This is a genomic window from Actinomycetota bacterium, from assembly GCA_035697485.1.
Taxonomy (GTDB): domain Bacteria; phylum Actinomycetota; class UBA4738; order UBA4738; family HRBIN12; genus JAOUEA01.
This window is the reverse complement of the sequence record DASSCU010000005.1, coordinates 167,915-224,020: the sequence shown is the minus strand read 5'-3', so window position 1 is coordinate 224,020 and position 56,106 is coordinate 167,915. Positions and strand designations below refer to the sequence as shown.

54 protein-coding genes and 4 tRNA genes (2 of these 58 only partly in view) are annotated in these 56,106 nt (G+C 69.7%); 28 read left to right on the top strand and 30 right to left on the bottom strand.

Annotation, left to right across the window (positions count from 1 at the left end):
- A protein-coding gene (locus tag VFI59_01545; protein ID HET6712383.1) for a LamG-like jellyroll fold domain-containing protein crosses the window boundary here: on the top strand, positions 1-936 show its 3' portion. It extends 153 nt beyond the left edge of the window; the window shows 936 of its 1,089 coding nt (coding positions 154-1,089); the start codon falls outside the window, past its left edge; its stop codon occupies positions 934-936.
- A 90-nt stretch (positions 937-1,026) separates the two neighbouring features.
- Here VFI59_01545 and VFI59_01540 read toward each other — a convergent pair.
- Positions 1,027-1,116: transfer RNA gene (locus VFI59_01540), tRNA-Ser, on the bottom strand.
- A gap of 97 nt (positions 1,117-1,213) precedes the next feature.
- Here VFI59_01540 and VFI59_01535 point away from each other — a divergent pair.
- Positions 1,214-1,615 carry a cyclic nucleotide-binding domain-containing protein gene (locus VFI59_01535; GenBank protein ID HET6712382.1) on the top strand — a complete coding sequence of 134 codons (402 nt, stop codon included), beginning with the start codon at positions 1,214-1,216 and terminating at the stop codon, positions 1,613-1,615.
- Here VFI59_01535 and tadA read toward each other — a convergent pair.
- Both tadA and VFI59_01525 read right to left on the bottom strand, forming a co-directional pair.
- The gene (tadA, locus tag VFI59_01530; GenBank protein HET6712381.1) at positions 1,600-2,091 is read right to left on the bottom strand and encodes a tRNA adenosine(34) deaminase TadA; all 492 of its coding nucleotides are present in this window, start codon (positions 2,089-2,091) and stop codon (positions 1,600-1,602) included. The two genes, VFI59_01535 and tadA, sit on opposite strands and share 16 nt — an antisense overlap.
- Position 2,092: 1 nt before the next feature.
- The gene (locus VFI59_01525) at positions 2,093-2,491 is read right to left on the bottom strand and encodes a metallopeptidase family protein (protein HET6712380.1); all 399 of its coding nucleotides are present in this window, start codon (positions 2,489-2,491) and stop codon (positions 2,093-2,095) included.
- A gap of 17 nt (positions 2,492-2,508) precedes the next feature.
- On the opposite strand from VFI59_01525, the gene VFI59_01520 reads away from it, so the two are divergent.
- From VFI59_01520 to VFI59_01510, 3 genes are all read left to right on the top strand, one after another.
- Positions 2,509-3,846, top strand: a complete 1,338-nt coding sequence (locus VFI59_01520; GenBank protein HET6712379.1) for a nicotinate phosphoribosyltransferase — start codon at positions 2,509-2,511, stop codon at positions 3,844-3,846.
- Entirely contained in the window at positions 3,843-5,060 is a 1,218-nt protein-coding gene (locus VFI59_01515; GenBank protein HET6712378.1) for an alpha/beta fold hydrolase, read from the top strand. Before VFI59_01520 ends, VFI59_01515 begins: the two co-directional genes overlap by 4 nt.
- An 84-nt stretch (positions 5,061-5,144) precedes the next feature.
- A complete protein-coding gene (locus tag VFI59_01510; protein ID HET6712377.1) occupies positions 5,145-6,170 on the top strand; it encodes a hypothetical protein in 1,026 nt (341 codons plus the stop codon).
- On the opposite strand, the gene leuD is transcribed toward VFI59_01510, so the two are convergent.
- Both leuD and leuC read right to left on the bottom strand, forming a co-directional pair.
- On the bottom strand, positions 6,124-6,708 hold the full coding sequence (gene leuD / locus VFI59_01505; protein ID HET6712376.1) for a 3-isopropylmalate dehydratase small subunit: 585 nt from the start codon (positions 6,706-6,708) through the stop codon (positions 6,124-6,126). The genes VFI59_01510 and leuD overlap by 47 nt on opposite strands.
- Before the next feature lies 1 nt (position 6,709).
- Entirely contained in the window at positions 6,710-8,119 is a 1,410-nt protein-coding gene (gene leuC, locus VFI59_01500) for a 3-isopropylmalate dehydratase large subunit (protein HET6712375.1), read from the bottom strand.
- A gap of 86 nt (positions 8,120-8,205) precedes the next feature.
- Between leuC and VFI59_01495 the strand changes: the two genes are divergently transcribed.
- The gene (locus tag VFI59_01495; protein ID HET6712374.1) at positions 8,206-8,988 is read left to right on the top strand and encodes an IclR family transcriptional regulator; all 783 of its coding nucleotides are present in this window, start codon (positions 8,206-8,208) and stop codon (positions 8,986-8,988) included.
- 25 nt (positions 8,989-9,013) lie between these two features.
- Entirely contained in the window at positions 9,014-10,585 is a 1,572-nt protein-coding gene (gene mptB / locus VFI59_01490; GenBank protein ID HET6712373.1) for a polyprenol phosphomannose-dependent alpha 1,6 mannosyltransferase MptB, read from the top strand.
- Here mptB and VFI59_01485 read toward each other — a convergent pair.
- Together VFI59_01485 and VFI59_01480 are read right to left on the bottom strand one after the other, a co-directional pair.
- Entirely contained in the window at positions 10,573-11,544 is a 972-nt protein-coding gene (locus VFI59_01485; protein HET6712372.1) for an aldo/keto reductase, read from the bottom strand. The genes mptB and VFI59_01485 overlap by 13 nt on opposite strands.
- Before the next feature lie 10 nt (positions 11,545-11,554).
- Entirely contained in the window at positions 11,555-12,853 is a 1,299-nt protein-coding gene (locus VFI59_01480; GenBank protein HET6712371.1) for an MFS transporter, read from the bottom strand.
- Positions 12,854-12,923: 70 nt separating this feature from the next.
- Here VFI59_01480 and VFI59_01475 point away from each other — a divergent pair, with 70 nt between their 5' ends.
- Complete coding sequence (locus tag VFI59_01475) at positions 12,924-13,190, top strand: hypothetical protein (GenBank protein ID HET6712370.1); 267 nt, start codon at positions 12,924-12,926, stop codon at positions 13,188-13,190.
- A 3-nt stretch (positions 13,191-13,193) separates the two neighbouring features.
- Here VFI59_01475 and VFI59_01470 read toward each other — a convergent pair.
- A tRNA-Arg gene (locus VFI59_01470) sits at positions 13,194-13,268 on the bottom strand.
- Positions 13,269-13,344: 76 nt separating this feature from the next.
- Between VFI59_01470 and bcp the strand changes: the two genes are divergently transcribed.
- Genes bcp through VFI59_01455 form a run of 3 tightly spaced genes read left to right on the top strand, consistent with a single transcriptional unit; the run spans position 13,345 to position 15,573 of the window.
- Positions 13,345-13,806 (top strand): thioredoxin-dependent thiol peroxidase, encoded by a 462-nt coding sequence (gene bcp, locus VFI59_01465; protein ID HET6712369.1) that lies wholly within the window; start codon positions 13,345-13,347, stop codon positions 13,804-13,806.
- Between the two features lie 45 nt (positions 13,807-13,851).
- Complete coding sequence (locus tag VFI59_01460) at positions 13,852-14,337, top strand: cation:proton antiporter regulatory subunit (GenBank protein HET6712368.1); 486 nt, start codon at positions 13,852-13,854, stop codon at positions 14,335-14,337.
- A 6-nt stretch (positions 14,338-14,343) separates the two neighbouring features.
- Entirely contained in the window at positions 14,344-15,573 is a 1,230-nt protein-coding gene (locus VFI59_01455) for a cation:proton antiporter (protein ID HET6712367.1), read from the top strand.
- Here the strand turns inward: VFI59_01455 and VFI59_01450 are convergent.
- On the bottom strand, positions 15,561-15,821 hold the full coding sequence (locus VFI59_01450) for a hypothetical protein (protein HET6712366.1): 261 nt from the start codon (positions 15,819-15,821) through the stop codon (positions 15,561-15,563). The genes VFI59_01455 and VFI59_01450 overlap by 13 nt on opposite strands.
- A 175-nt stretch (positions 15,822-15,996) precedes the next feature.
- On the opposite strand from VFI59_01450, the gene VFI59_01445 reads away from it, so the two are divergent.
- The gene (locus VFI59_01445; protein HET6712365.1) at positions 15,997-17,457 is read left to right on the top strand and encodes a Calx-beta domain-containing protein; all 1,461 of its coding nucleotides are present in this window, start codon (positions 15,997-15,999) and stop codon (positions 17,455-17,457) included.
- Between the two features lie 169 nt (positions 17,458-17,626).
- Here the strand turns inward: VFI59_01445 and VFI59_01440 are convergent, their stop codons facing one another.
- Positions 17,627-17,914, bottom strand: a complete 288-nt coding sequence (locus VFI59_01440; GenBank protein HET6712364.1) for a GYD domain-containing protein — start codon at positions 17,912-17,914, stop codon at positions 17,627-17,629.
- Between the two features lie 276 nt (positions 17,915-18,190).
- Positions 18,191-18,279: transfer RNA gene (locus VFI59_01435), tRNA-Ser, on the bottom strand.
- 51 nt (positions 18,280-18,330) lie between these two features.
- On the opposite strand from VFI59_01435, the gene VFI59_01430 reads away from it, so the two are divergent.
- Positions 18,331-19,518, top strand: coding sequence for an FAD-binding oxidoreductase (locus tag VFI59_01430; protein ID HET6712363.1), 1,188 nt, complete (start codon positions 18,331-18,333; stop codon positions 19,516-19,518).
- 10 nt (positions 19,519-19,528) lie between these two features.
- Here VFI59_01430 and VFI59_01425 read toward each other — a convergent pair whose 3' ends face one another.
- Entirely contained in the window at positions 19,529-20,614 is a 1,086-nt protein-coding gene (locus VFI59_01425) for a P1 family peptidase (GenBank protein HET6712362.1), read from the bottom strand.
- Positions 20,615-20,707: 93 nt separating this feature from the next.
- Between VFI59_01425 and hemA the strand changes: the two genes are divergently transcribed.
- From hemA to hemL, 5 genes are all read left to right on the top strand, one after another.
- Entirely contained in the window at positions 20,708-21,985 is a 1,278-nt protein-coding gene (hemA, locus tag VFI59_01420) for a glutamyl-tRNA reductase (protein HET6712361.1), read from the top strand.
- The gene (hemC, locus tag VFI59_01415) at positions 21,982-22,884 is read left to right on the top strand and encodes a hydroxymethylbilane synthase (GenBank protein HET6712360.1); all 903 of its coding nucleotides are present in this window, start codon (positions 21,982-21,984) and stop codon (positions 22,882-22,884) included. The genes hemA and hemC overlap by 4 nt, the downstream gene beginning before the upstream one ends.
- The gene (locus VFI59_01410; protein ID HET6712359.1) at positions 22,881-23,666 is read left to right on the top strand and encodes a uroporphyrinogen-III synthase; all 786 of its coding nucleotides are present in this window, start codon (positions 22,881-22,883) and stop codon (positions 23,664-23,666) included. The genes hemC and VFI59_01410 overlap by 4 nt, the downstream gene beginning before the upstream one ends.
- A gap of 67 nt (positions 23,667-23,733) precedes the next feature.
- Positions 23,734-24,720: a porphobilinogen synthase gene (hemB, locus tag VFI59_01405; GenBank protein ID HET6712358.1), complete on the top strand. Its 987-nt coding sequence runs from the start codon at positions 23,734-23,736 to the stop codon at positions 24,718-24,720.
- A complete protein-coding gene (hemL, locus tag VFI59_01400; protein ID HET6712357.1) occupies positions 24,717-25,991 on the top strand; it encodes a glutamate-1-semialdehyde 2,1-aminomutase in 1,275 nt (424 codons plus the stop codon). Before hemB ends, hemL begins: the two co-directional genes overlap by 4 nt.
- 73 nt (positions 25,992-26,064) lie before the next feature.
- Here hemL and VFI59_01395 read toward each other — a convergent pair whose 3' ends face one another.
- From VFI59_01395 to VFI59_01385, 3 genes are all read right to left on the bottom strand, one after another.
- A complete protein-coding gene (locus tag VFI59_01395) occupies positions 26,065-26,517 on the bottom strand; it encodes a hypothetical protein (GenBank protein HET6712356.1) in 453 nt (150 codons plus the stop codon).
- Positions 26,518-26,626: 109 nt separating this feature from the next.
- The gene (sulP, locus tag VFI59_01390) at positions 26,627-28,354 is read right to left on the bottom strand and encodes a sulfate permease (GenBank protein ID HET6712355.1); all 1,728 of its coding nucleotides are present in this window, start codon (positions 28,352-28,354) and stop codon (positions 26,627-26,629) included.
- Between the two features lie 61 nt (positions 28,355-28,415).
- Positions 28,416-30,050 (bottom strand): NAD(P)/FAD-dependent oxidoreductase, encoded by a 1,635-nt coding sequence (locus tag VFI59_01385; protein HET6712354.1) that lies wholly within the window; start codon positions 30,048-30,050, stop codon positions 28,416-28,418.
- Between the two features lie 167 nt (positions 30,051-30,217).
- Here VFI59_01385 and VFI59_01380 point away from each other — a divergent pair, with 167 nt between their 5' ends.
- The 3 genes from VFI59_01380 to msrA are packed head-to-tail and all read left to right on the top strand — an operon-like array spanning position 30,218 to position 33,066.
- Positions 30,218-31,576, top strand: coding sequence for a zinc ribbon domain-containing protein (locus tag VFI59_01380; protein ID HET6712353.1), 1,359 nt, complete (start codon positions 30,218-30,220; stop codon positions 31,574-31,576).
- On the top strand, positions 31,573-32,505 hold the full coding sequence (locus VFI59_01375; protein HET6712352.1) for a YihY/virulence factor BrkB family protein: 933 nt from the start codon (positions 31,573-31,575) through the stop codon (positions 32,503-32,505). Before VFI59_01380 ends, VFI59_01375 begins: the two co-directional genes overlap by 4 nt.
- Positions 32,506-32,547: 42 nt before the next feature.
- Complete coding sequence (gene msrA / locus VFI59_01370) at positions 32,548-33,066, top strand: peptide-methionine (S)-S-oxide reductase MsrA (protein HET6712351.1); 519 nt, start codon at positions 32,548-32,550, stop codon at positions 33,064-33,066.
- Positions 33,067-33,077: 11 nt separating this feature from the next.
- Here msrA and VFI59_01365 read toward each other — a convergent pair whose 3' ends face one another.
- Both VFI59_01365 and VFI59_01360 read right to left on the bottom strand, forming a co-directional pair.
- Positions 33,078-33,536, bottom strand: coding sequence for a CDGSH iron-sulfur domain-containing protein (locus VFI59_01365; protein HET6712350.1), 459 nt, complete (start codon positions 33,534-33,536; stop codon positions 33,078-33,080).
- A complete protein-coding gene (locus VFI59_01360) occupies positions 33,533-34,213 on the bottom strand; it encodes a CDGSH iron-sulfur domain-containing protein (protein HET6712349.1) in 681 nt (226 codons plus the stop codon). The genes VFI59_01365 and VFI59_01360 overlap by 4 nt, the downstream gene beginning before the upstream one ends.
- Positions 34,214-34,359: 146 nt before the next feature.
- Between VFI59_01360 and VFI59_01355 the strand changes: the two genes are divergently transcribed.
- Together VFI59_01355 and VFI59_01350 are read left to right on the top strand one after the other, a co-directional pair.
- A complete protein-coding gene (locus VFI59_01355; protein ID HET6712348.1) occupies positions 34,360-36,408 on the top strand; it encodes an ATP-dependent helicase in 2,049 nt (682 codons plus the stop codon).
- A 26-nt stretch (positions 36,409-36,434) separates the two neighbouring features.
- On the top strand, positions 36,435-37,100 hold the full coding sequence (locus VFI59_01350; GenBank protein HET6712347.1) for an HAD-IA family hydrolase: 666 nt from the start codon (positions 36,435-36,437) through the stop codon (positions 37,098-37,100).
- Here the strand turns inward: VFI59_01350 and VFI59_01345 are convergent.
- Complete coding sequence (locus VFI59_01345; GenBank protein HET6712346.1) at positions 37,097-37,804, bottom strand: hemolysin III family protein; 708 nt, start codon at positions 37,802-37,804, stop codon at positions 37,097-37,099. The genes VFI59_01350 and VFI59_01345 overlap by 4 nt on opposite strands.
- Positions 37,805-37,862: 58 nt before the next feature.
- Between VFI59_01345 and ppk2 the strand changes: the two genes are divergently transcribed.
- A complete protein-coding gene (gene ppk2, locus VFI59_01340) occupies positions 37,863-38,708 on the top strand; it encodes a polyphosphate kinase 2 (protein ID HET6712345.1) in 846 nt (281 codons plus the stop codon).
- A 35-nt stretch (positions 38,709-38,743) separates the two neighbouring features.
- On the opposite strand, the gene hemQ is transcribed toward ppk2, so the two are convergent.
- From hemQ to hemE, 4 genes are read right to left on the bottom strand one after another with little or no spacing between them, the layout of a single operon-like run.
- Positions 38,744-39,430 (bottom strand): hydrogen peroxide-dependent heme synthase, encoded by a 687-nt coding sequence (hemQ, locus tag VFI59_01335; GenBank protein HET6712344.1) that lies wholly within the window; start codon positions 39,428-39,430, stop codon positions 38,744-38,746.
- Positions 39,427-40,821 (bottom strand): protoporphyrinogen oxidase, encoded by a 1,395-nt coding sequence (gene hemG / locus VFI59_01330; protein ID HET6712343.1) that lies wholly within the window; start codon positions 40,819-40,821, stop codon positions 39,427-39,429. The genes hemQ and hemG overlap by 4 nt, the downstream gene beginning before the upstream one ends.
- A complete protein-coding gene (hemH, locus tag VFI59_01325; protein HET6712342.1) occupies positions 40,818-41,801 on the bottom strand; it encodes a ferrochelatase in 984 nt (327 codons plus the stop codon). Before hemH ends, hemG begins: the two co-directional genes overlap by 4 nt.
- Entirely contained in the window at positions 41,798-42,844 is a 1,047-nt protein-coding gene (hemE, locus tag VFI59_01320; protein HET6712341.1) for a uroporphyrinogen decarboxylase, read from the bottom strand. The genes hemH and hemE overlap by 4 nt, the downstream gene beginning before the upstream one ends.
- Before the next feature lie 76 nt (positions 42,845-42,920).
- Here hemE and VFI59_01315 point away from each other — a divergent pair, with 76 nt between their 5' ends.
- Positions 42,921-43,448 carry a type 1 glutamine amidotransferase domain-containing protein gene (locus VFI59_01315; protein HET6712340.1) on the top strand — a complete coding sequence of 176 codons (528 nt, stop codon included), beginning with the start codon at positions 42,921-42,923 and terminating at the stop codon, positions 43,446-43,448.
- Between the two features lie 8 nt (positions 43,449-43,456).
- Here VFI59_01315 and VFI59_01310 read toward each other — a convergent pair whose 3' ends face one another.
- Complete coding sequence (locus VFI59_01310) at positions 43,457-43,987, bottom strand: hypothetical protein (protein HET6712339.1); 531 nt, start codon at positions 43,985-43,987, stop codon at positions 43,457-43,459.
- Positions 43,988-44,052: 65 nt separating this feature from the next.
- A tRNA-Ser gene (locus tag VFI59_01305) sits at positions 44,053-44,141 on the bottom strand.
- Between the two features lie 414 nt (positions 44,142-44,555).
- Here VFI59_01305 and VFI59_01300 point away from each other — a divergent pair.
- Entirely contained in the window at positions 44,556-44,894 is a 339-nt protein-coding gene (locus VFI59_01300) for a helix-turn-helix transcriptional regulator (protein ID HET6712338.1), read from the top strand.
- Here VFI59_01300 and VFI59_01295 read toward each other — a convergent pair.
- From VFI59_01295 to VFI59_01285, 3 genes are all read right to left on the bottom strand, one after another.
- Complete coding sequence (locus VFI59_01295) at positions 44,804-45,205, bottom strand: DUF1801 domain-containing protein (GenBank protein ID HET6712337.1); 402 nt, start codon at positions 45,203-45,205, stop codon at positions 44,804-44,806. The genes VFI59_01300 and VFI59_01295 overlap by 91 nt on opposite strands.
- A 1,291-nt stretch (positions 45,206-46,496) precedes the next feature.
- Complete coding sequence (locus VFI59_01290; GenBank protein HET6712336.1) at positions 46,497-47,897, bottom strand: FAD-binding oxidoreductase; 1,401 nt, start codon at positions 47,895-47,897, stop codon at positions 46,497-46,499.
- A 663-nt stretch (positions 47,898-48,560) separates the two neighbouring features.
- Positions 48,561-48,893 carry a hypothetical protein gene (locus VFI59_01285; GenBank protein HET6712335.1) on the bottom strand — a complete coding sequence of 111 codons (333 nt, stop codon included), beginning with the start codon at positions 48,891-48,893 and terminating at the stop codon, positions 48,561-48,563.
- Between the two features lie 153 nt (positions 48,894-49,046).
- On the opposite strand from VFI59_01285, the gene VFI59_01280 reads away from it, so the two are divergent.
- Complete coding sequence (locus VFI59_01280) at positions 49,047-52,379, top strand: PAS domain-containing protein (protein ID HET6712334.1); 3,333 nt, start codon at positions 49,047-49,049, stop codon at positions 52,377-52,379.
- Here the strand turns inward: VFI59_01280 and serS are convergent.
- From serS to VFI59_01265, 3 genes are read right to left on the bottom strand one after another with little or no spacing between them, the layout of a single operon-like run.
- A complete protein-coding gene (gene serS, locus VFI59_01275) occupies positions 52,376-53,650 on the bottom strand; it encodes a serine--tRNA ligase (GenBank protein ID HET6712333.1) in 1,275 nt (424 codons plus the stop codon). The two genes, VFI59_01280 and serS, sit on opposite strands and share 4 nt — an antisense overlap.
- A 4-nt stretch (positions 53,651-53,654) precedes the next feature.
- The gene (locus tag VFI59_01270) at positions 53,655-54,158 is read right to left on the bottom strand and encodes a polymer-forming cytoskeletal protein (protein ID HET6712332.1); all 504 of its coding nucleotides are present in this window, start codon (positions 54,156-54,158) and stop codon (positions 53,655-53,657) included.
- Entirely contained in the window at positions 54,155-54,652 is a 498-nt protein-coding gene (locus VFI59_01265; GenBank protein HET6712331.1) for a DUF4446 family protein, read from the bottom strand. Before VFI59_01265 ends, VFI59_01270 begins: the two co-directional genes overlap by 4 nt.
- 143 nt (positions 54,653-54,795) lie before the next feature.
- Between VFI59_01265 and VFI59_01260 the strand changes: the two genes are divergently transcribed.
- Positions 54,796-56,106 carry the 5' portion of a protein kinase gene (locus tag VFI59_01260; GenBank protein ID HET6712330.1) on the top strand. It continues 84 nt past the right edge of the window, so the window shows 1,311 of its 1,395 coding nt (coding positions 1-1,311); it begins with the start codon at positions 54,796-54,798; its stop codon lies beyond the right edge, outside the window.

Sequence of the window (56,106 nt, the reverse complement as noted above, 5' to 3'; positions counted from 1 at the left end):
CTCGTCGAGATCGGGAAGGGCTCGAGTGCCTTCGCCGACGAGGACGTGCACGGAGACGTGCGTACGGTGCTCAAGTTCGCTCGAGGCACCGGGCTCAGCCTTTCGCCGGCGGCCGGCACCATCGACAGCCACGAGTACACGATCGAGGTCCTCTTCCGCTTCCGCCATCTCGATGGTTGGCGCAAGATCGTCGACTTCAAGAAGGGCTCGGACGACTCGGGGCTGTACACCCTGAGCGGGCATCTGAACTTCTACCCTGAGGCGACCGCCCCCGTGGCGACGGTGGACGTGAACACGTTCGCGCAGGTCGTGCTGACCCGCGACGCCTCGGGTGTGGTCGCGGGCTACGTCGACGGCATGCGGCAGTTCCGCTTCCGGGACACGCAGGACCTCGCGGTGATCGACGCCGAGGACACCCTCCGGTTCTTCAAGGACGACAGGGTCACGAACGGCAACGAGTACTCGGGCGGCGCGGTGTCGCGGATCCGGCTGTACGACGGTCCGCTCACCGCGGACGAGGTCGCCGCGCTCGCGTGCGGCGAGATCCCGAGCACGGTGTGCGGCACGGCCGGCGACGACGACATCGCCGGCACCGCGGCCGACGAGGTCATCCTCGCCGGCGCCGGTGACGACGCCGTCGACGGAGGCGGAGGGAACGATGTGATCGTGGGTCAGGGCGGGGACGATGTGATCGTCAGCACCGACGGTGACGATGTGCTGCTCGGCGGCCCCGGCATCGACTCCCTCTCGAGCGGCGCCGGTGACGACGTGCTCTGGGGAAGAGGAGACGCCGACCTCCTGTCGGGCGAGGCAGGTCGCGACCGCCTGCACGGTGATGCGGGCGCCGACGTCTTGAACGGTGGCGGTTCGAGGGACAGATGCTTCGGAGGCCCCGGACGCGACGAGTACCTGCGTTGCGAGCTGGAGCGAGACTAGCCCGTTCGCCGGCGTCGCGAACCGTCGTCACCGCATCGTGATGCGAACGAGTGCGCACCGACGGGTGCGCACTCGTTCGACACCCACTCGCGGAGGCGGCGTGATTTGAACACGCGAGGGGCGGTTTAGACCCCTAACCGCTTTCGAGGCGGTCCCGTTCGTCCGCTCCGGCACGCCTCCGTCGACGAGTCTAGCAACGCGCGTCTCGCGGTTCCGTGACATCATCGCGACGGGAGCCGGGTGTCGGAGCCGGGCCTGAGGAAGCCGGAGGCGCTGCGTGGACGCGAAGGACCTCGAGGCCGTGCCCCTGTTCGCGGGGTTGTCGAAGAGGGAGCGCCAGCACGTGGCGAGCTACGCCGACGTCGTGGACCTGCCCACCGGTTACCACCTCTGCGATCAGGGCGCGTTCGCGCACGAGTTCTTCGTGCTCCTCGAGGGCGACGTCGAGGTCACCCAGGACGGCCGGCACCTCACCGACCTCGGGCCGGGCGACTTCTTCGGCGAGGTCGCGCTGATCGAGGGGGACCGGCGCACCGCGAGCGTCGTCGCCTCGACCCCGATCACGGCGATCGTGATGCACCAGCGGGACTTCGATTCGATGCAGCGGGAACTCCCGCACGTGGCCGAGAAGATCCACGAGGCCGTGCACGCCCGGTCGCCTCGTCACCACGACGACTGATCTGCGAGGCCGCCGCGACGCTCCCGGAAGAACGCGCGCAGCACCTCGCCGCACGCGTCGCCGAGCACGCCGGACGTCAGCTCCACGCGGTGGTTGAGGCGCGGGTCGCGCACGAGGTCACCGAGCGAGCCGGCGAACCCCGCCTTGGGATCTCGGGCGCCGAAGACCACCCGATCGATCCGCGCCAGCACGATCGCACCGGCGCACATCGCACACGGCTCGAGGGTCACTATGAGCGTGCACCCGTCGAGGCGCCACGACCCGGTGCGACGGGCGGCCTCACGCAGCACGAGCATCTCCGCGTGGGCGGTCGGGTCGCTCAGCCGTTCCCGGGCGTTGCCCGCCGCCGCGATCACGGCGCCGCCACGCACGATCACGGCACCCACGGGGACATCGCCGGAGGCCACGCACGACCGCGCCTCGTCGAGCGCCAGCCGCATCGCGGCCTCGTCGTCGAGGTAACTACTCTGAACCATACTAGTAGCGGTCGATCTCGTGCAGCCGCTCGTCGTCGATGCCGAAGTGGTGCGCGATCTCGTGCACGACGGTCTCGCCGATCACGCGCTTGAGGGCCGCATCGTCGTTCCCGGCTTCTGAGGCGATCGGCACCGCGAACAGGGTGATGCGATCGGGCAACACGCCCGTGTAGTCGCTGCCCCGCTCGGTCAGCGGGATACCCTCGTAGAGCCCGAGCGTGTCGGGATCGACGTCGTCGGGGGGATGGTCGTCGACCAGCACCTCGACGTTGTCCAGGGCGCGGTGCACCCACTCGGGCAGCGCATCGAGCGCGTCGGCGACCAGAGCCATGAAGCGTTCCTGGTCGGGCGGCGTGCGACCTGACGGCAGGCGGTCGGGCGACATGCGACCTGACGACATGCAGGTAGCCTACGCGCATGCCCGGTGGGCTCCTCACCGACCTGTACGAGCTCAACATGGCGGCCAGCTACCTGCGCCGCGACATGGACGGGCTCGCGACGTTCAGCCTCTACGTACGGGGACTCCCGAAGGCGCGAGGGTTCCTGGTCGCGGCCGGCCTCGAGTCCTGCCTGGACTTCCTGGAGTCGTTCTCGTTCACCGACGACGACCTGGTCGCGCTCGGTGCGATGGGGTTCGACGATCGGGCGCTCGAGGACTTCTCGACCCTGCGGTTCGAGGGAGAGGTCTGGGCGGTGCCGGAGGGGCGCATCGTGCATTCCGAGGAACCGATGCTCGAAGTGACGGCACCGGTCGCGATCGCTCAGGTCGTCGAGACCGTGCTCCTGAACCAGATCACGCTGCACACGACCCTCGCGTCGAAGGCCGCCCGTTACGTGCTCGCGGCCGAGGGACGCCAGCTCGTCGACTTCGCCTTCCGGCGCACGCACGGGGTGGAGGCCGCGATGGCGATCGCGAGGGCGAGCGCTCTCGTGGGGTTCGCCGCCACGTCGAACGTCGAGGCGGCTCGCCGCTACGAGCTCGCTGTGGCGGGCACGATGGCGCACTCGTTCATCGAGGCGTTCCCGACCGAGGGCGAGGCGTTCCGCGCATTCGCCGAGGACCACCCGAGCCGGACGACGTTCCTCGTCGACACGTACGACACGTTGGGAGGCGTGCGTGCGGCGATCGACACGATCCGGGAACTCGGGCTCGAGGACGCCCTGGGCGTCCGGCTCGACAGTGGCGACCTCGACGTCCTCGCTCGAGGTGCCCGGGCGCTGCTCGACGGGGCCGGCCTGCCCGAAGCGCGCATCTTCGCCAGCGGCGGCCTCGACGAGCTCGAGGTGCACGAGCTCGTGCGCGCCGGCGCGCCGGTCGACGCGTTCGGGATCGGCACGCAGATGGGCGTGTCCGCCGACGCGCCCTACGTCGACTCGGTCTACAAGCTCGTCGAATACGACGGTCGCGCCGTCATGAAGCTCTCGTCGGAGAAGGTGAGCCCACCCGGCCGCAAGCAGGTGTGGCGGCGCCCCGACGGTGCGAACGGCGACGTGCTCTCGTTGCGAGACGAGGAAGCCCCCGACGGCACCGAGCCGATGCTCACACCTTTGATGCGGGAGGGACGCCGTCTCGAGCCCTCGCCGACGATCGCCGAGGCCCGCGCTCGGTTCGAGACCGACCTGGCCCTCGTGCCGCAGAAGGCGCGGCGGCTCACGCATCCGGAGCACGTGAGGGTGAGACACAGCGAGGCCCTGCGTTCGCTCACCGATCGCACCCGCGACGAGGCCGAGCGACGGGCGGGGGTCACGGGATGAGCGACCGGCCCGCCCCCCGGCCCCCGGACGTCGCGGAGCGACGGCGTCGCTGGCCCTGGATCGTCGGCATCTCGCTCGTCGTGCTCGTGGCCCTGTTCTACCTGGGCGGCGGGTGGTACTTCTCCAACGTGCTCGACGAACGCGCGCTCGACGCGGCGGCGATCCGCGCGGCGACCGAGCAACTCGAACCCAATGTGGAGGTCGTGGAGCTGTCCGACGCCGACGGGGTCGCCGCCTCGATCACGCTGCGTCCCCTGGTCGACGATCTGGGGGTGGCCGCGGAAGGGGTTCAGGGGCTGCGGTGGGCCGATGGGTACGGTCGCCTCGAGCCCACGGAGACGGCCGACGGCGAGACGCTCGACCGCCGCTTCGCCCTGATCCAGGGCGATCTGCCGCTGCCCGGCACGCCCGCCGAGCTCGACGTTCGCGCGTTCCCGATGGATCCAGCCGAGTCCGGCCTGGGGATCCGGTCGCTCACGGTCCCCGGTCGGTTGGGCGACTACCCGGCGTGGCTCGGCGCGGCCGACGGCCCGACGTGGGCGATCGTCGTGCACGGGAACTCGCTGTCACCGGCCGACGGGCTGCGCATCGTGCCGATCCTCACCGAGGCCGGGCTCCCCACTCTCGTGGCGACCTATCGCAACGACCCCGGCGCGCCCGAGGACCCGAGCGGCAAGCTCCGGTACGGCCTCACCGAGTGGCAGGATCTGGAAGCGATGGTTCGGTACGCCCTCGGGCAGGGGTCCGACGGCGTCGTGCTCGGCGGCTACTCGATGGGCGGCGGCGTCGTGATGGCCTTCCTGCAGCGCTCGTCGCTCGCCGAGGAGGTGCGCGCGGTGATCCTCGACGCGCCGATGCTCGACTTCTCGACGACGGTCGACGACAACGCCTCACGCGAGACGCTTCCGCTGATCGGCCTGCCCCTGCCGCAGTCGCTCACCTCGGTCGCGAAATGGATGGCCGACCTGCGGTTCGACGTCGATTGGCCCCAGCTCGACTACCTCGCGGACACGAGCCGCTACGACGTGCCGTTCCTGATCTTCCACGGCACCGACGACACGACCGTTCCGATCGGGACGAGCCGTACGTTCGCGGGCCTGCTGCCCGAGCTGGTGCACCTGATCGAGTGCGAGGGGGCCGAACACATCGGCTGCTGGAACCTCGATCCCGAAAGCTACGGCGCCTCGGTGCAGGCGTTCGTGGACGGGGTCTAGGTCGAACACCGGTTGTGCCACGAGCCCCGCGACCCGTAGGGTTCCGCGAGACACCCGAACCGATCCCCCCGGGGGAGGGCGCACATGAAGACCGCGATCCGTCTCACGATCATCGCCGCGTTGGTGCTCGTCGTCGTTCAGCCCGCCGCCTCTGTGTTCATCAACCCCGACCTCGTGAAGGGCACCTCGCTGTTCGAGGGGTTCGGTGCGGGGACGCACATCGGCACCCGTCGCCTCTTCGCGTGGTCGAACGAATCGGGTCGAGGGGGGAACGGGCTCGTGGCGTTCGCGGAGACGAACGGAGGAACCCTCACCCTCATCAACGCACGGCGGACCGAGGCGTTCGTCGGCGGATTCGATCAAGGCACGGATCGGGTCGTCTACCAGCAGGTTCGGCGGGGCGAGAGCGACCTGTTCCTGTTCGACATCGGCGCTCGCGAGCGCACGGCCCTGCGCGCGCTGAACGACGGGCACTGGCAGTGGAACCCGTCGATCGACACGCACCGGGGGACCACGTGGTTCGCCTACGGCGTCAACCGCTTCGGCAGTCCCGCGGCGAAGTGGAAGTTCTATCTCCACAACGGCGAGACGGGCGAGCGGATCCTGCTCGACGAGACGACCAACCGATGCGGGTGTCTCTTCCCTGGCACGATCGCGTATCCGTGGGTGACCTGGGCGGTGGGTGACGACGCGACCGCATGGCGCTACGACATCAGGACGGGCGAGCGCACTCCCCTGCTGCCGACCGATCGCGACGAGTACGGCGTCGCGGTCACGCCGGACGGCACGGCCTACGTCGCGCAGGGCGGCGATCGATGCGGGTCCAACTCGGAGCTCTACCGAGTCGATCCGGACGGCACCCCGTTCCTGCTCCACGAGTTCGCAGAGGGCCGAGAGGGAACGAACCTCAGCGTCGACACCACCGGCCCTCGGGATCGGCTGTACTTCGACCGTCGATCGTGCCGGGCCGGGTCCTCAGACATCCTGCGGCTGCGACGGGCGGAGTCGATCGGCGAGCCGGCCGTGCCGGCGCGTGGGGCCGGCGGCCCCGCGGTGGGTGCGGTCAAGCGGTCGGGAGCCAGCTCGGGCGCGTCGCCTCGAACGCGCTGATCTCCTCCTCGTTGCGCAGCGAGAGCCCGATGTCGTCGAGGCCCTCGACGAGCCGCCAGTGCGTGAACTCGTCGATGTCGAACGTCTCGTCGAGCCCCGGGGCCCGCACGGCGCGGGCGGGCAGGTCGATGACGATGCGCGTGGTCGGATCGTCGAGCACCGCGTCCATCAGCGCGCGCGCCGACTCGGCCCGCAGCTCCACCGGCAGCAGGCCGATCTTGAAGCAGTTGTTGCGGAAGATGTCGGCGAAGCTCGGGGCGATCACAGCCCGGAACCCGTAGTCCTCGAGCGCCCACGGCGCGTGCTCGCGACTCGAGCCGCTGCCGAAGTTCGCGCCTGCGATCAGGATGCTCGCGCCTCGGTACCGCTCGTCATTCAGAACGAAGTCCGGGTCCTTGCGCCACTCGTCGAACAGGAACGGTCCGAACCCGGTGCGCTCGATGCGCTTCAGGTACTGCGCGGGGATGATCTGGTCGGTATCGACGTCGGAACGATCGAGCGGCACCGCGGTGCCCTCGATCACGGCGATCGGCTCCACGTCAGACCACCGCCTTGGGCGGCAGCTCGTCGGGCGTGCCGAATCGCCCGAGCACGGCCGTCGCGGCGGCGACGGCGGGGCTCACGAGGTGCGTTCGCCCGCCCTTGCCCTGGCGCCCTTCGAAGTTCCGGTTGCTCGTGCTCGCGCTGCGGTCCCCCGGCTGCAGGATGTCGGGGTTCATGCCCAGGCACATCGAGCACCCTGCGCCCCGCCAGTCGAACCCCGCGTCGGTGAATACGCGATCGAGCCCCTCGGCCTCGGCCTGCAGCTTCACGGCCACGCTGCCGGGCACAACCAGCGCGCGCAGGTCGGGGGCGACCCTGCGCCCGCCCACGATGTCCGCGGCGAGCCGCAGGTCTTCGATGCGCGAGTTCGTGCACGAACCGAGGAAGATCGTGTCAGGCCGGATCTCCCGCATGGGGGTTCCGGGCCGCAGATCCATGTACGTGAGCGCACGGGCGGCCGCGTCTCGCTTCGACGGTTCGTCGAAGTCGTCGGGTTCGGGCACGGCCTCGTCGATCGTGACCGACTGGGCCGGGTTGGTTCCCCAGCTCACGTAGGGCTTCAGCTCGGCGGCATCGACCTGGACCTCGGCATCGAACATCGCGTCGGGGTCGCTCGGCAGGGTCCGCCATGAGTCGAGCGCGGCTTCCCAGTCGGCCCCCTTGGGCGCGTGCGGCCGGCCCTCGACGTAGGCGAAGGTCGTGTCGTCGGGTGCGACCATGCCGGCGCGGGCGCCGCCCTCGATCGACATATTGCAGATCGTCATGCGCCCTTCCATCGACAGGGCGCGGATCGCGGACCCGCGGTACTCGAGCACGTGGCCGACGCCGCCCCCCGTCCCGATGCGGTTGATGATGCCGAGGATGATGTCCTTCGCGCTGACGCCCTCGGGCAGGTCGCCCTGCACCGTGATCGCCATCGTCTTCGCGGGAAGCTGCGGCAGGGTCTGGGTCGCGAGCACGTGCTCGACCTCGCTCGTACCGATGCCGAAGGCGAGGGCACCGAACGCGCCGTGGGTGGACGTGTGCGAGTCACCGCAGACGATCGTCATGCCGGGTTGCGTGTAGCCCATCTCGGGGCCGATCACGTGCACGATGCCCTGCCCGACGCCGCCCCACGGGTACAGGGTGATGCCGAACTCGTCGGCGTTGGTCTGCAGCGCCTGCATCTGGCGGGCGCTGGTCTCGTCGGTGACCGGTCCGTCGGTCGTCGGCACGTTGTGATCCATCGTGGCGACGGTGAGATCGGGGCGGCGGACGGTGCGTCCGTGCATGCGCAGGCTCTCGAAGGCCTGCGGGCTCGTCACCTCGTGCACGAGGTGCAGGTCGACGTAGAGCAGGTCGGGCTCGCTATCGGCGCGATGCACCACGTGCCGGTCCCACACCTTCTCGGCCAGCGTCTGGGCCACGATGCTCGACCTCCAAGCTCGATCCGGGTAGAGCGACGTCCCAAGGTTGTTCCACTATATGGAACTGTGATACCGATATATGGAACATGAAGATAACAGATGCCCACGGGACCCGCGAGATCGCCGAGTCCTCCGTCGGCGTCGTCGACAGAAGTATGGCCGTGATCGATGCCGTCCAGCACGGCGCGAGGACACACGCGGCCGTCGTGGCGGCGACCGGGCTCCCTCGGACGACCGCTCATCGTCTCCTCGGATCCCTCGAGCACCATGGGCTGATCGAGCACGCCGGGGGGCTGGGCTACCGACTCGGTCCCCGGTTGCTGCAGATCGCCGCCGCCTCGCTGCAAGAACCGTCGCTGCGCGCGGTGGCGCACCCCGCTCTGGAGCGTCTGGTCGAGACCACCGGCGAGAGCGCGCAGCTCTACGTTCGGTCGCTGGAGGGGCGGGTCTGCGTCGACGGCGTCGAGTCCTCGAGCGAGCTCCGCACCTTCGTTCCCGTCGGGGCCGAGCTGCCCATCTGGGTCGGTTCCGCCGGCAAGGTGTTCATGGCGTGGACCCCGGAACCGACGCGCAGCCAACTCGTCGGGCGCGCCCGACCCCTCACCGCGTCGACCCCGGTCGATGCACGGCTCCATCGACAGCTCGCCACGGCGCGGCGCCTGGGGTGGGCCTCGAGCGCCGGCGAACGTGAGGACGGAGTGGGCTCGGTGAGCGCGCCCGTGCTCGGTCACCACGATGAGCTCGTCGCGGTGGTCTCCATCTCGGGCCCGACATCGCGCGTCTCCCGGATCGACGCCCGGCGCTACGCCCCGGCCGTGACGGCCGCCGCCCGCGAGATCGAGGCCTCGCTCGGCGTGGCGCGGACCTGACGGCTTCCCGTAAGCTCGGGCGCACATGTCTCGCATTCAGGCTCTGCAACGCACTGTCGACGGCTGGCTCACGGGTCGTCGCGCGATCACGGCATCGGTCGCCTCCTTCAGCGCCGTCGCCCTGATCGCGGCGACCCCCGGATCGCCGTATCACCCGGTCCTGCCGGAGAGCCAGGGCAACGGTCCCATCGGCGTCCTCGCCGGCCTGCTGTTCCTGGACCGGCTGCCGCACGGCGTGCTGATCGTGATCGGGTTCGTCGCGATGATCGCGGCCGGAGTGGCCTTCCTGCTCGTGCTGTGGGCGGCCGAACGCGGCGACGTGTCCACGCGCACCGTCGTGTGGCTGGCGGTCGTCTATCACGTCGTCGTGCTGATGCTGCCCTTGCTGCTGTCGCGCGACGTGTTCAGCTACGCCTTCTACGGCCGGATCCTCAGTCGCTACGGCCAGAATCCGTACGTCAGCACGCCGGCGGACTTCCCAGCCAACGACATCTCCCGGTTCGTCTGGGACGGGTGGCGCGACACCCCGTCGGTCTACGGCCCCGTGTTCGTGTGGCTCGCCGCCGCCATCACCGCGGTGTTCCGGGGCCTGGTCGACGTCATCGAGGCGTTCCGCGCGGTCGCGGTCGCCGCCAGCCTGGGCTCGCTGTGGTTCGTGGTCCGGCTCGTCGGCCGGGTCCGGCCCCAGCGTCAGGCGTACGCGGCGGCGATGATCGGGCTGAACCCCGTCGTGCTGTTCCACACGGTCGGCGGCGGCCACGTCGACGTGCTCGTCATGCTCGCGGTCGCCGCAGCCGTCTACTTCGTGGCGACGCAGCGGGAGCTCACCGCCACCGTCGCGCTCACGGCAGGCGCCCTCGTGAAGATCTCGGCGGCGGTGCCCCTCGCCCTGCTGATCGCCTACGTCGTGACCCGCGCGGAGCCCTCTCGACGGTGGAAGGTCGCGGCGGCCCACATCGGGACCGCGCTGGGCATCGTGTTCATCGCCGTCGTGCCGTTCATGCAGCGATCGAACCCCACGCTCGGCATGGTCGAGCTCGTGCAGCACGGTTCCTGGATCGCGCCGCCCGCCTTGGTCGAGCGGGCCTTCGAGGCGGCGGGCACCGTGATCGCCGGCGACCTCGGTGGCACGGCCGGCATCGTGCTCGCCCGCCTCGGCATGTTCGGGGCGCTCGCCGCCGGCCTGTTCACGATCTTGCGCCAGGTCATGCGCCACGCCCGCGAGGGCTCGGTCTCGTTCCTCGCTGCTGCGTGGGGGTGGTCGTTCCTGCTGATGATGCTGTTCTCACCGACCCTGTTCCCCTGGTACTTCGCGTGGATCCTGCCCGTGGCGTGGGCGCTGCCGCGCGTGCCCCGTCGCACGCTGGAGCTCTCGTTCATCGCCCTCGTCACGGCCCAGCTCACCACCGAGAACTTCCGCCTGCCGGAGTGGATGCACGTCGACCTCGCGATCGGACACCCGATCCTCGTGATCGTGCTCGTCTGGTTCCTCCGCGACCTGTACCTGCGCCTGAAGCACGACGTGCCGCTCGACGCCGAGGTCGAGGACGTGCTGCTGACCCGCGCCGAGCCCCGGCCGAACGCCTACCAGGCGTAGGCTTCGGGCGCCGGTCCGCCCGGGCCGGGGAAGATCTCGTCGAGCTTCGCGAGCACGTCGGACCCCAGCTTGATGTCGAGCGCGTGCATCGCGTGCAGCAGCTGCTCTTCCGTGCGCGGCCCGATGATCGGCGCGGTCACGGCTGGTTGATGCAAGAGCCACGCGAGGGCGACGTGCGCCGGGTCCTCGCCGAGCTCGGCGCAGAGCGCCTCCCACGGCTCGAGCCGGGAGCGCAGCGTCTCGATCTCCCCGCGCATGTACTCCTCGCCCCGCCGGCCTTCTTCGACCTTGGACAGGGCCCCGGCGAGCAGACCACCCGAGAGCGGGCTCCACGGGATCAGCCCCATGCCGTACTCCGTCACCGCCGGGATCACCTCGAGCTCGAGCGTTCGGGCGGTGAGGTTGTAGAGCGACTGCTCGGTCGCAAGGCCCAGCGAGTGCCGGTAGCCCGCGATCTCGTTGGCGCGCGCGATATGCCAGCCCGCGAAGTTCGAGGAGCCCACGTAGAGGATCTTCCCCGTGCGCTTGAGCTGTTCCATGGCCTCCCAGATCTCGTCCCACCACGCGTTCCGGTCGATGTGGTGCATCTGGTAGAGATCGATGCGATCGGTGCCGAGGCGTCGCAAGGACTGCTCGCATTGATGCACGATCGAGAGCTTCGAGAGTCGCGACTCGTTCGGCCAGTCGCCCATCGTGCCGTAGACCTTCGTGGCGAGCACGACCTTGTCGCGGCGGCCACCGCCCTTGGCGATCCAGCGCCCGATGATGTCCTCGGTGGCCCCCACGCCCAGGTGCCGCCCGTAGACGTTGGCCGTGTCGAAGAAGTTGATGCCGTTGGCGATCGCGGCATCCATGATCGTGAGGGAGTCGGCCTCGGACGTGTGCGGACCGAAGTTCATGGTTCCCAGGCAGAGCCGGGAGACGACGAGGCCGAGCCGACCGACGTGCGTGTACTCCATGGCGACGAGTCTACGTCGGGCTCGATGAAGGTTCGGCCAGCGGGACCTTCGGTCTCGTGGCCTCGACCGATCCGTCTCGTTCGGGCTCGCGCGACCCCGGCACGAGGTAGAGGAAGAGCAGGATCACGATCCCGCCGACGACCCCCGCGAGCATCAGCGTGCCGCGCGTGCCGACCGACTCCGCGAGCGGGCCGACGAGCGCGAACGACAAGGGAACGCCGGCCACCGAGATCAGCCAGTCGAGGCTCGAGACCCGTCCCAGGATCGACGACGGCACGAGGCGCTGCAGCAGCGTGTACCAGAGCACCAGCAGCACCGTGATGCCCGATTCCATGACGAAGCTGGCGAGCATCGCGTGCCAGACGGCGCGCGACACGCCGAACCCGATCGTCGCGAACGCGGCGATCGCCCATGCCCAGTACAGGAGCGTGATCGGGCGCCGGGGCAGGTCGCGCTGTCCCATCGTGACCGCAGCGAGCACGGCGCCCGCGCCTCCCGCGGCGAAGACGAGCCCGAGGGCAGCGGCGCTCCCGCCGAGCTCGTTCTTCACGAGGTACGGCACGAGCACCTCCCACGGCCCCCAGGTGCAGAGCAGGCTGATCGTGGCTGCCGCCATGCCCGCCCACAGCCACGGCCGCTGGAAGACGAACCGAAGCCCTTCCCTCGCATCGTGCCAGACCGATGCATGCCCTTCGGCGCGGGCCGGGCGGGTCACGGTCCGCATCAACAGGAGCATCACGGCCGAGAACCCGAACGTGGCGGCGTCGACGTAGAACGCTGTGCCCGCCCCGACGGTGCCGACGAGCATGCCGCCGAGCGCGGGGCCGAGCAGCGTCATCGCGAAGGGTCGGGAGAACTGGGCCAGGGAGTTCGCCTGCACGAGCAGGTCCGCCGGCACCAGGTCCGGAATGATCGAGTTGTGCGCCGGCCCGTACAGCGACTGCCCGACACCGAAGAGCACCACCAGGGCATAGACCTGCCACAGCTGCAGCACGTCGAGCGTGGTGAGCGTCGCGATCATCGCGATCGCCAGGCCCCTGATCACGTCGGCGGCGATCAGCAGCTTCCGTCGGTCGAAGCGGTCGGACAGCACGCCCGAGAGCAACACGAGCGCGACCTGCGGGAGGCTCCACGCGATACCCACCCCGGCGAGCGCGCCGGGGCGGTTCCACTGGTCGTAGACCTGCCACGCGATCGCCACGACGTAGACGCCGTCGCCGAGGAAGGACACGACGGTACCGAGCCACAGCAAGCGGAAGTCGCGGATCGCGAGCGGCTTGACGATGCCGAGGCGAGAGATCCGGGTCACGGTTCCCGAGCTTAGTGAACGTGGGGTAGCCTTCGGGGGCACCGTTTCACGAGCTGGGGGGAGTTCGACGATGGGATGCCTGATCGTGCTGATGGCCCTGATCGGGCCCCGCGTCGCGCTGGTCTTCACGTGGATCTTCACGAACCTGGTCGACCGGGCGTTCGAGGACTGGGTGGTGCCGGCTCTCGGGTTGATCTTCCTGCCCTGGACGACGTTCCTCTACGTGCTCGTCTACAACCCGGTCGAAGGCGTCTCGTTCCTCGGATGGCTGATCGTGGTCCTGGGCCTGCTGGCCGACCTGGGCTCGTACACCTACGGGGCGAAGAGCCGGCGATGAGAGCGCGCCCCGAGGGATTCGAACCCCCGACCTTCTGATCCGTAGTCAGACGCTCTATCCGGACTGAGCTAGGGGCGCGGGACGCACAGCATACCCGAGCGGTGCTCCGGCTCCTCCCGACGCAGGTTCGCGACCGCGCCGCTATCGTGTCGACATGAGGCTGGAACCAGGAGACGCAGCGCCGGCGTTCGCGCTGTCGGATCAGCACGGGGCGACCGTGCGCTTGGACGACTTCCGCGGTCGCAAGCTGCTCATCTACTTCTACCCGGAGGCCGACACCCCCGGATGCACCACCCAGTCCTGCGACGTGCGCGACCATCGCAGCGAGCTCGCCGGGCTCGGGGTCGACGTGGTCGGCATCTCGCCGGACGAGCCCGCGAAACAGCTCGCGTTCGACGAGAAGTACTCGCTCGGCTTCCCGCTGCTCGCCGACACCGACCACGCCGTCGCCGAAGCCTGGGGCACGTGGGGCGAGAAGCAGCGGTACGGCAAGACCTACATCGGCATCACCCGGTCGTCGTTCCTGATCGACGAGGACGGCCTCGTCGAGCGCGCGTGGTACCGGGTGAAAGCCGATCAGACCGTGCCGAAAGCGAAGGACGCGCTCGCCGGCTGATCCAACGTCCGAAGTCCGGCCGCCGGAGCTGCGAGGATAGAGGCCATGGCGACGGTCAGCGAGACTCCGCTTCCCGGTCTGGGTGTGCGCTTCGAGTTCGAGACGAAGGGCGGCACCCGGCTCGGCGTGCTCCAGCACCAGACCGGACGCGTCGACCTGCTCGTTTACGATCGGCACGACCCCGACTCGGTCGGCGAATCACTGGCACTCGACGACGAGGACGCACGCACGCTCGCTGAGCTCCTCGGTTCCTCCCGCGTGGTGGAGGACCTCGGCCGACTCCGACAACGCATCGAGGGCCTCGCGATCGACTGGCTGCCGATCGGCGAGGATTCCCCGTTCGCCGGCCGCACGATCGGCGACACGGGGGCACGGACCCGGACCGGCGTCTCGATCGTCGCGGTCGTCCGCGGTGAGGACCCGATCCCTGCTCCGGGCCCCGAGCAGGGGCTGGAGGCCGGCGACACCCTGGTCGTCGTGGGAACCCCGAGGGGTATCGAGGACCTCGTCGTGATCCTGCGGACCGGATAGTCGCCCATGGTCGAGCCGGCGTTCCTGCTGGAGCTCGGCGGGGTCGTGGTGGGGCTGGCGCTGCTCGCCCGCATCGCAGCTCGATACCGGCTGCCTGCGTCGCCGCTGTTCCTGCTGGCAGGGCTCGCGTTCGGTGAGGGCGGCGTGTTCCCTCTCCTGACCGCGGAGGAGTTCATCGAGCTCGGGGCCGAGGTCGGCGTGATCCTGCTGCTGTTCATGCTCGGTCTCGAGTACTCAGCCTCCGAGCTCACGTCCGGCTTGAAGCGGCACGCCCCCGCCGGCGTCGTCGATCTCGCACTGAACTTCACGCCCGGGCTCGTCGCGGCGCTGCTCCTCGGATGGGGGCCGGTCGCGGCCGTGTTCCTCGGGGGCATCACGTACATCTCGTCGTCGGGCATCGTCGCGCGGCTGCTCGACGACATGGGATGGCTGGGGAACCGCGAGACCCCGGTCGTGATCTCGATCCTCGTGATCGAGGACCTCGTGATGGCCGGATACCTCTCCGTCATCGCCGTGCTCGTGAGCGGGGTCGGCGCTGCGGAAGGTGTCCTCACGCTCGCCGTCGCGCTGACCGCCGTGATCGCGTTGCTGATCGTCGCGCAACGCTGGGGTCACCTCGTGAGCGACGCGCTCTTCCACCGATCGGACCAGACGCTCGTGCTCACGATCGTGGGGATCACGTTCCTGGTGGCGGGACTCTCCGAGCTCGTCGGCATCTCGGCGGCCGTCGGCGCGTTCCTCGTGGGACTGATGCTCTCGGGTCCGGCCGCGGAGCGAGCCCACGACCTGCTCGGCCCGATGCGCGACCTGTTCGCTGCGATCTTCTTTGTGTTCTTCGGCCTATCGATCGACCCCGGCACGATCCCGCCGATCCTCGGCGTGGCCGTGCTGCTGGGCATCCTGACGGCCGCGACGAAGGTCCTCACGGGGTGGTGGAGCGCGCGTCGCGAGGGCGTCAGGACGCGGGGACGGTTCCGTGCGGGGGTCGCCCTCGTCGCCCGGGGCGAGTTCTCGATCGCGATCGCCGGCATCGGCACCGCCGGCGGGGTAGAGCCAGAGCTCGCCTCCCTCGCGGGTGCCTACGTGCTGCTCATGGCGGTCGCAGGACCGCTCGCCGCGAAGGTCGTCGACCCAGTCGTGCGAGCGACGCAGGCGCGGACCGCGGCGCGGCGTCCTCCTCGACGTGATGAGCAAGGAACCCGTGATCGCCGCCAACTCCCTCGTCACCGGGGGTGAGCGGCCACCCACGCCTGAAGGTTCACCACGTGCGACCGTGCCTCGGCACCGTACTCACAGGCTCCCGGGTGATCGCACTGCGGGTTGCCCTGTCCCGTCATGAAGTTGAACCGACAGTTGGGGCAGAACACGTCGAGGTCCTCCGGCAGGTAGGGACAGTCGCCCCAGGAACAGGACCGCTCTCCTTCACCCGTGGCCAGGTCGTATCCGCAGCCCGGACACTGGACGAACCCTTCCCATCTCGCCATCAGGCTCGCCTCCCTTCCAGACCCACCGTGCGCCGTCGAGCGACGAGTGCCAGGGCTGGACGGCCCCTCGCGCTCGGGACCGACGGGTCACGGGATGCGTCGAGAAGGAGGTCATCCGCAAGCGAAGACCCTCGCGTGCTCGCATCGTCTCGTTCCGCGCGCTAGCGTCGCCGTCATGGTGATTCCCGGTAGCAAACTCGCGCGTCCTCGTTCGTCGATCGTGCCCCGCCTCTGGGTGGGGGCATGCGTGCTCGCCTTGGGGCTGTCAGCCACCGCCCACCCCCTCGCCGCGGCACCGGTGCGCAGAGCGCTGCCCTCGATCTCGATCGACGACGTCACCGTGACCGAAGGCGATGCCGGGACGGTCTCCGCGACGTTCAAGGTCACCTCGTCGGAGCGGGGGAAGGCGACCGTCTCCTTCGCGACCGTCGCTGGGAGCGCGAAGAGCGCCGCCGACTTCGTCGCTCGGGAGGGGAAGGTCCGGTTCGCCGGCCGGAAGCTGGAACGGAAGATCTCGATCACGGTGAACGGCGACCTGTTGGACGAGGCCGACGAAACCTTCGAGGTGGTGCTGAGCGGGGCGGTCGGCGCCACGATCACCGATGACGAGGGGCTCGGCACGATCGAGGACGACGACCCGCCACCCACCGTGTCCGTCCCCGCAACGGCTTCGGTTCCGGAGGGCAACGACGGAGACGTCAGCTATGCGGTCGTCGACATCACCTTGGACGCCCCAAGCGGACGCACCGTCTCCGTGGACTTCTCGACCGCCGACGGAACTGCGACGGCCGGCAACGACTACACCGCCACGAGCGGTGGCGTCTCCTTCGCGCCGGGCGAGACGGTGCGGACGGTGCTGGTCGACGTGGCCGGCGACGGTGCTGACGAGAGCAACGAGACGTTCACGCTCGACCTCTCGGTGCCCACCCACGCCGATCTCGGGAACGACCAGACCGTCATCACGATCACCGACAACGATCCGGCACCGCCCGGCACGGCGCTGCTCGCGATCGACGGCGGGCAGGTCCGCGAGGGCACGTCGGGCACGAAGGTCATCACGTTCACGGTGACGCGCTCTGGCGAGACGACCACCGCGGTGACGACGGGGTACTCCACGTTGACCGGGACCGCCGACGACGCCGACTTTCAGACCGCCACGGGGTCGCTCCCGTTCGCCGCGAACCAAACGACCGCGACGTTCGACGTCACCGTGAACGGCGACAAGAAGCTCGAACACGACGAACTGTTCCTGGCGAACCTCGAGAGCCCGTCGGCGGGCGTCGCGTACCTCACTCCGCAGGCCACGGGTCGCATCGTGAACGACGACACGAGAACGACCGTGAAGGCCCGAGCGAGGGCGTCGAGGGTCACCGCGCGCGGGCTGGTCTCACCACAGCGCGCGGGACGGAAGGTCGTCGTGCGGCTCTTCCGCCGTAAGGGGGGCTCGTGGGACCTGATCGGGACCCGTCGAACAAAGCTCTCGGGCACGTCGGACGTGAACGGAGACACCTTCACCGATAGCCGATATACGGCGCGGTTCACCGGCGTGAAGGCGAACCGCTGCAAGGTGAAGGCGACATATCGCGGCGACGGACGGTTCGCGCCCAGCGCCGACACCCGCACCTTCAGATGCTGAGCGGCCGCGGCCGGAGCAACTCGCTCTCAGGAGCCGACCGGAGCTCCGCTGGACCAAGCCGGCCACGCGTATAGGGAGAGCGAGCGTTTTCGGCCCGCGATGCGGCGACCACCCGGATCGCCGGCCCGTCTCGAACGGCGGAGACGGTGAGATTCGTCAGCGACCGTCGCTACATCTTCCCCATGATGCTCTTGACGGCGTTGGCGTCGAACGCGCGCATCGTCTGCGAACGGATGTTCCCGAGCGAGGAGACCTTCGCCAGGAAGGCGACCGCGGTCTCGTCGTCGGCGAACTCCGAGACCGCGACCATGTCGTACTGGCCCATCGTCCAGTAGATCTCCAGAGAGCCGCCCATCTCCGCCGCGACCTTCTGGGCCGCCTCGGCGCGATCGACCGTGTCGATCGCGGTCTTGGCCCCCTGGTCGGTCCAGTTCAGCAGGCTGACGAACCGAGCCATATCTCCCCCTTCCGTAAGTACGCCGACTCTACGCCGGTCGGGCCACCGGCGGAAGGCCTGGAGTGCCGATCCCCCTCGGTGGGCCGTAGCGACGTGCCGTGCCCGCCAATCTTGCTCATCCGCGCGAATCAGCTTTCACCGGCCGAGACGCTGACCAGACCTAGGGATACGATCCGCCGGGAGGGCGCGACACGCGCCGCCGACGTGCGAATCGAACGTCCGACGGGAGCTCGGCGAGGACCGGCTGCAGGGCCGGGTCTCCGGCGAGTCAAGCGGCGGAGACGGTGAGATTCGAACTCACGAACCCCTGTTAGAGGGTTAACCGCTTAGCAGGCGGCTCCTTTCGGCCACTCAGGCACGTCTCCGTCGTCGATTCTACCGGTGCGGTCGAGTGGCCCACGGGTAGTCTGCGCGACATGCCCGACGTGGTCATCGTGGGAGGCGGGGTGATCGGAGCCGCGTGCGCGTTCGAGCTCGCCTCGCGCGGCGCGTCGGTGACCCTCGTGGAGCGAGACCACCTCGCGGCGCACGCGTCGGGCCGCAACCAGGGCCTGTGGGTCCTGCCCGACGACGACGTCAACGTGCCGATGGCCCGGGCGAGCCTCGAGGTGTACCGGGGTGTGGCCGCGGAGGCGCCGATCGATGTGCGCCTCGACGACGAGCCGGTGGGCACGGTGCTCGTGGCGATGAACGCCCGTGACGTCCGCGCGGCCGGTGAGGCCGTCACCCGGGCCGAACGGCACGGCTTCGCCGTCGACGACATCTCGGCGCCGGGCGACATCCGCGATCACGAGCCCGGGCTGACCCGCAACGTGGCGGGCGCGTGGCTCGTGCACGTCGGACACCGGCTCGACCCCGGGGCCCTCACGGTGGCCCTCGCCCGTGCGGCGGCCGAGCGGGGCGCCGAGGTCCGCCATCACGTGCACGTCCGGGGCGTGGCGATGCGCGGCGAGACGGTCGTCGGGGTCGTCACGGACGACGGCGTCATCGAGGCGGGCGCCACGATCGTGGCCGCCGGCCCGTGGAGCTCACCGCTCCTCGAACCGGTCGGCGTGCGCCTGCCGATCGTGGGCGCGCGTGGATGGCTCGTGCGCGTCGCGCCCGGGCAACCCCACCTGCTGACGCACCTCGTCGAGGCCGCGGGACCGCACGCGGCCCTGCACGACGATGCGGTTCCGCGCTGGCCCTCCGCCGCCGACGTCGTCTCGCACGGCGAACCCCGCAGCGAGATCGGGGCTCTCCTGCACCCCCATCGAGACGGCCGCACGATCACGATCGGGTCGACGCGACAGATCTGGCTGTCCCCCGAGCCGCCGGAGGAGCGGATCGTCGCCCGGGTCCTCGAGGCGGCGATCGAGCTCGTGCCCGCCGTCGCCGAGGCCCACGTGCAGTCGTCGTGGTGGGGGCTCAGGCCGCTGACGCCGGACGAGCGACCGCTCGTCGGCTCGGTCCGAGAAGGGCTACACGTCGCGACAGGGCACGGCTCGGAGGGCGTGATCCTCGGCGCCGGCACCGCGCAGCTCGTCGGGGCGCAGCTCGCCGGCGAACCGACCCCGTTCGATGCCACGCCGTACGACCCGTTGCGGTTCGCGGACGAGCGATGAGCGCCCCGCGCTAGCGGGAGAGGCGGCCGGCGCGATCGAGCGACTCGAGCACGCGGTCGACCGGCATGGCGAAGTACGTGTGGCCGTCGCGTCCGACCGAGTCTTCGGCCGCGACCAACGCGTTCGCGACGGCTTCCTCGGTCGCCTCGACCGTGGCGCGGAACAACGCCGAGAGCGCGTACGTGTGCCGGACCGGCCCATCGACCACGACGCGCACGTCGCGCGTCGCCTCGCTCGCATCGAGGCGGTTCGACGTCGAGAAGGCCATCATCTGCTCGCCGCTGCCGTTCGAGGCGTATGAGCCGGTCGCGGCGAGTCCGAGGCCGGCCCGGCGGGCGATGCGGGTGAGCTGGTGCGGCAAGACGGGCGCGTCGGTGGCGACCACGACAACACACGATCCCTCGTGGTGCTCGCGCGGCATCAGGTCGGTCAGTTCCCGCCCTACCGGCACGCCGTCGATCCGCAGATGTTCGCGACTGCCGTAGTTCGTGAGCACGAGCGCGCCCACCGTGGATCCGCCGTCGTCGTCGAGCACGCGAGAGGCCGTGCCGATACCCCCCTTGAAGTCGAAGCACTGCATGCCGGTGCCCGCACCCACGTTGCCCTCTTCGACGGGACCGGCGGCCGCGGCATCGAGGGCCGCCGCGACGTCGTCGTCGGCCAACGGGAACGAGAGCACGTCGGAGAGCCACGAGTCGTCGCACTCGGAGACAACGGGCATGACCTCTTCCGCCCCGATCGGATCGCGACCCGCGATCCACCGCACGGTCGCGTCGTAGGCCTTGCCGATCTGCAACGACGACGTCAGCACGATCGGGCTCATCAGCACGCCCCACTCGCGCAGTTGGTTCACACCGATCATCTCGCCGTACCCGTTGAGGATGTCCACCCCCGCGTACACCCACTCATGCCACGGCTGTCCCGCATGGGGGAAGACCGCCGTCACGCCCGTGCGCACCGCGTGGGGATCGCCGTCGGCACCCCGCACGACCGTGCGATGGCCCACCCGCACCCCCGCGACGTCGGTGATCGCGTTCAGCGGCCCGGGCGTTCCGCTGCCGATCGAGATGCCGAGCTCCCGTGCACGAGGCGTCATGGTGGGGCATCCTACCGGCACATCCCTCCCACCCCGTGGGCCCGGGGGAGACACGCCGAGAGCTGCGGCGATACGATTCCTGGCCTACCTGCCATGGCCATCCTCACCCTCGGGATCTCCTTCCGTCGCGCGCCGATCGAGCTGCTGGAGCGGCTCGCCTTCATCGACGACGACCTCACCAAGGCGTACCGCGTGGCCACCGACCTGGACGGCGTCGACGGTGCCGTGATCCTCTCGACCTGCAACCGGGTCGAGGTCTACGGCGAGGTCGTGAACTACCACGCCGGGTTCATGGCGTTGAAGCGCCTGATCACCGAGACCCGGGGGGTCCCCGCCGACGAACTCGCCGAACCGATGTACGCCCATTGGGAGCGCGATGCGGCCGATCACCTGTTCGCCGTCGCGAGCGGGCTCGACTCGATGGTCCTCGGCGAGACGCAGATCTACGCCCAGGTGCGCGAGGCTCTGCGGCGCGCCGAGGCCGAGGGGGCGACCGTGCCCCCGCTGACCGGGCTCTTCCATTCTGCGGCGCGCGCCGGGCGCAGGGTCCGGCAGGAGACGTCGATCGGTGCGGCTCCCGACGCGTTCGTGGCGCTCGGCACCGACCTCGCCGACGACGCGGTGGGCGGGTTGCGAGGGCGGGAGGTGGTGGTCCTTGGTGCGGGCACGATGGCCGCCCTCGCCCTGAAGCATCTGCGCCGGCGCGGGATCGGTCCGGTGCGCATCGTGAACCGCTCGCTCGAGCACGCGCGGGCGCTCGCCGAGCGGACGAACGCCGAGCACGGCGAGCTCGACCAGCTGCCCGACGCGATGCGCCATGTCGACCTCGTCGTGAGCGCCACCGGGGCGGCCGGCACGGTGATCCGACGCTCGGCCGTCGCCGACGCGATGGCGGGGCGGAGCGGTCAACCTCTCGTGCTCCTCGACCTCGCGGTGCCCCGCGACGTGGAGCCCGAGACCGCCGACGTCGACGGCGCGCGCGTGATCGACATCGTCTCGCTCCGGGAACGCCTCGCCGAGCACGACGCCGCGACGGCGGGCGATATCGAGACGGCGCACGCCATCGTGGCCGACGAGGTGCACCGCTGGGTGGTACGCCGGCGAGGCGACGAGCTCGCTCCCCTGATCCGAGCGATGCGCCGACGAGGGGACGACGTCGTCCGCGCCGAGCTGGAACGCTTCGGGGCGAGGCTCGCCGAACTCACCCCCGACGAGCGGGAAGCGGTCGCGGCGCTCGCCCGGGGCATCGCCGCCAAGCTGCTGCACGATCCGATCGTGGCCCTGAAGGAGCGCTCCGAGCCGGGCACCGACGGGATCCACGCTCGGGTGCTCGCCGAGCTCTTGGGCGTCGACCCCGACGCCACCTCGTGAGCGCCCTGCGTATCGGCACCCGACGCTCCCCGCTCGCGCTCGCGCAAGCGGAGGAGATCCGAATCCGGCTCGACGCCACCGGCGTGATCGCCGACATCGTCCCGATGAGCACGTCAGGCGACGAGGGCGCGAGGGTCGACTCGTCGCCGCAGGGACTCAAGGGCCTCTGGATCGACACAATCCTCGACGCCCTGGAATCGGGTGACATCGACCTGGCGGTGCATTCGGCCAAGGACCTGCCGGCCGAGGAGGACGAGGGCTTCACGATCGCCGCGGTACCCGAGCGGGAGGATCCCTCAGACGTGTTGATCTGCAGGGAAGCCGGCGAGCTCCGCGGCGGAGCTCTCATCGGTACGTCGAGCGTGCGACGGCGTGCACAGCTGCTGGCCGCCTTCCCGGGACTCGAGGTCGTGGACCTGCGGGGCAACGTCGAGACGCGGCTGCGCAAGCTCGAGGAGGGCGAGGTCGACGCCGCGGTGCTGGCGGCGGCCGGGCTCTCGCGACTGGGGCTCGCCCCCGAGCATGCTCGTGCGTTGCCGCTCGCGATGATGGTGCCGGCGCCGGGCCAGGGCTGCCTCGCCGTGCAGGCGCGCGACGACGACGACGACACGATCGCCGCCCTGGCCCCACTCGATCACGCCGACAGTCACCGGGCGCTCGATGCCGAGCGGTCGCTGATGTGGCGCCTCGGGGGTGGATGCGCGTTGCCGCTCGGAGCCCACGCGACCGTGGGCATGGAGGCGATCTCGCTGACCGCGGTGATCGCGACGGCGGACGGCACCACGGTGCTCCGTGCCGAGACCGAGGGCGCGACCCCCGAGGACGCCGCGGCCGCGGTGGCGAAGGAGCTGATCGCGCAGGGCGCCGAACGCATCCTCGCCGAGGTCGAGTCCGGGTGAGTCGATCGGGACCCGGGCGTGGCGGCGACCGGCCGCCCCGTCCCCTCGCGGGACGCACGGTGCTCGTCACGAGACCCACCGACCAGTCGACGTCGCTCGTGACCCTGCTGCGGCGGCTCGGGGCGCGGGCGATCGTGGCGCCGGCGATCGAGATCGTACCGGCCCGGTCGGCCGCCCTCACCCGGGCGCTCCGCGAGCTGCAACGCGGGGACTTCGCATGGATGACCCTGACCAGCCGCGCCACCGTGGACATGCTGGCCTCGAGGCTCTCGGGGCCCCGCGCGCTCGGGGCCACCAGGGTGGCGGCGATCGGCGACGGCACGGCGGCGGCGTTCCGCCGATGGGCACGCCGAGATCCCGACCTGATACCCGCGACGTTCACCACGAGCGGGCTCGCGCGAGCGTTCCCGCGCGGGATCGGCCGAGTGCTCTGCGCCCGTGCCGACATCGCGCCCGTCGGCCTCGAGGGGGCACTCGCCGCGAAGGGATGGTCGCCGACCCGGGTCGACGCGTATCGCACCCGCTTCCCCCGATCGCTGCCCACCGAGGCCCGCGACGCCCTGCGGCGCGGTGAGGTCGACGCGGTCACGTTCACGAGCGCGTCGACCGTGCGCGGATTCGTCGGCGCCCTCGGGGCGGTCAAAGGCAACCCCAAGGTCGTGTGCATCGGACCGGTCACCGCGAGGGAGGCGCGCACGCACGGTCTGGTCGTGCATGCGGTCGCGCGGCCGCACACGGTGGAGGGCGTGGCCGCGGCGGTCATGCGGGCACTGGCCCGATGACCCGCGCCGACATCGGCACAGGTGTCCCCGGTGGCACGAGCTTGGGCGCCGCCGGTACCCTGGCGCCATGAGCTTCCCCGAGCACCGGCCGCGGCGGCTGCGACGCACGCCCGCGCTGCGAGCCCTCGTGCGCGAGACCCGGCTGCACGCCGACGATCTGATCGTGCCGATGTTCTGCAAGGAGGGCATCGACGAGCCGGTCCCGATCTCGTCGATGCCCGGGCAGCTCCAGCACACCCTCGAGTCGCTGCGCAAGGAGGCGGTCGCCACGGCGGAGACCGGCGTGCGCGCGTTCATGCTCTTCGGTGTGCCCGCCACGAAGGACCCCGAGGGCTCGCAGGCCTGGCACCCCGCCGGCATCGGGCAACGGGCGATCGCGGCGCTGCGCGAGGAATTCGGCGACGACGCGGTCGTGATGAGCGACCTCTGCCTCGACGAGTACACCGATCACGGCCACTGCGGCGTGTTGAACGACCGCAACGAGGTCGACAACGATGCGACGCTCGAGCGCTACCGGCGCATCGCGCAGGCACAGGCGGACGCCGGCGCGCACGTGATCGGGCCGAGCGGCATGATGGACGGCCAGGTCGGCGCGATCCGCGAGGCGCTCGACGTCGCCGGGCGCGACGACGTCGCGGTCATGGCCTACGCGGCGAAGTTCGCGAGCGCCCTGTACGGGCCGTTCCGCGAGGCGGCGGAGGGTGCGCCGCGGTTCGGCGATCGCACGGGCTATCAGCAGGATCCGGCGAACGCCGACGAGGCCCTCCGCGAGATCCGGACCGACATCGACGAGGGCGCCGACATCGTGATGGTGAAGCCGGCGCTCCCCTACCTCGACGTGGTGCATCGCGCGAAGCGGGAGACCGGGTTCCCCGTGGCCGCCTACCACGTGAGCGGCGAGTACGCGATGGTGAAGGCGGCCACGGCCAACCGCTGGCTCGACGAGCGGCGCACGGTGCTGGAGATCCTGACGTCGATCCGCCGCGCCGGCGCCGACATGATCCTCACCTACCACGCGAAGGACGCCGCGACGTGGCTTCGCGACGAGGCATGAGCGGTTCCGAAGAGCTGTTCGACCGGGCCCGGGCCGTGATCCCAGGCGGGGTCGACTCCCCCGTGCGAGCGTTCGGGTCGGTCGGTGGCACACCCCTGTTCATCGATCACGGGCAGGGTGCGGAGATCGTCGACGTCGACGGGAACCGCTACGTCGACCTCGTGCAGTCCTGGGGCGCGTTGCTGTTCGGACACGCCCGGGCCGAGATCGTCGACGCCGCGACCGCCGCGGCGGCCCGTGGCACCTCCTACGGTGCGCCGACGCCCGGTGAGGTGGGGCTGGCGGAGCGTATCGTCGAGGCGGTGCCCGGCATCGACCGTGTTCGGCTCGTGAACAGCGGCACGGAAGCCGCGATGAGCGCGATCCGGCTCGCCCGCGGCGCGACCGGGCGAGACCTGATCGTGAAGTTCGACGGGTGCTACCACGGCCACTCCGACCCGCTGCTGGCCAAGGGCGCCGGCAGCGGGCTCGCGACGCTCGGGATCCCGTCATCACCCGGTGTGACCGAGGGTGCCGCTCGCGACACCCTCACCGCCCCGTTCAACGACCTGATCGCCGTGCGCGCGATCCTCGCCGAGCGCGGCGATGACGTCGCGGTCGTCGCGGTCGAACCCGTGGCCGCGAACATGGGCGTCGTGCCGCCCGAGCCCGGCTTCCTCGGGGGGCTCCGCGCGCTCTGCGACGAGCACGGGGTGCTGCTCCTGTTCGACGAGGTGATCACGGGGTTCCGCATCGCCTACGGCGGCGCGCAGTCGTTCTACGGCGTCACGCCGGATCTCACCGTGCTCGGCAAGGTGATGGGCGGGGGGTTCCCGTGCGCGGCGTTCGGCGGGCGCGCCGACCTGATGGCGCACCTCGCCCCCGAGGGCCCGGTCTATCAGGCAGGCACCCTCAGCGGGAACCCCGTCGCGGTGGCTGCCGGCATCGCGACGCTCGACCTGGCACGCCTCGAAGATCCGTACCCGAAACTGGAAGCCACCGCCGACGTCCTCATCGGCGGCATCGAGACGTCGCTCGAGGCGGCCGGCATCCCGGCGATGGTCAACCGGGCGGGATCCTTGTTCAGCGTCTTCTTCACCGACCGGCCCGTGCGCGACTTCGACGGGGCGCGCGCCGCCGACCACGGCCGCTACGGACGGTTCTTCCACCACATGCTGGCCAACGGCGTGGCACTGCCGCCGTCGGGTTACGAACTGTGGACCCTGAGCACGACGCACGGCCCCGAGGAGACGGAGAGGATCCTCGGGGCCGTGGCGTCGTTCCGGGACTGACGCGGCAGGCTGGCCGATCCCGGTTCGACCCCGGCGCCGGACGGGCGGTCGGACGCCGGAGACGCTGTGTCGGTTACGCGACCGCTGGTTCGGGTACCTCGCGCAGGTCCACCCGCTCCACCTTGGTCGCCAGGCAGAACGTGCCGATCACCCGGTCGAGCGCATCGTGCGTCGGAGCGACCTGGCACCTCACAGAGGCGTGCGCCCCTTCGAGGGTGAACTCGGCCGTCTCGCCGTTCAGGGCGGCCACGTGCGCGTCGAGCAGCGCCAGGCTCGGACCTTCCATGCCGAAGATCGCGATCACGTCCCGGCCTTCGAGCTTCGAGCGTGACAACCCGACCACTTCGGACGCCGCTCCCGTCACCGTGCGCACACGCAACGCCGTGTCGGTGCTCCAGAAGAACACGGGACGCCCCTCCGCAGCCGCCCCGATCGTCTCCGCGTTCGCGAACCGCGAGCGCGGAGGCGGCGGTGCCTGCGGCGTCGGCACCGTGTCGGTGATGCCGATCAATTCCCACTGTCGCATGACTCTCACCCCTCCCGAGGTTCGGGGACGCTTCGTTACCTGTTTTCGGGTAGCGGCGGGTGATTCCGCATAGGACCTTCGACGGTTCTTCGCGCATCGGCCGTTGGACCTAGGTGGCGGGAGGGCGTTCCTCCCAGTCGACCCATCCGACACCCGACGTCTGCACATACCCGTCGACCGCCGTGCCGATCGTCGGGAAGAAGCGCTCGTCGCCGACGCGCTCGTACAGACCATACGCTCGGAGGCGGTCCTTCACAGGTCCTTTCATCTCCGCGAAGGCCAGCGTGATGCCGGCGGAATCGAAGTCGTCCATCAACTCGCCGAGCATGTCGGCGGCGGTGGTGTCGATATCGGTGATCGGCTCCGCGGCGACGACGACCCAGCGCACCGGCTCCTCGGCTGCCGCAACGTGCGCTCGCACCTCCCGGCGGAAGAACGACGCGTTCGCGAAGAACAGAGGCGCGTCGAAGCGGTAGAGCAGCAGCCCGGGGATCGTCCGTCCTTCGGGGTGACGCTCGACGTCGTGGTAGCCCTTCAGCTCGTCGACGCGGACGAGGGTGGCGTCGTAGGGCCGCCATGCCCGCCGGACGAAGTCGACGAGGGAGAGCACGATCGCCACGAACACGCCGGGCAGCACACCGAGCACCGCAACCCCGAGGAAGGCGGCCGCCCAGAGGGCGAACTCGGTGCGCCGCATGCGCCAGAGCCGGCGGATCTCCGCCGCGTCGACGAGGCGCACGGCGGCCGCGACGACCACGGCCCCGAGCACTGCCTGTGGCAGGTCGCGGAGCAGCCCCGGCGCGACGACGAGCATGAGGGCGACGGCGGTCGCGCCGACCAGCGGCGTGAGCTGCGACCGGGCGCCCGCCGCGATCGCGACCGGCGTCCGCGATGCGCTGCTCGAGATCGGGAACCCCTGGAAGAACCCGGTCGCGAGGTTCGCGACGCCGAGCGCGACGAGCTCGCGGTCGGGGTCGACCTCTTCCTTACGTCGCGAGGCCAGCGACTGGGAGAGCACGCTCGTGTCGGCGGTCGCCACCAACGCGATCGCGAACGCCGCCGTGATCAACTCCGGGAGGACGTCCCTCGGCATCGTCGGCACGACGAATGACGGAAGACCCTCCGGTAGCACCCCGACCGTAACGATCTGCAGATCGAAGAGAGCGACGGCCGCGATGCCGCCGACCACGACGATCAGGGTCGCAGGGAGGCGCGGGGCCCACCGGCCGAGCACGACGATCAGGATCAGCGCCGATGCCCCGACGACCGCGGTGACGGGGTCGGCGGCCCCGCTGCGCACGGCGTCGGCGATCGCCTCGATCTGGTCGAGCAGGTCGTCGGCCCCGACCGTGAACCCGAGCATCTTCGGGATCTGGCCCACCACGATCGTGAGCGCGATGCCGGTCAGGTAGCCGAGCCTGGTCGGTCGCGACAGCAGCTCAGTGACGAAGCCGAGTCTGAAGAACCCGGTGGCCGCGATCACCAGTCCCGTGAGCACGGCCAGCGCGCCCGCGACCTCGATCGCCGTGGTCGGGGTGCCGGCGGACACGCCGACGACGACGGCGGCGATCACCGGCGCGAGCGAGGAATCCGGCCCCAGCACCAGCACGCGCGAGGGCCCGAAGACCGCGTAGGCAACGAGGGGCACGATCGTGGCGTACAGGCCGGTGATCGCCGGTAGCCCGGCTGCCTCCGCGTAGCCCATGCCGACCGGCACCAGGAAGGCCGCGAGCACCACACCGGCGACCACGTCGGAGCGCAGCCACGCGACCTGGTAGTTGCGGAGCGCGTCGAGCCCCGGCAGCCAGGACGTGCGGCCGGGCTCTGACCCGAGCATCGACGGACGACCCGATCCGGTCACGCCTGTCCCCCCGCCGGTCACGACCGGCAAGGCAAGCCTAGCTCGGCGACTTCCGCTTCTTGTCCCTGATGATCTCGCGCACGCAGTGGTGACCGGGCAAGCCCGTGACGCCGCCGCCCGCATGGGTGGCGCTGGAGGCCTGGTACAGACCCGCGATCGGCGTCCGGTAGTCGGCGTAGCCGACCGCCGGACGCATGTGGAACAGCTGATCGACCGTGAGCTCCCCGTGGAAGATGTTCCCGCCGATCAGGTCCCACCCCTCCTGCATCTGCTTCGGGCCGATGATCTGGCGAGCGAGCACGCTGTCGCGGAACCCCGGTGCAACCTCGTCCATGTGGCCGATCAGCCGGTCGGCGTAGGCCTCGAGCTCCTCGGTGTGGTCGTCCTCGTCGTCGGCCCAGTCGGCCGGGCACCACTGGGTGAACATCGAGACGGTGTGGATGCCGTCTGGCGCCAGCGTGCGGTCGACCACCGTCGGGATCTCGGTGTCGCTGAACGGACGCGTGGCCGCCTCGCCGAACCGGGCCTGCTGGTAGGCCTGCTCCAACTGCTCCACGTCGTCGAGCAGCTCGATCGCCCCGCCGTGGATCTCGGGGTCGAGGTCGGGGTCGGCGGTGAACGTCGGCAGCCGGTCGATCGCGAGGTTGATCTTCACGGTGCCGCTGCGCGTCTTCCACTGCTCGATGTCGTGCACGAACGAGCTCGGCAGCTCGTTGCGATCGAGCTGCTGCAGGAACGTGATCTTCGGATGCACGGCGGTGACGACGAGCGTCGAGGCGATCTCCTCGCCGCCCTCGAGCACGACACCGGTCGCCCGGCCGTTCGAGGTGGTGATCCTCTCGACCGGCGCATCGACGCGGACCTCCGCGCCGAAGAACTTCGCCGATTCCTCGCACGCTTTCGAGACGGCGCCCATGCCGCCTTCCATGAACCCCCAGCTCGCGACCTGGCCGTCGCCGATGTCGCCGACGGAGTGGTGCATCAGCACGTAGGCGGTTCCCGGCGCGTCGGGGCCTGCCCACGTGCCGATGATGCCGTTGACCGCCATGAAGCCCTTCATCTCGGGAGACTCGAACCAGCGCTCGAGCAGCTCCGTGGCACTCATCGTGAACAGGCGGGTGATGTCGCCCACGATGGCTTCGTCGACGTGCGAGCGCAGCTTCCACGCGAGCTTGCCGAGGTCCCACAGGTCGCCGGGCTTCTTCGAGCCGACGTGGGGCGGCGTCTCCATCAACAGCGGCCCGAGGATGTCGGAGACGCGCGAGATCCACTCGTAGAACTCGAAGTAGGCGTCCGCGTCGCGCTTGGAGACCTTCGCGATCGAGTCGCGGGTCTTCCTGTCGTCGTCGGCCTGGATGATCGAGCCGCCTGCGCGCATCGGCATGTACCCCTGGCCGAGCGGCAGCAGCTTGAAGCCGAACCGTTCGAGCTGGAGCTCGCGGCGGAGCGATGGGGGCATCAGCGACATCGTGTAGCTGAGCGTGTTGACCTTGACGCCGGGGTACTCGTCGGGCCACGGCTGGCTCGTGTCGGCCGCGCCGCCCGTCTTGTGACGCTTCTCGAGCACGAGCGTGCGCGCGCCGCGCTTGGCGAGGAGCGCGGCAGCGACGAGGCCGTTGTGGCCGCCGCCGACCACGATCGCGTCGTATCGGTTGCCCTGCTGCTGCGACATGTTGAATCTCCGTTCAAAGACTGGGTGGACGCAGCCTACACCCGGCCCGCGGCTCAGGGATAACGGGGTCCCACGGAGTTCGTGCTATCGGGGTGAACACGGGCGGCAAGCCTGCGGCGATAATGGCTGGGCCCGAAGCTTCCGGGCGCCGACGGGAGGGAACGATCGTGAGCCAGCAGGAAGCGCGAGTCGAGTGTCCGCGGTGCGGACGACCTGAGACCGATCCCGAGATCAACTTCTGCCCGACGTGTGGGAGCCCGCTTCGAGGGGAGCCCGGACGCCTGAAGCTCCGACGCCGACTGTCCGGGTTGTTCGTGTTCCTCACCGTGCTGTCGTTGGTCGTGACGGTGGTCGGCGCATGGGCGCGAGCCGTCGCGCTCGACACCGACCGCTTCGTCGCCACCGTGGGTCCGGTGATCGACGACCCCTCGGTGCAGGAGGCCCTGAGCGTGCGTTTGACCGACCGCGTCATGGAGGGCCTGCAGGTCGAGGACCGGGTCTCGACCGCGCTGGCGGGGTTGGATCAGGGTGAGCTCCCCGTGTCACCCGCACTGCTCGCGGCACCGATCACCGACGGCATCCGCAACGTGTTGCTGAAGCGCACCGAACAGGCGATCGCCAGCGACGCGTTCCAGAACCTCTGGAACACCGCGCTCACGAGGGCGCACTCCCAGGCGATCGCGCTGCTCAGGGGTGAGAGCACGAACGCCACGATCGAGGGCGACGCCGTCTACATCAACCTGCTCCCGTTCATCAACGATGCGTTGGCGTCGCTCGAGGGGCAGCTGTCGGAGATCTTCAACCGGACGATCGACATCCCGACGATCACCGAGGCCAACATCGAGCAGGCGGTCGGCCTGCTCGAGCAGCAGTTCGGCGTGGAGCTGCCGAAGGACTTCGGCCAGATCAAGGTCTTCGAGTCCGACGCCCTTCCGGCGGCGCAGGCGGCCATCGTCACGATCGACCGCGTGATCTACGCGCTCGTGGCACTCACGCTCGTGCTCGCGATCATCGCGTTCGTGTTGTCCCCACGGCGCCTGCGCACCGCGATCTGGCTCGGGTTCGGCGCGGCGATCGGACTGATCGTGGTCCGGCGCCTCGCACTCCGCCTCGACGACGCGATCGTCGACCGAGTGACCGGTGAGACGAACCAGGCGGCGGTGGGTGCGGTCACGAGCGACGTCTTCCAGGATCTGCGCGACTTCACGACCCTGATGCTGGTGGCGGCGATCCTCATCGGGATCGGTGCATATCTCGCCGGACGGCCACCATGGCTGACCCGAACGTTCGCGCGCGCCTCCGACGGCACGCTGGTGCCGCGCGACGCGGGGTGGATCCGCTGGCTCGGTGAGCACGCGCCCATCCTCCGCGTGGTGGCCGTCGCGCTCGGGGCGCTGGTCCTGTTCTTCGCCAACCTCGGCTGGATATCGCTCCTGATCGTGATGGCCCTCGTCGCCGCAGCCTGGTTCGCGCTCACGTACCTGCACGATCGGATGACCGGCCAGGCCGACGTCGCGACGGGGTGAGCGGAACGCCCGACCTGCCGGGGTCCGACCTGCCGGGGTCCGACCCGCCACCCGAGCGCGGAGCCCGCGACCGACTCCGGGCCTCGCTGAGCGAGGGCTCCGCGAGGCTGGAAGCCGCCCGCGTCGACCATCCGCTGATCGATGCGGGGTTCCAAGTGATCAGCCGCGATCGCCTGCTGGCGGGCGGCCTTCTCGCGAGCGCGGTCGCCTTCCGCATGTTCCTCTGGATCGTTCCGCTCGCCGTGGTCTTCGTGTCGGTGTTCGGCTTCTACTCTGCAGCAGACCCGTCCGAGGCCGCGGGCCTGGCCGACGACCTGGGTGTGACCGCGTTCATCACGGGCTCCGTGAGCCAGGCCCTCGAGGCGTCGGGTCGTGGCCGGTGGCTGGCCCTGAGCATCGGTCTGATCGCGCTCGTCTGGGCATCTCGGTCTCTCGCCGTCTCCCTTCGCGCCGTGCACGCCCTCGCGTGGGGGATCCGCCCGGTCCCGCCGATCACCTGGACGGCGCGCGCGGTGGTGGCGGTCTCGGGGCTGATGGCCGGCATCGCGTTCGTGTTCCCGATGGTCAGCTGGCTCCGGGATCGGTCGCTCGGCTTCGGCCTGATCGGCATGGCCGTGAGCATCGTCGTGATCGGCGCGTTCTGGACCCTGGCCTCGTCGATGCTGCCGCGCCCCGACGATGTGCCGGTTCGAGCGCTCGTGCCCGGTGCGCTGCTCGTCGGCACCGTGGTCGAGCTGTTGCACATGGTGAGCGTTCTCTACCTGCCTGGTCGCTTCGAACGGGCATCCTCGACGTACGGGTCCCTGGGGGTCGCCGTGGCGGCCCTGGCGTGGCTGTACTTCTCGGGAAGGGCCGTCGTCGCGGGGGCCGTCCTGAACGTGACCCTGTGGGACCGGAACCACGCGCGTAACGGAACACCGCACGACTGAGACGATGGTAGTGCCCGTGCCAACCAGCCGAGGAGGTCCACCATGCGCGAGATCGCCACGTTCGGAGCCGGATGCTTCTGGGGCGTCGAGTGGGTGTTTCGGCAGGTGCCGGGCGTGACCGAGGCCGTCTCCGGCTACGCCGGAGGCTTCGTCGCGGACCCCGACTACCGGCTCGTCTGCACCGGCACGACCGGCCATGCCGAGGTGGTGCAGGTCGAGTTCGATTCGGAGACCGTGAGCTACGAGCAGTTGCTCGAGGTGTTCTGGGCGATGCACGACCCGACCCAGGTGAACCGGCAAGGGCCGGACGTCGGCGCGCAGTACCGCAGCGCGATCTTCACGCACTCGCCCGAGCAGCGGGCGGCTGCCGAGGCCTCCAGGGACCGCGCGCAGGCGAGCTTCGAGCGTCCGATCGCGACCGAGATCACCGATGCAGGGCCGTTCTACGCCGCCGAGCCCTACCACCAGCGGTACTACGAGCAGAACGGGCACACGCCCTACTGTCACGTGCTCCCGGCGGGGCTGCTCGAACGCCTCGGTCTGGTCGGCTCCGAGGCCTGAATCCCCAAGCGTCAGCGCGGCTCTCGGTACCCGACGATCTTGTGGGAGCCGTCGCACCGCGGCTGACATCGGGACGCGCCACAACGGCAGAGCGAGACGCGCTCGCCGGCGTCGACGGCCGCGCCGGACGAGTCGTCGCGGACCGGCACCCCGCCCGCCACGCGGACCGGACCGTTCGGCTTGAGGGCGATCTCAGGCCGTGTTCCATCCGGAAGCTCCCAGCCGAACGGCTTCACGAGCCCTCCCGACGGAGCTTCCTCGTCGAAGCATCCGTACGGCTCGTCACGGTCGCAGAACGGCAGGGTCGAGGAGTCGCCGCATCGGCAGAGGGCGTACACGTCGCTGGTGTCGAGGGCGGGAGACAGGACCCAGCCGCCGCCATCGCGTTCGAGCCGCGTGAGCGGCGCGGAGCCTTCCACGACCAAGGGGCCGCCACGCACGACCCGGATGGCGGGACCCCCGTCGCTCATCCGTCCCGGAACCCGGCATGCACGTGGGAACCGTCGCAGAACGGCTTGTTCGCGGAACGTCCGCACCGACAGAGGGTGATCCGGTTGCGTACCTCGTAGGCCTCCCCGTCGGCGCCCGTCACTGGGATGCGCCCCCGGACCCAGTACGGCCCGTCGCGCACGACCCCGATGCTCACGGGCAGGGCGGGCTCCAGCTGCTCGCCGTCGGCTTCCGGTCGGATCTCCAGGGCACCCGACGGGCAGAGACGCACCATCTGCATCAGTCGTTCCCGCACGGCGGGGTCGTCGGCCTGCCGGGCCAGTCGGCGCCAGTTCGTGAATCGGTCGCCGCAGTAGCCCGCGTGCTCGCAGGTGGCGAGGTCGAAGCTCACCGTGCCGTCACCGGCCGGGAACTCGAACCGGCGTTCGGCGATCGTCGAACGGGCGGCGGTCTCGGTGCCGTCGAAGTCGGCGGTCTCGTGGCTCCCGTCGCAGAAGGGCTTGTCGTTCGATCGACCGCACCGACAGAGCTCGTAGCTCTCCTCGGGGTCGTCGACGGGCTCGTCGGGCACCCAGCCCACCGGCTCCCCGAACTCGGTCTCGACCTGGGCCGTGCGGCCGAGCGGCACACCGCCGCGGACGACGTACGGACCGTGCTCCCGAACCTCGATCCGCGGCCCCTCGCCTTCGCGCTCCATCACGCACGCCATGGTCGTCGGGTTCGGCGGCCGTGTCACATCGTCGGGGGCGGGGTGCCGAAGCGTCTGACCGAGAAGACGAAGACCGACACGGCTTCGACCTCTTCCTGGTGCTGAGCAGCTGAGGGTGTAGCATCCTCGAACACATGTTCGGAGATGCGCTGAACGACGCGCAACGATCGGCAGCGGCCCACGGTGAGGGGCCGCTGCTGATCGTGGCCGGGGCAGGCACCGGCAAGACCACCACGCTCGCCTCGCGCGTCGCATGGTTACTCACCCAGGGCGTGCGGCCCGAGCGGTTGCTGCTGCTCACGTTCAGCCGTCGCTCGGCGCGGGAGATGACCTCGCGGGCCGAGCGCATCGCCGGCGAGCACGACCTGCCCGGCGTCGACGCATCACGCATCTGGGGCGGAACGTTCCACGCGATCGGCAACCGGCTGCTGCGCCTGCACGGTCGCGCGCTCGGCCTCGACCCGTCGTTCACGGTGCTCGACCAGGCCGACGCCGCCGACGTGATGAACTTGCTCCGCGACGATCTCGGCTTCAGCGGCCGGGACCGACGCTTCCCGCGCAAGGAGACGCTCGCCGGCATCTACTCCCGCACCGTGAACGCCGGCGAGCGGCTCGCCGACGTGCTGAAGCGCCACTACCCCTGGTGCCTCGACGAGGGCGACGGCATCCGAGAGATCTTCGGCGCCTACACCGAGCGCAAGCGGTCGCAGCACACGCTCGACTACGACGACCTGCTGCTGTTCTGGAAGGCGCTCGTCACGAGCGAGGCCACCCGCGGTCCGGTGTCGGAGATGTTCGACCACGTGCTCGTCGACGAGTACCAGGACACGAACGCGCTGCAGGCCGACATCCTCGCGGGGCTCCGACCCGAAGGCACCCCGCGCAACCTGACGGTCGTCGGTGACGACGCGCAGGCGATCTACGGGTTCCGTGCGGCGACGGTGCGCAACATCCTGGAGTTCCCCTCGAGGTTCCCCGAGGCCACGATCATCCGGCTCGAGCAGAACTACCGATCGACACCGCCGATCCTCGCCTCGTCGAATTCAGTGATCGCGCTCAGCCCGCAGCGTCACGAGAAGACGCTGTGGTCGGCACGGCGCGGCGATCTCGCGCCGACGCTGCGCACCTGTCTCGACGAGGCCGAGCAGAGCGATGCCGTCTGCGCGGCCGTGCTGGCTCACCGCGAGGAGGGTGTGCCGCTCAAGGAGCAGGTCGTCCTGTTCCGTGCGGCCCACCACTGCGACCAGCTCGAGGTCGAGCTCACGCGCCGCAACATCCCGTTCGTGAAGTACGGCGGCCTGAAGTTCATGGAAGCCGCCCACGTGAAGGACACACTCGCGATCCTGCGGGTGCTCGAGAACCCGCAGGACGAGGTGGCGTGGTTCCGCACGCTGCAGCTGCCCGAGGGCATGGGCCCCGCGACGGCGAGGCGACTGATGCAGGAGATCGGCGTGCGAGCCGACGACCGGCCCTCGTCTCCGCTCACCCGCTTCCTCGACGAACCGGTCGAGGTGCCGAAGGCGGCGCTGGACGGCGTGCAGGAGCTGCGCTCCGCGCTCCGCGGATGTGCCGACGAGACCGTGCTCACGCCCGCCGCCCAGATCGAGCGGCTGCGCGGTTTCCTCGCGCCCGTCCTCGCCCGGCGTTACGACACGGCGGCCGCCCGGCTCCGCGATCTCGACCAGCTCGCGGCGCTCGCCGCCGGTTACGAGGCTCGACAGCGGTTCCTCGCGGAGCTCACGCTCGATCCGCCGTCGTCGACCGGCGACCTCGCCGGCCCTCCGCTCCTCGACGAGGACTGGCTGGTGCTCTCGACGATCCACTCGGCCAAGGGGCTCGAGTGGGACGTCGTGCACGTGATCCACGCGGCCGACGGCATGATCCCGAGCGACATGGCCACCGGCGACGACGACGAGATCGAGGAGGAGCGTCGGCTGCTCTACGTCGCGATGACCCGGGCGCGCGACGCGCTGCACGTCTACTGGCCGATGCGCTACTACCGCCGACCCAAGGGCGACCCACACTCCTACTCGCAGCTCTCCCGCTTCCTCGAGCCGTCCGGCGTTCGCGCGACGTTCGACGAGATCGGTCCCGCCGTCGACGCGTGCGATGACGACGTGGTCGGCCTCGGCTCGGCGGTGGCCGACGTCGACACCTACCTCGCCGGCCTCTGGACGGAGTAGCGGCGAGCCTCGCTAGGCTTGCGGGCGTGACCTACGATGCGGTGCTGCTCGACCTTTACGACACGCTCGTCTGGAGCGACTGGCACTCGTGGCAGGGCCGGCTCGCCGACCGCCTCGGCGTCACCCTCGAGGCGATGGGGCAGGCGTTCAGTCGTACCCGCCCGGCCCGCAGCGTCGGTGCGTACCCCGATACCGAGGCCGAGCTCATCGCGGTGCTCGAGGCCGCCGACGTCTCGTTCACCCCGGAGCTGATCGCCGAGATCCTCACGTTGGAAGACCGCATGGGCGCCTCGGTGCGGCTGTACGACGATTCCCTCGAGGTCGTGCGGGCGTTGCGCGCCCGGGGGGTGCCGACGGCGCTCGTGAGCAACTGCTCCCACAACACCCGCCCGATCGTCGCGCGGCTCGGGCTCGAAGCCGAGTTCGACGCCGTGATCTTGTCGTTCGAGGTCGGAGTCATGAAGCCCGATCCCGAGATCTACCGCGAGGCCCTCGCACGCGTGGGCGCCCCGGACCCCGCGCGCTCGGTCTTCGTCGACGACCAGGTCCGCTACTGCGACGGCGCCGCCGCGATCGGCCTGCAGACGTTCCTGATCCTGCGGCCGGAGGAGGCGCTGGAAGGCCGCCCGTTCGACCTCAACGGCCACCGGCCGATCGAGACGCTCGAACCGCTGCTCGACCCGGGTGCCTAACCGCGAAGGCCGGTCACCACCAGCAGGATCGACAGGTACTGACACGCCGCCGCGGCGATCGTCGCCGTGTGCCAGACCTCGTGGTAGCCGAAGGTGCGCGGCCACGGGTTCGGCTTGTTCGTGGCCAGCGCCAAGGCACCGACTGAGTACAGCAGGCCTCCGGCGACGACGAGCACGGTCTCGGCGGTGTCGAGCCCGCGCAGCAGCGCGGGCAGGCTGATCACCACCAGCCATCCGAGACCGATGTACATGAACCCCGAGAGCACGTGCAGGTCGACCCTGTAGAACTTCGTCGCGACGCCGACGGCCGCCCCGGCCCACACCGCGACCAGCACCACGGTCGCGAGCGTGCCCTGCAACACCAGCAGGCAGTACGGCGTGTACGTTCCCGCGATCAGCACGAAGATCATCGAGTGATCGAGCCGACGCATGCGCGCGTACGCGGCCTCCGACCAGTCGCCGAGGTGGTAGGCCGCGCTCACGCCGAAGAGGCCGGTGAGCGTGACGGCGTAGATCGCCGTCGCGATACGAGCGCGCGCGTCGGGTGCGAGCAGGACGAGCAGCAACCCGGCCGGGATCGACACGATGAACGCCCCCTGGTGCAGCCGGCCGCGCATGCGAGGCTTCGGTCGCTCGTGGATCGGGATCGCCCGCAGGGCCGCCTTGTCGGCGAGCACGTCGGGGTCGGTGTTCGAGGGCGGCATCACCAAAGGGTAAAGGACACATAGACTCGGGCCACGACCGACGCACGAGGTGGGATCGATGTCCGAGGCGATGGAACGCGAAGGCTCTGGCAGGGCGAAGTTCCCCAGCAAGGTATACGAGCGTGAGCTCTTCCGGCTGCAGGAGGAGCTCGTGAAGATGGAGCAGTGGGTCTCCGACACGAAGGCTCGGGTCGTTGCGATCTTCGAAGGGCGCGACGCGGCGGGCAAGGGCGGAGCGATCAAGCGCATCACCGAGCACACGAACCCGCGCATCACCCGCCACGTGGCGCTGCCCAAGCCCTCGGACCGCGAGCGCTCCCAGTGGTACTTCCAGCGCTACATCGAGGAGCTCCCTGCGGCGGGCGAGATCGTGCTCTTCGACCGCAGCTGGTACAACCGCGCGGGCGTGGAACGGGTGCTCGGGTTCTGCACCCAGGGCGAGTACTACCGCTTCCTGCGGCAGACGCCCATCTTCGAGCGGCTGCTCGTCGAGGACGGCATCATCCTGATCAAGTACTGGTTCTCGGTGAGCGACGAGGAGCAAGAACGCCGGTTCGCCAAACGCATCGACGACCCGCTCCGCCGCTGGAAGCTCAGCGAGACCGACCTGTCCTCGCGCACGAAGTGGGTCGACTACTCACGCGCCAAGGACGAGATGTTCGTGCACACCGACATCCCCGAGGCGCCCTGGCACGTGGTCGACGCCGACAACAAGAAGAAGGCGCGACTGAACTGCATCTCGCACCTGCTCTCGATGGTCCCCTACGAGCCGAGGCCCGTCCCCGAGATCGTGATGCCGCCACGCCAACGAGACGAGGGCTACGTGCGGCCGCCGCGCGAGATGTACACCTACGTGCCCGACCACGCCGACGAGGTGCTCGACGAGTGGAAGCAGCGGCAGTAGTCCATGTTGGACTACTGCGACGCTCTCCGGCGGGGTCAGACGAGGTCGTCGAGCGCTTCCGCGACGGGCTTGCGGATGCCCGTGACGAACGGGATCTCGACCTTCGTGTAGAGACGGGCCCTGGTGTTGCGCAGCTCGCGGATCACATCGACGAGATGATCCGCCCGCTCGGCCTCGAACGCGAGGATCCACTCCCAGTCGCCGAGGCCGAACCCGCTCGTGGTGTTGGCGAGCACCTGTGGGTACTCGCGGCCCACGACGCCGTGTTCACGCAGCAGCTCACCTCGCTCCTCGCGCGGCAGCAGGTACCACTCCGGCGTGCGCACGAACGGGTAGACGCAGAGGAACGTCTCGGGCGGCACACCCTTCACGAACGCGGGCTGGTGGTCGGGCGTGAACTCGGCCGGCTTCACGACACCCATGAACGTCCACGACAGGTGCATCAGGCCGCCGGCGCGCGTGCGCCGAAACTCGACGAGGAACCGCTGCACGTCCTGCGGCGTGTGGCCGACGATCCACAGCATCAGGTCGGCGTCGGCCCGGAACCCGACCGTGGAGTAGGTGCCCCGCACGTCGACGCGGCCGTCCCACGCCTTGTAGAGGTTCTCGATCTCCTGGACGGCGTCGCGCAGGTCGTCGGCATCGGCGAGCCGCTCCCGGAAGGCGGACGTCGCCCTGAACACCGGGTACAGCGTGTAGATCGTGGTCGGCTCCTCGGTCATGGCACCGTCTCCTCGTGGTCGCTCGGCGAGTGCTCGTTCGCGGCGATCAGGCGCTCGGCCACCTCGTCGGCGGCACGCACGCAGTCCGGCACGCCCACGCCGTCGTAGGGCTGGCCCACGACGACGATACCCGGAGGGAGGTTCTCCCGGATGCGGGCCACGCGGTCGAGGTGCCCCACCTCGTACTGCGGCATCGACGCCGGCCATCGCACGACCGTGGCCTGCTCGGGCATGTCGGGGAGCCGCACGGCGGCCGCGAGGTGCCGCGCACACGCCTCCACGATGTCGGCGTCGTCGGCATCGAGCACGTCCTCCTCCCCGACCGCGCCCACGTAGCACCGCACGACCGCCCGGGAGCCGAAGGCCTCACTCGGCCACTTGCTGCTGAGCCACGTCGCGGCGGTCATGGGGGCCTTCCCTCTGGGCACGACGAAGCCGGTGCCGTCGGGCAGCCCCGGCTGCGTGTCCTCGGCATAGACCATCAAGACCACGCCGGTCGAGGCGCAGGCGATACCGGCGAGATCCGCGGCAACGGCGGGCGCCGCATCGACGATGAGCCTCGACGCCTCATGGGCCGGGGTGGCGAGCACGATCACGTCGGCAGCGAGCGTGTCGCTCCCACCGAGCACGACCGCCCCGCTCTCGACGGAGGTCACCGCGGCGCTCGTGCGGATCCGTCCGTCCAGGCGCCCCGCGAGCTCGTCCGTCAGCCGCTGCACGCCACCTCGCGGTCGCACGAACATCGGGCCGAGCTGCGACCGCCGCGCGAGCTTCGACGTCGCCTGCGAACCGCGGAACAGGCTCCCCTGCGCCCGCTCCCACGTCACCAGGTCGGGGAACGTGGCCCGCACGCTCAGTCGGTCGACGTCGCCCGCGTGGAGTCCGGCGAGCAGCGGGCCGAGCGCGAGGTCGGTGGCCTCGTCGCCGAACCGCCGCCGCAGGAGCGAGCCGAGCGATTCGTCGTCGTCGCCCGTGCGAGCCTTCCGAACGAGATCCTGGGCGGCGCGGAGCTTCCCGGCTGCTGACAGGCCCGGCCATCGGAAGAGGTCGCCGACGTCGCCCGGGATCCCGAAGGGCGCGTCCTTCGGCAGCGGCACGAGGCCCGTGTCGGTCCACAGGTAGGCGCCGCTCGCACCCGGCGCCTCCAGGTCGATGCCGAGGTCCCTGCACAGCTCGACCGCCCACGGCTTGCGCGCGAGGAACGAGTCGGCGCCGGTCGGGAGTCTGAGACCGGCGACCTCCACGCTCCCGAGCTTGCCGCCGAGACGCGTGCCCGCCTCGAGGATCGTGACGTCGATCGACGGATCGGCCTGCACGAGGCGGTACGCGACGGTGAGGCCCGAGACCCCGCCGCCGACGATCGCGACCCGCCGCACGCCCGCCGCGCTCACCCCACCGGCACCTGCGCCACATGGTCGCGCACCACCTGCGCCAGCACGTCGAGATACTCGGGATCGGCGTTGGGCATGCGCGTACGCGCGAACACGATCCCGGCTTCCTCGGCGATCTGCTTGGCTTCGATGTCCAGGTCGTAGAGCACCTCGAGGTGATCGGCGACGAACCCCGCGCTGCAGACGAGCACCGCTGGATGCCCCTGCATCGCGAGCTGCTGGATCACGTCCTCGACGGGCGGGCCCCACCAGGGGTCGGCCGTGCGACCCGCGCTCTGCCAGGCGATCAGGGTGTGCTCGAGTCCGAGCCGCACCGCCACGAGATCGGCGGTCTCCTGCAGGCCATCGCGATATCGGCACGAATCGTCGCAGTCGCAGTACTTGCAGCGCTGCGATCCGTCGTCGAGCGTGCGCACCGGCAGCGAGTGCGCGCTGAAGATCACGGCGGTTCCCTCGCGCACGTCGTCGGAGAGTCCCTCGAGCCCCTCACGCACACGATCGGTCAGGAAGGCGATGAACGCCGGGTGGTCGTGGTAGCTGCGGACGAACGTGAACCTGGGGGTCTCCCCGTGGTCCTCGACGGCCTGCTGCACCCGCTCGACGTAGGTCTCCACCGACATCCCCGACCAGTGCGGGGCCATCACGATGCCGATCCCGCGCTCGATGCCGTCGGTGCGCATGCGATCGACGCCGTCGGGGATGAACGGCGGGGAGTGCTTCATGCCCAGGTACGCCCGGTACGTGTTGCCGCCGGCGTCGGCGTTCAGCCGTTCGACGATGCCTTGCGCCTGCGCATCGGTCGTCTCCCCGAGCGGGAACACGTTCCCGATCGCCTCGTAGCGATCCTTCAGCTCCTGCAGGTGCTCGGGTGTCGGCGGACGGCCGCCCCGGATGTCGGTGTAGTAGCGCTCGATGTCGTCGGGGCCGGCGGCGGTGCCGTAGGCCATGACGAGCACACCGATCGGTGGTGCGTCGATCACGTGGGCTTCCTTTCGCTTTCCGTGTGGACGAAGTCGGTGAGGCGCGCGAGCGTGTCGGGCGGGGTGTCGGGAAGCACCCCGTGCCCGAGGTTGAAGACGTGGCCGTCGCGGCCACCGGCCCGGCGCAGCACCTCGAGGGTCTTGCGCTCGACGACCTCCCACGGCGCGCCGAGCACCGCCGGGTCAAGGTTGCCCTGCACGGCCCGGTCGTGGCCGACCCGGTCCCATGCTTCGTCGAGCGGCACGCGCCAGTCGACGCCGATCACCTGCCCGCCCGAGACCGCCATCTCACCGAGCAGCTCACCGGTGCCGACGCCGAAGTGGATCACCGGCACGCCCAGATCGGCGAGCCCGGAGAAGATGCTCGACATGTGCGGCTGCACCCGGCGTCGGTAGTCGTCGCGGTCGAGCGCGCCGACCCACGAGTCGAAGACCTGCAGCGCCTGGGCACCGGCCTCCACCTGCGCCCGCAGATGGGGCACGACGATCGCGACGAGGGCGCGCATCAGGGCGTCCCACGCGACGTGGTCGCCGTGCATCACTGCCTTCGTTCGCTCGTGGGTGCGGCTGGTGCCGCCCTCGATCAAGTAGCTCGCGAGCGTGAACGGCGCGCCAGCGAACCCGATCAGCGGCACCGAGAGCTCCTCGCGCAGGAGCCGGATCGCTTCGAGGGCCTCGGGCACGTCCTGAACGGGTTGGAGCGGACGGAGCCGATCGACGTCGGCGACCGAGCGGACGGGCGTGTCGACCACCGGTCCTCGTCCGGGCTCGATGCGCACGTCGATGCCGACACCCGCGAGCGGCACCATGATGTCGCTGAAGACGATCGCGGCGTCGACGTCCATGCGCCGCAGCGGCTGCAGCGTGATCTCGACGACCTGTGCCGGGTCCTTGCAGGTCTCGAGGATGTCGCGGTCCCCGCGCAGCTCCCGATACTCCGGCAGGTAGCGACCCGCCTGGCGCATGAACCACACCGGAGTGCGGTCGACGCTCTGCAGTCGGCAGGCGCGCAGGAATCGGTCGCGGAAGGGGGCCGAGCTCATCCTTGCAGTCTACGGAGCGGGTCGACCCCAACCCTCTGCGTTCGGGTCGCTAGGGTTGACGGGGAGGTGACGTGACATGAGCGGACGGTTGGACGGCAAGCGAGTGGTCGTGTTGTTGGCGGAAGGCTTCGAAGATCTGGAGTTCCACGTGCCCCTGATGCGGCTGCAGGAGGAAGGCGCCGAGGTCACGGTCGCGGGCGTCTCGACCGACGAGGTCGCCGGTAAGCACGGCTTGCTCGCATCGGCCGAGACGACGGTCGACGCGATCGACGGCTCGACCTACGACGCGGTCGTGGTGCCCGGAGGATGGGCGCCCGACAAGCTGCGCCGATACGACTCGGTGAAGGACCTCGTGCGGAGCGCGCACGAGCGCGGCGCGGTCGTCGGCATGATCTGCCACGCCGGGTGGGTGGGCATCTCGGCAGGCATCGTGAAGGGGGTGCGCGCGACGGGCTCGATCGGCATCAAGGACGACCTCGAGAACGCCGGCGCGACGTGGGTCGAGGAGCCCGCGTTCCGTGACGGGAACATCGTCTGGGGCCGGGTCGTCGAGGACATCCCCGACTTCTGCCGCGAGCTGGTCGCCGCGATCGAGGCAGGCTGAGTCCCGGCCTAGGAGTACCAGCCCCGATGGTCCGGCGCGAAGTCGGGCTCGAATCCGCCGTCGCTCGCCTCCGCAAGCACCTTCCAGCGGATGGCCTTGTCGGGTTCGAAGAAGCGGGCGGCGACGCGGCAAGCGACCCGCTCGGACCGCCAGCCGACCTTCCCGGTGACACGGGCGTCGCGGTCACCCTTTGGCCAGATCCAGCATCCGGGATCCGCGAACGCGGCGATCAACATCCGGTGGTCGACACGCCGTCCGCCTGAGGCGTCGATGCGGACGTTGACTCGCCCTGTGGCGGATCGCACGTAGTAGCGGACGACGATGGCCACGATCCGCCGGCCGTCGACGGCCGCGAGCCGACGGGTGGTCGACGAGACGTCGGGGGGCTGGAAGTCCCGTTCCGGCTCGATGTCGCGCGGGTCGTAGCCCGTGTCGCGGTCGATCACTCCGGCGCCGGCCGGTCCGGCGACCGCGACGATCAGGCAGACCGCCACGGCCGCTCGAGACAGGTGACGCACGGAGCCCGCCGTCGCCGCCATGGCGACGACGCTACGCGGTTGCCCTTCGAGGCACAAGGTCGCTCCTGGGTGCTGACGTCGAGAAGCGGGAGGAGTGGGATTCGAACCCACGGGCCCGGTCGCCCGGACCAACGGTTTTCAAGACCGTCGCCTTCGTCCGCTCGGCCATCCTCCCGCTGCCTATCCTCGCAGGTGAGAGGGGTGTGACCCACCATCACCCCATTAGCTCGAGGCCCAACTGCAAACCAACGCAAACCAACGCCTCGAGATAGCAGGCAGGTAGCAGGGGCCCAGATACCTATGCCGATGCTGTGCTAGGTGGGGATCGGGTGGCCCGCGTCGCTGTCCCCCGCCGGCGGTCGATGCACCCCACCCCCGCCCCACCGGGACGCACCGGGGTGGACATCATGACCACCCGCGCCCTCGTCAGGCACCCGACCATCGGGTCATGGCTTTCGCCGACGTGCACGACGTCATCCGCCAGGAGCGTCCGTCCTCGACCGACGAGCAGATCGCGACGCTGTGGCTGGAGGTGACCCGTTTCGATGATTAGGGGACAGGCCGTTGACAGTCAGAGGAGGCTGAGCCCATGAACAGCGACAACGTGATCTCGGTTCGGGAGCTTCGGGAGGCCCGAGGCTGGAGTCTGCGCAAGACCGCGCTGCTGGTCGGCCTCAGCCCGAGTGAACTGTCCCGGGTCGAGGTCGGTGAACGGGGCCTGTCGGGTGCGGCCCGCATGCGGATGATCTCTGCCTTCGACCTGAAGGCCACAGACGTGCGTCGCATCGCCGAGCTGGACCCGTTCACGGCGGCGTCGCCAGGGTCGGCCGAGCGGAGCTACTTCCAACCCGGCACGCGCCCCGCTTGCTCGATCCACTTGTGCATCTCCGGTCCCTGCGCTTCCTCAAGGGTCGTGAGCTTGACGTAGCGGGTCCGTTCCGTGGTCCCGAGCGGTGGCGGAGGGTTGAATGCCGCGCCGCCGAAGAAGACGACATTCACGGAGACGTCGTAGGCGACCATCTCGATGATCCATCCGAGCTCGGGCAACCCGTAGTACGCCTTCTTCCATTTGACGGCATATTGAAGCCGCGGAATCGTCTCGCGGATCGAGTCGTCGAGCTGCTTGACGATGGGATGCAGGTCCGGCATCACGCGCCGGACCCAATCGTCGATATCGGCGTGGGTGTCCGCTGCCACCGGCGGCTTCTTGCTCGTACTTGGCTTGCGTGACTTCCCCATCGAACGTTCTCCTCCGTGCCTAACCTTCAGCGATTGATCCTGGCGAGGCAAGCTCGAGAGTAGGAACCTAGCCGGTAGAGGCGCGATGGGGGTAGTGGCGCTGCAGACCTCGTCTCACTCAAGTGCTGGATCGATCCTCCGGAGGAGTGCGACGAAGCCGTTTAGTCGGTCGAGCCACGGGTACACGTTCGGCGTCGCCGTGACCCGCACCGGCGGGGGACTGCACCCGCCCGGCGACGCTCCTCTCCGACGGAGCAGGAAGAAGCGGCTGTTCGAAGCAGCCGCTTCTTTCATGTGCGGTAGGCGTCGGCTCCCTGGCCGTATCCCCCGGCCGTTTCGACAGGGTAGAAGCGGCCCTTGATGGGTATGTCGCCTCCATCCGAAGGGAGGGCTCCATGCCGAAGAGGAAGCTGTACACCGTATCGAGCTCCAAGGACGGCGGCTGAGAGGCGAGGGATGTCCGATGCCGGCGTGATCGCATCCCGTGCTCACAAGCCCGAGGTCGTTCGGGCAGCGGCGAAGGTCGCTCGTCAGCAAGACTCGGCGTCACGTCGCATCCAGCGCCGAGACGGACGGGTCCAAGAGGAGCGGGCGTATCCACGCGGATCTGATCCGCGACGGACGAAGGGATAGAGCGATGGAGACCCAGATGCCTGAAGGCGACAAGATGCCCGACCCGCAGGGACCGGACGAGGTTCCTACCCAGGAGCCGACGGAGGAAGGCCTCCCGGAGGGTGGCGAAGAGGACACGCCAAGACCTGACCCGGATGCACTCGGGGAGTGAGTGTCTGACGTGTCTCTTCGCGGATAGACACGTTCCACCAACACTCACCTCGGAGGCGCCTTCCTCGACAGACGGTTGAGAACCTGTCGGGCGCTTCTTCTGCCGTCCGTCACTCGACAAGAGCTCACACCCGAGGCTTCGCGTCCTGCCACCGCTCAACATCCCCGCGACGCCACAGCCGATGCCGTCTGATCACCTTCGCCGGCTCGGGGAAGTCGCTCGGCGACGATCTGGCTCACGCGCTGCTCGTCAGTCACGGCGAGGAGCTTGACACGGAGCTGTTGGATGGACCTCGAGGGAGAGGGTGGGAATCGGTCGATCGAGATCTACTCGAGGTCCTCGAGCGGCGGGAAGTCGTCACGCTGGCCGAGCTGTTCGCACCGCCTGTCGTGTGACACCCAGCTAAGCGTGGCATGTCGGCGATCCGCACCTACCCTTACTGGGACCAGGGCGACGGTGTTGGCTGCTTCAGGCATACGAGGAACCCTCTGAAGTTCTCGGCGACACTTAGCCGGGCGGGATGTTCTGGTTCAGTCGGAAGAAGTTGTCGGAATCGTACTGCCGCTTCAGTGCAGTTAAGCGCTGGTACTTCGCTGGGCCGTATGCCTGCCGGACCCGTTCCTGACCCTCGTCCATCATGAAGTTCACATAGACGCTGGTGTGGTAGGGCTCCAAGGCCGTCCAGAGGCCGCGGGCCCACTCCCGCTCCTCATCGAATCCCTCGGCCGTCTGGCTGTTCCCGTTGATGTTGAACGTGTGGCCCGCGGCACGGCCGTTGAACGCGGTCCCGTCTTCGCCGACCCGCGCCACCGCCCCGCCGAGCTGCCAAAGCCCCACGCTGCTGATCGGAGATTCAATCCGCCGGCCGTGCTCCACCATGATGTCGATGACGTCGTCGTTGAGCTCAGCCACGTCACAGGAACGGAAGTAGTAGTGCCACCCGCTCTCGAAGCTCGCGTCGTACATCTGCTGGTGCTCGACGAACGGCCTCGGCTCGCACAGATCGAGGACTGGTGAGCTGAACCCCTTGAGCGGCCGCACCACCTTCTCACCTTCCTCGACGGAGCCGGCGTAGCAGCACACGACGGCGAGCACCCGCTCCCCGACGAGATCGGCAGGCATGCCTTCGATCGCAGGCGCTCTTCGTGCAATCACCAGCGTCATCAGGTCGTCGGGTGAGTCAGCGATCCAGTCCCGGTAGAAGCGCAAGACGTTCGGTGCGTCGTCGATCGGCCAGAACACGGGGCCCGCCACGACCTGGGGCCCGAGCGGATGGAGCCGGAACTCGAACTCCGTGACGATCCCGAAGTTCCCCCCACCGCCCCGCACCCCCCAGAACAGGTCAGCATTCTCCCCCTCGTTTGCCCGGATAAGTTCTCCATCGGCCGTGATCAGATCCACCGAGAGCAGGTTGTCGATGGTGAGCCCGAACCTCCGCATGGTGAACCCGATGCCCCCACCCAGCGTGAGCCCGGCCAGGCCGGTATGCGAAACAAAGCCTGCCGGAACGACGAGACCGAACGCTTGCGTCTCGTGGTCGAGCTCCCCAAGGAGGACGCCAGCCTGGGCTCGGACCGTTCGGTCCACAGGGTCCACCCGGACCGCCTTCATCAGGGAAAGGTCGATGACCATGCCACCGTCGCATACGGAGTAGCCAGGGAAACTGTGGCCTCCGCCACGAACCGCCACGAGAAGGCCGTGCGCTCTGGCAAAGCGCACGGCCGCAATCACGTCCGCCGCCCCGGTGCAGCGGGCGATCAGCGCCGGGAACCGGTCGATCGAGCCGTTCCACACCTTCCGGTGCTGTTCGTAGTTGACATCGCCGGAGCGAACCAGCTCTCCGCGAAGGATGGACGCCAACTCTTCGGCCGCATTCCCGTCGAAGTGGACTGGATCCGTGGTCGCCATCGCTCCTCCTCACGGCCGGGGTCTCTGAGTCAACGCCTGTCAGGCACTCAGGTCCACCCTTTGCTCGAGGAAAGATCCGGCCATCAAGCACATAACCGCACCTGTCGCGTCACGGCGAGGTGTCGCCCCACTCGATGCTCGCGTGCAAGGTACATTCACGCGCACTCGGGCACCGCATGGTGCGCCGTCGACCCGCGAGGAGCAGAAACACCGAGCCTGCGGTGACACGCAGCAGTCGAAGACCGGCGCCTCGCTTCTCGTCGGGGGCGGTCGAGGGGAGCGACCCTGTTCCCCGGCTCGAAGCCCTCTGGTCACTGTTGTATGACGAAGGCGTCGACATCGTGCTGAACGGACACGCCCATCAGTACGAACGGTTCGCGCCCCTCGACGACGACGGAGTGATCGACGAGGCCGCGGGCCTTCGCGAGTTCGTGGTGGGCACCGGCGGTGGGACACCGCATCCCTTCGAAGAGGAGCCTTCCGCCGGCTCACCGGGTGCGACGCACCGACGTGCTCGGGGTGCTGGAGCTCGTCATGCGCCCTCGGGGCTACGGATGGAGGTTCGTGAGGGTCGACGGCACGGTCCTCGATCACGGCGGCGGACGATGCCACGGCGAGGTGCGACCCGTGACGCTGCGTGATGCGACGCGACCCTCGCCCGCGCTAGGGGGCCAGCAGTACGCCCATCGTCACGACGCCCGCCAGCGCCGGTAACAGGAGCGCCACCCAGGCCAGCGCGTCGGTCACCCCATCACGATGAAGGCGAGAACGTCGTCTCGCCTCGGCCGCGACCGCCTTCTGCGCGGCTCGAGGAAGGTCCAGGTCGCCGTACCGCTCGATCACCTCGAACGACGCGGTGGAAAGGACCGATGCATCGGGTGGCGGCACATCACGATCGTGGGCGACCCAGGCGGCCTGTTGATACTCCATCGCCTGCATCTCGGCGCCGATCAACGACTCGTCGGCTCGCCCCGGAAGTACGCTTCGTTCTCCCATAGCTCCAGGATGGCAGGGGGCTACTGAACGTGGCCTGAACCCGACGGTCAGAGGGTCGTTGACATCGCCGGTTCGAAGTTCGACGCTGATCCTCCTGAGCGAAGGCCATTTCGGCCCTTCCACGAGATGCTCGGCCGCGCTACCCTGCGCGACGTGACGGAGACCCCCGACTTCCTCCACGACGAGGCCCTCTACCGACGCATCGTGGAGGAATCCCCTGCGGCGGTGGTGCTGCTGACGAACGAGCCCGCCGCGCGCGTGCTGTTCGCGAGTCCCCGGATCGAGGAGATCTCGGGGTTCACGCCCGACGACCTCTTGACGCAACCCGGGTTGTGGGTCGAGCGCCTGCATCCTGAGGAGGCCCATGGTCTCGGGGCACGCTGGGCCTCGGCGGTCGCATCGGGTGAGCGATTCAGCGAGGAGTACCGGTTCCTGCATCGGACCGGGGAGTGGCGGTGGATCCGGGAGATCTCCTCGCCGGTCCGTGCCCCCGACGGCACCGTGCGCTACCGGCAAAGCTTCACCGAGGACATCACGTCGGAGCGATTCGCCGAGGCGCAGGCCGAGCGCTCCGAGGCTCGTTACCGCGCCCTCGTCGAACGGCTGCCCGTGATCGTGTACGTGGACTCCGACGAGTTCGAGCCGATGAGCCTCTACATCAGCCCGAACTCCGAGGAGGTCCTGGGGATGCGGCCCGACGCCTTGATCGCCGACCGTAACCTGTGGATGGCCTCGACGCACCCCGACGACCGCGAGCGCATCCGCGCCGCGTGGGCCGAGTCGGTCCGCACCCGCCGGCCGTTCCGCGAGGAGTACCGGCGACTGCGGCCGAACGGCGACGTCGTGTGGGTCCGCGACGAGTCGATCCTCGTCCGTGACGACGACGACCTGCCGATGTTCTGGCAGGGCGTGCTGCTCGACATCACCGCGGAGCGATCGGCGGAGACCGCCTTCCGCCGCTCGGAGGATCGGTACCGCGACCTGATCGAGCACCTGCCGTTCATCGTCTACATCGACGCGTACGGGCCGGCCGAGGCGAGCCGGTACGTGAGCCCCAACGTCCTCGATGTGCTCGGCCATCCCGCCGAGGCGTTCGACCGCACCTTCCTCTGGCAGCAGCTTCTGCACCCGGACGACCTGGATCGGGCCCTCGCCGCCTGGGGCCACGGGTGGTCAACGGGCGCCGGGTGGTCGGTCGAGTACCGGTTCGTCCACCCCGACGGGCACGACGTGCCGGTCCGCGACGAGGCCCGGATGGTGGTCGATCCGGCGACGGGAGAACCTACGTGGCAGGGGGTCATCATCGACCTCACCGCCGAGAAGCAGAGCGAGGCGGAGCTCCGGAGGTCGGAGCAGCTCCACCGCGCGCTCGTGGAGCAGGTGCCTGCGGTCGTCTACCTCGATCGCTACGACGAGGGCAGGCACACCACCTTCAACAGCCCCCGAGTGACCGAGATGACGGGGATCCCTCCACAGCGCTGGATCGACGATCCCGGGCTGTGGCAGCGAGTGATCCATCCCGACGACCTCGAGCGGGTGCGCACGGAGCTCGAGCGGTGCGTCGCGGAGACCCGCACGCTGGACATCGAGTACCGGTGGCGGCACCTCGATGGTCACGAGGTCTGGGTGCACGACACCTGCGCGCCGGTCCTGGGTGAGGACGGCGCGGTCGAGTACTGGCTGGGCGTGATGATCGACATCACCGAGCAACGGCTCGCCGAGCAACGGCTCCTGGCGAGCGAGCGCCGATACCGCGCCCTCGTGGAACAGGTGCCGGCGATCATGTACGAGATGGGGCCCGACGACGAACGTCGGACCCTGTTCGTCTCGCCGCACGTCGAGGCGATCCTCGGCTACAAGCGTCAGGAGTGGCTGGATCAGCCCGACATCTGGGTGGAGCTCCTGCACCCCGACGATCGAGAGCGGGAGCTCGCGGCCCACGACCGGCACAACGAGACCGGGGAACCCTGGCAACGCGAGTATCGGCTGATCGCGAGCGACGGCCGTGAGGTTTGGGTGCACGACCAGGCGCAGCTCGTGCATGACGCCGAGGGATCGCGGTGGCTCGGCGTGATGCTCGACATCACCCCACAGAAGGATGCCGAGGAGCTGCTCCGCCTGGCCAAGGACGAGCTCGAGATGCGCGTGCTCACCCGCACGGCCGAGCTCGAGGACGCCAACGAGATGATGAGCCTCGAGATCGGTGAACGCCGCCGGATCGAAGGCCGGCTCCGCGAGGCGGAGACGCGGTACCGCTTGCTGCTCGAGGACCTGCCGGCCGCGGTGTACTCATGGGAGACCAACTGGGAAGACGACCCCGAGCCGGCCGACACCGCGCTCTATACCAGCCCTCAGCTCGAGCGGATCCTCGGGTTCCCCCGTGAGGAGTGGCATCGCCCCGGCTTCTGGCAGGAACGGCTCCACCCGCACGACCGTGACCGCATCATCCCGCTCGCCGAGCACAGCATCGAGACGGGCGAGCCGTTCAGCGCCGAATACCGCTACCTGGCGGCCGACGGTCGCATCGTCTGGGTGCTGGACCGGGCGACGTTGCGCACGCGCGACCGGCACGGTCGCCCCCGCCTGTTCCAGGGCGTGATGCTCGACATCACCGAGCTGAAGGAGGCCGAGGCCAAGGCGCGCGAGGCCGAAGAGCGCTTCCGCCGACTCGCGGAGGAAGGCCCCTTCGTCGTCTACCAATTCGAGCTCGAGCATGGCGATCCGCCGGTGGTGCACCTGCGTTACCTGAGCCCCTCCGCCGCCGAGCTGTTGAACGTGCCGGCGTCGCTGTGGGTAGGAGGGAGTCTCGGGGAGTGGTTCGAGCTGATGCATCCGGACGACGTCGAACGCATGCGTCCGCTCGCGCAGCGCGCGTTCGCCACGGGAGGACCGTGGAACTACGTGTTCCGCATGATCGGAGCCGACGGGCGGATCGTGTGGCTGCTCGACCGTGGACGCGCGATCGAACGCGACGCCGAGGGTCGGCCGACCTTCTTCCAGGGGATCATGCTCGACGTCACAGAGGAGGCCGAGTTGCACGCGGCGCTGGAGACGTCGGAGGCGACCCTACGGTCGTTGGTCGAGACGATGCCCGCAACGCCGTGGACGGAGGTGATGGACCCCGCGTCAGGGCGTGGGAAGTACCGTTTCATCGGACCGCAGGTTCAGGAGCTCTTCGGCTATACGCCGCATGAGCTCTTCACGGAGCCCGATCACTTCTTCCGACTGGTCCACCCCGACGACCGGGAACGGTTGAAAGCAGCGTCGGACCGCTGCGATCGCACCGGGGAACCCTGGGATCAGTTCTACCGGGTGGAGCACCGTGACGGCTCGGTGCACTGGATCTTCAGCTATGCCCGACGCACCTTCGAGGACGACCGGCCCGTGTGGCACGGGGTGTCGATCGACGTGACGCGACATGTGACGTCCGGCTCGTTCCCGGTCGCCGTCGGCGACGCGACCGAGGTCGATCGGGGCCTGATCTAGGACGAGGTGGGACGGAGCACGCGCGCCAGTTCGGGCAGATACGGGTGCAGCTTCTCCGGGAGCACCACGGACCCGTCGGCCTGCTGGTGGTTCTCGAGGAGCGCGATCAGGGTTCGCCCGATCGCCGTGGCAGTGCCGTTCAAGGTGTGAGGAACCCCGATGCTTCCATCGCCCCAGCGAATCCTGGTCTGCGCTCGCCGGGCGCCGTAGTCCGTGTAGTTCGAGCAGGACGTGATCTCTCGATAGCGCTGCTGCCCCGGAAGCCACGCTTCGATGTCGTACTTCTTCGCGGCGGCACCTCCGAGGTCGCCGGCCGCGATGTTCACCACCCTGTACGGCAGGTCGAAGTTGCCGACGATCTCCTCTTCGACGGACACGAGAAACTCGAGCTCGTCCCAGCTCGAGCTCGGGTGGCTGAACGAGAACATCTCGACCTTGTCGAACTGGTGCACACGGAACATGCCGCCCATGTCCTTGCCATACGTGCCCGCCTCCCGGCGGAAACACGTGGAGTAGCCGGCGTAGCGAAGCGGTAACGCGCCCTCGTCGAGGATCTCACCCATGTGCAGCGCGGCGAGCGGCACCTCCGACGTGCCGACCAGATAGAGCTGGTCGGCGTCGGTCCGATAGATGTTGGCTTCGTCGGTCGGGAAGAATCCCGAGCCGTACATCACCTCTTCCCGGACGAGCACGGGCGGGATCACCGGCACGAATCCCTTGTCCGCCAGTATGTCCATCGCGTGACGCATCAGCGCGAACTGCACGAACACGAGATCGCCGAGCACGTAGACGAACCGTGACCCGCTCGCCCGCACGGCGCGGTCGACGTCGAGCACGCCGAGCAGCGCGCCGAGTTCGGCGTGATCCTTCGGCTCGAAGGCGAACTCCGCCGGCTCGAGGTGACGCCGCACCTCGACCGCATCATCGTCGGTGAACCCGTCGGGCGCGCTCTCGTGCGGAAGGTTCGGCGTGGCCGCCAAGAGCGAGGCGAGTGAGGCTTCGGCCTCGGCGAGCTGCGGTTCGAGCTCCTTCAGCTCGGCGGAGACGCGGGCGACGTCGTCGATCAGGCGCTGCTTCTCGTCGCCCTCGGCACGCCCGATCGCTTTCGACGCCTTGTTCTGCTCGGCGCGCAGCGCGTCGACGCGGGCGGTGAGGTTCCGGCGCCGCCGGTCGACGGCGAGCAGCTGGTCGACGGAGTCGCCGAGGTTGCGGCGTGCGAGCGCGGTGCGGAACCGCTCCGGGTCGTCCCTGACGGCCTTGATGTCGAGCATGCCGCTACGGCACCTTGACCTGCTCGCCGCCCTTGGCCTCGGTCTGTTCGCTCCGGCCCTGTTGCGCGGGCGCGGTCGAGCCGGCGTCCATGATGCTCTGCCCGTGGAAGATGCCGCCTTCCTCGACGACGAGCGTCTTCGACGTGATGTTGCCGTCGATGCGGCCGCCGCGAGCGAGGTGTGCCTTGCCCTTGACGATGAGGTTGCCCTTGAACTTCCCGCCCACGCTCACGTTCTGCGCGCGGATATCGGCCTCGACCTGGCTCTGGGGAGATAGCGTGACGTCGCCGTCGGCGTTGATCTGCCCCTTCACCTGGCCGTCGATGCGCAGGCTGCCAGCCGAGACGACGTTGCCTTCCAGGCGCGCGCCCGCGCCGACGATCGTGACCTCTCCGTTGTCCTCAGCCATGTCGCCTCCCTGGGTTCGTGTCCGCCGTCCTGCGTCGGGCTCGTCGGCGCCGGGCGCCGTCGCGGCGATCGGGTCGTCGTCGTCGCGCTTGAAGATCATCGGGCCTCCACGGGCTCGGCGTCGCCGGCCATCGCCTGTCGGATCGCCTCGGCCTCCTCGGTCGAAAGGTTGTACGAGCTCGCGCCGTGGGTGACGGGCTTCGCATAGACGCGCGTCTCCTGCCGGCCGTTGATCGAGGTGAGCACGACACCCGTGCCGTGGTCGTCGAGCAGGGCGCACGAGAACGAGAGCCTTCCACCGACGTCCTCGAACGCGTCGAAGCGCAGGAGCGCGACGTGCCTGACGCTGCCGTCGACCAGCGCCTGCTGCTTCTTGTCCGTGGCGTTCAGCACCCGCACCGCTTGCTCCAGCCGCTCGATGCGCTCTGCGTGACCCGTGAGCACGCCACGCAGCGCCTCGCTCATCTGGATGGGCCCGGTCGGTTCCTTGGCGCGACGACCGCCGCCTCCCACGATCGAGAACACGATCGCGAGCACCGACAGGCCGATCGCGACGAGGGCGATCAGGGTGAGGGTGCTGTCGGACAAGGTCATCGGCTCGTCCTCGCGGAGCGTTCGAGGGTCTCACGGCCCGGTGGGGCCTCACTATACGACGGGGCCCCGGCCCGACGGTCCCCGTGTGGCGATGCCGTGACGCCCACCCGCCCCGCGCCTGGTCGCGTTACCATCGGGCCCCCATGTCGGCCCCCCTGACCGAACCTTCCCTGCTCGGCTCGCTCCTCGCGGGCCGCTACGAGATCCGTGCGCCGCTCGGGCGTGGAGGCATGGGCGAGGTCTTCGAGGCCGTCGACCGTCGTCTCGGGCGGACCGTCGCGATCAAGGTTCTGCGACAGGAGCTCGCGGCCAACGATCGGTTCCTGGCTCGCTTCCGCCGGGAGGCCGCCACCGCCGCCGGACTCGCGCACGTCGGCATCGTCTCGGTGCACGACATCGGCGACGACGCCGGGCGGACATACATCGTGATGGAGTTCGTGGCCGGGCGCACGCTCGTGGATCTCGATCGTGACGCCGACGCGCACGACCCCCGTTGGATCGCCCGCATCGGCGCGGCGGCGGCTCGGGCCCTCGCGCATGCCCATGAGCGCGGGATCGTCCACCGCGACGTCTCGCCCGCCAACATCATGGTCACGACCGACGGCGCGGTGAAGATCCTCGACTTCGGCATCGCCCGTGACGGCGGCGACGCCCACTCGTCGGCGGCTTCGCGCGGCACGATCGCATACGTCGCGCCCGAGGTCCTTCGCGGAGGCACGGCCGATGCACGTGCCGATCTGTACTCGCTCGGCGCAGTGCTCGCGGAGCTCGCTCGTGGTCTCGACGACCACCGGCTCCGCGCGGCGCTCGACCGTGCCACGGCGACCGATCCCGTCGCACGGTTCGCCTCCGCCACCGCGTTCTCCGGCGCGCTCGACGCGATCGCGGCGGGCACCGACCCGGTGCTCACGCCGCGAACCGGCGAGCGACACCGACCGGCCCGGGATCGCACGGAGCCGATCGTGCGGATCGCGACTCGCCCCCTCGCGTCGGCATCATCGAGTCGGCCGGTCGCCGAGCCGGCGCGGTCCTCCGCGCCGCTGCAGCCGACCGTCGAGCCCGCCCGAGGCATCGTGGGGTCTCGCCCACGTCGCAGACGACGGGGGGCGCGCCTCGGTCGCACGATCGTCGTCGTCGCGCTCATCGGCGTCGCCATCGGGAGCGCGCTCGTCCTCGGCCAGGCGTTCGTCACGATGTCGACTCCCCAGCCCGCCGGGACCGTCACCGGTCCCGACCCGGTGCCGGCGCCAACGGGCCTGGTGGGCGCCGCATCGTGCGACGGCCTCTTCTCGACCGGCGTGGACCTCGCGTGGACGGGCTCGGGACCGGTGAAGGGATACGAGATCTTGCGGAAGGGCGGCACCGGTGAGCGGACACTCGTCGCTCGGCTGCGCGGTGTACACACCGAGGCGTTCCGGGATGCCGACCTCGGCGTCGACGCTTCGTACCGGTAC

Excerpts from the sequence above, each read along its gene's own strand:
- tadA (HET6712381.1), bottom strand. The coding sequence starts at position 2,091 with ATGGTTCAGAGTAGTTACCTCGACGACGAGGCCGCGATGCGGCTGGCG.
- VFI59_01525 (HET6712380.1), bottom strand. The coding sequence starts at position 2,491 with ATGTCGTCAGGTCGCATGTCGCCCGACCGCCTGCCGTCAGGTCGCACG.
- VFI59_01520 (HET6712379.1), top strand. The coding sequence starts at position 2,509 with ATGCCCGGTGGGCTCCTCACCGACCTGTACGAGCTCAACATGGCGGCC.
- VFI59_01515 (HET6712378.1), top strand. The coding sequence starts at position 3,843 with ATGAGCGACCGGCCCGCCCCCCGGCCCCCGGACGTCGCGGAGCGACGG.
- VFI59_01510 (HET6712377.1), top strand. The coding sequence starts at position 5,145 with ATGAAGACCGCGATCCGTCTCACGATCATCGCCGCGTTGGTGCTCGTC.
- VFI59_01495 (HET6712374.1), top strand. The coding sequence starts at position 8,206 with ATGAAGATAACAGATGCCCACGGGACCCGCGAGATCGCCGAGTCCTCC.
- mptB (HET6712373.1), top strand. The coding sequence starts at position 9,014 with ATGTCTCGCATTCAGGCTCTGCAACGCACTGTCGACGGCTGGCTCACG.
- VFI59_01485 (HET6712372.1), bottom strand. The coding sequence starts at position 11,544 with ATGGAGTACACGCACGTCGGTCGGCTCGGCCTCGTCGTCTCCCGGCTC.
- VFI59_01475 (HET6712370.1), top strand. The coding sequence starts at position 12,924 with ATGGGATGCCTGATCGTGCTGATGGCCCTGATCGGGCCCCGCGTCGCG.
- bcp (HET6712369.1), top strand. The coding sequence starts at position 13,345 with ATGAGGCTGGAACCAGGAGACGCAGCGCCGGCGTTCGCGCTGTCGGAT.
- VFI59_01460 (HET6712368.1), top strand. The coding sequence starts at position 13,852 with ATGGCGACGGTCAGCGAGACTCCGCTTCCCGGTCTGGGTGTGCGCTTC.
- VFI59_01455 (HET6712367.1), top strand. The coding sequence starts at position 14,344 with ATGGTCGAGCCGGCGTTCCTGCTGGAGCTCGGCGGGGTCGTGGTGGGG.
- VFI59_01450 (HET6712366.1), bottom strand. The coding sequence starts at position 15,821 with ATGGCGAGATGGGAAGGGTTCGTCCAGTGTCCGGGCTGCGGATACGAC.
- VFI59_01445 (HET6712365.1), top strand. The coding sequence starts at position 15,997 with ATGGTGATTCCCGGTAGCAAACTCGCGCGTCCTCGTTCGTCGATCGTG.
- VFI59_01440 (HET6712364.1), bottom strand. The coding sequence starts at position 17,914 with ATGGCTCGGTTCGTCAGCCTGCTGAACTGGACCGACCAGGGGGCCAAG.
- VFI59_01430 (HET6712363.1), top strand. The coding sequence starts at position 18,331 with ATGCCCGACGTGGTCATCGTGGGAGGCGGGGTGATCGGAGCCGCGTGC.
- VFI59_01425 (HET6712362.1), bottom strand. The coding sequence starts at position 20,614 with ATGACGCCTCGTGCACGGGAGCTCGGCATCTCGATCGGCAGCGGAACG.
- hemA (HET6712361.1), top strand. The coding sequence starts at position 20,708 with ATGGCCATCCTCACCCTCGGGATCTCCTTCCGTCGCGCGCCGATCGAG.
- hemB (HET6712358.1), top strand. The coding sequence starts at position 23,734 with ATGAGCTTCCCCGAGCACCGGCCGCGGCGGCTGCGACGCACGCCCGCG.
- hemL (HET6712357.1), top strand. The coding sequence starts at position 24,717 with ATGAGCGGTTCCGAAGAGCTGTTCGACCGGGCCCGGGCCGTGATCCCA.
- VFI59_01395 (HET6712356.1), bottom strand. The coding sequence starts at position 26,517 with ATGCGACAGTGGGAATTGATCGGCATCACCGACACGGTGCCGACGCCG.
- sulP (HET6712355.1), bottom strand. The coding sequence starts at position 28,354 with ATGCTCGGGTCAGAGCCCGGCCGCACGTCCTGGCTGCCGGGGCTCGAC.
- VFI59_01385 (HET6712354.1), bottom strand. The coding sequence starts at position 30,050 with ATGTCGCAGCAGCAGGGCAACCGATACGACGCGATCGTGGTCGGCGGC.
- msrA (HET6712351.1), top strand. The coding sequence starts at position 32,548 with ATGCGCGAGATCGCCACGTTCGGAGCCGGATGCTTCTGGGGCGTCGAG.
- VFI59_01365 (HET6712350.1), bottom strand. The coding sequence starts at position 33,536 with ATGAGCGACGGGGGTCCCGCCATCCGGGTCGTGCGTGGCGGCCCCTTG.
- VFI59_01360 (HET6712349.1), bottom strand. The coding sequence starts at position 34,213 with ATGGAGCGCGAAGGCGAGGGGCCGCGGATCGAGGTTCGGGAGCACGGT.
- VFI59_01355 (HET6712348.1), top strand. The coding sequence starts at position 34,360 with ATGTTCGGAGATGCGCTGAACGACGCGCAACGATCGGCAGCGGCCCAC.
- VFI59_01345 (HET6712346.1), bottom strand. The coding sequence starts at position 37,804 with ATGCCGCCCTCGAACACCGACCCCGACGTGCTCGCCGACAAGGCGGCC.
- ppk2 (HET6712345.1), top strand. The coding sequence starts at position 37,863 with ATGTCCGAGGCGATGGAACGCGAAGGCTCTGGCAGGGCGAAGTTCCCC.
- hemQ (HET6712344.1), bottom strand. The coding sequence starts at position 39,430 with ATGACCGAGGAGCCGACCACGATCTACACGCTGTACCCGGTGTTCAGG.
- hemE (HET6712341.1), bottom strand. The coding sequence starts at position 42,844 with ATGAGCTCGGCCCCCTTCCGCGACCGATTCCTGCGCGCCTGCCGACTG.
- VFI59_01315 (HET6712340.1), top strand. The coding sequence starts at position 42,921 with ATGAGCGGACGGTTGGACGGCAAGCGAGTGGTCGTGTTGTTGGCGGAA.
- VFI59_01310 (HET6712339.1), bottom strand. The coding sequence starts at position 43,987 with ATGGCGGCGACGGCGGGCTCCGTGCGTCACCTGTCTCGAGCGGCCGTG.
- VFI59_01300 (HET6712338.1), top strand. The coding sequence starts at position 44,556 with ATGAACAGCGACAACGTGATCTCGGTTCGGGAGCTTCGGGAGGCCCGA.
- VFI59_01295 (HET6712337.1), bottom strand. The coding sequence starts at position 45,205 with ATGGGGAAGTCACGCAAGCCAAGTACGAGCAAGAAGCCGCCGGTGGCA.
- VFI59_01290 (HET6712336.1), bottom strand. The coding sequence starts at position 47,897 with ATGGCGACCACGGATCCAGTCCACTTCGACGGGAATGCGGCCGAAGAG.
- VFI59_01285 (HET6712335.1), bottom strand. The coding sequence starts at position 48,893 with ATGGGAGAACGAAGCGTACTTCCGGGGCGAGCCGACGAGTCGTTGATC.
- serS (HET6712333.1), bottom strand. The coding sequence starts at position 53,650 with ATGCTCGACATCAAGGCCGTCAGGGACGACCCGGAGCGGTTCCGCACC.
- VFI59_01270 (HET6712332.1), bottom strand. The coding sequence starts at position 54,158 with ATGATCTTCAAGCGCGACGACGACGACCCGATCGCCGCGACGGCGCCC.
- VFI59_01265 (HET6712331.1), bottom strand. The coding sequence starts at position 54,652 with ATGACCTTGTCCGACAGCACCCTCACCCTGATCGCCCTCGTCGCGATC.